Source organism: Burkholderia sp. Bp8986 (assembly GCF_003854225.1).
In the GTDB taxonomy this organism is placed as follows: domain Bacteria; phylum Pseudomonadota; class Gammaproteobacteria; order Burkholderiales; family Burkholderiaceae; genus Burkholderia.
Genome location: NZ_QTQM01000021.1, coordinates 55199 through 110257, shown reverse-complemented (window position 1 = coordinate 110257; position 55059 = coordinate 55199). Strand labels below are relative to the sequence as shown.

The 55059-nt window shown below is 68.6% G+C and carries 56 protein-coding genes and 3 pseudogenes (1 of these 59 running past the window's edge); 29 read left to right on the top strand and 30 right to left on the bottom strand.

Going from position 1 to position 55059, the window contains the following annotated elements; genetic code table 11:
* Positions 1–798 carry the 3' portion of a PEN family class A beta-lactamase, Bcc-type gene (gene blaPEN-bcc, locus DID99_RS19990; RefSeq protein WP_124522455.1) on the top strand. It extends 96 nt beyond the left edge of the window, so only the last 798 of its 894 coding nucleotides appear in the window; the start codon falls outside the window, past its left edge; the stop codon is at positions 796–798.
* Positions 799–1318: 520 nt separating this feature from the next.
* Here the strand turns inward: blaPEN-bcc and DID99_RS19985 are convergent.
* The 3 genes from DID99_RS19985 to DID99_RS19970 form a co-directional block, all read right to left on the bottom strand.
* Complete coding sequence (locus DID99_RS19985; protein ID WP_044847905.1) at positions 1319–1519, bottom strand: membrane protein; 201 nt, start codon at positions 1517–1519, stop codon at positions 1319–1321.
* An 859-nt stretch (positions 1520–2378) separates the two neighbouring features.
* Positions 2379–3755: an ATP-binding protein gene (locus DID99_RS19975; RefSeq protein WP_124667373.1), complete on the bottom strand. Its 1377-nt coding sequence runs from the start codon at positions 3753–3755 to the stop codon at positions 2379–2381.
* Positions 3752–4414, bottom strand: a complete 663-nt coding sequence (locus DID99_RS19970) for a response regulator (RefSeq protein WP_044847907.1) — start codon at positions 4412–4414, stop codon at positions 3752–3754. The genes DID99_RS19975 and DID99_RS19970 overlap by 4 nt, the downstream gene beginning before the upstream one ends.
* 225 nt (positions 4415–4639) lie before the next feature.
* Between DID99_RS19970 and DID99_RS19965 the strand changes: the two genes are divergently transcribed.
* From DID99_RS19965 to DID99_RS19935, 7 genes and pseudogenes are all read left to right on the top strand, one after another.
* On the top strand, positions 4640–4993 hold the full coding sequence (locus DID99_RS19965; RefSeq protein ID WP_044847908.1) for a YgiW/YdeI family stress tolerance OB fold protein: 354 nt from the start codon (positions 4640–4642) through the stop codon (positions 4991–4993).
* 63 nt (positions 4994–5056) lie between these two features.
* On the top strand, positions 5057–5917 hold the full coding sequence (locus tag DID99_RS19960) for a MurR/RpiR family transcriptional regulator (protein WP_044847909.1): 861 nt from the start codon (positions 5057–5059) through the stop codon (positions 5915–5917).
* A 59-nt stretch (positions 5918–5976) separates the two neighbouring features.
* Positions 5977–6090, top strand: a pseudogene (locus DID99_RS19955) (GNAT family N-acetyltransferase); the annotation flags it as partial.
* Positions 6091–6202: 112 nt separating this feature from the next.
* The gene (locus DID99_RS19950; protein ID WP_124667372.1) at positions 6203–7063 is read left to right on the top strand and encodes an oxaloacetate decarboxylase; all 861 of its coding nucleotides are present in this window, start codon (positions 6203–6205) and stop codon (positions 7061–7063) included.
* A gap of 71 nt (positions 7064–7134) precedes the next feature.
* Entirely contained in the window at positions 7135–7374 is a 240-nt protein-coding gene (locus DID99_RS19945; RefSeq protein ID WP_124667371.1) for a hypothetical protein, read from the top strand.
* A 23-nt stretch (positions 7375–7397) separates the two neighbouring features.
* The gene (locus DID99_RS19940) at positions 7398–7664 is read left to right on the top strand and encodes a YodC family protein (protein WP_044847912.1); all 267 of its coding nucleotides are present in this window, start codon (positions 7398–7400) and stop codon (positions 7662–7664) included.
* 145 nt (positions 7665–7809) lie between these two features.
* The gene (locus tag DID99_RS19935; RefSeq protein ID WP_124667370.1) at positions 7810–8976 is read left to right on the top strand and encodes a cytochrome P450; all 1167 of its coding nucleotides are present in this window, start codon (positions 7810–7812) and stop codon (positions 8974–8976) included.
* A gap of 18 nt (positions 8977–8994) precedes the next feature.
* On the opposite strand, the gene DID99_RS19930 is transcribed toward DID99_RS19935, so the two are convergent.
* Together DID99_RS19930 and DID99_RS19925 are read right to left on the bottom strand one after the other, a co-directional pair.
* Positions 8995–9321: a superinfection immunity protein gene (locus tag DID99_RS19930; protein ID WP_124667369.1), complete on the bottom strand. Its 327-nt coding sequence runs from the start codon at positions 9319–9321 to the stop codon at positions 8995–8997.
* Between the two features lie 90 nt (positions 9322–9411).
* A complete protein-coding gene (locus DID99_RS19925; RefSeq protein ID WP_124667368.1) occupies positions 9412–9831 on the bottom strand; it encodes a rhodanese-like domain-containing protein in 420 nt (139 codons plus the stop codon).
* A 111-nt stretch (positions 9832–9942) separates the two neighbouring features.
* Between DID99_RS19925 and ftrA the strand changes: the two genes are divergently transcribed.
* On the top strand, positions 9943–10917 hold the full coding sequence (gene ftrA, locus DID99_RS19920) for a transcriptional regulator FtrA (RefSeq protein ID WP_124667367.1): 975 nt from the start codon (positions 9943–9945) through the stop codon (positions 10915–10917).
* Between the two features lie 149 nt (positions 10918–11066).
* On the top strand, positions 11067–11810 hold the full coding sequence (locus DID99_RS19915) for a hypothetical protein (protein WP_124667366.1): 744 nt from the start codon (positions 11067–11069) through the stop codon (positions 11808–11810).
* A gap of 67 nt (positions 11811–11877) precedes the next feature.
* Here the strand turns inward: DID99_RS19915 and DID99_RS19910 are convergent, their stop codons facing one another.
* A complete protein-coding gene (locus tag DID99_RS19910) occupies positions 11878–14226 on the bottom strand; it encodes an Orn/Lys/Arg decarboxylase N-terminal domain-containing protein (RefSeq protein ID WP_124667365.1) in 2349 nt (782 codons plus the stop codon).
* A gap of 3 nt (positions 14227–14229) precedes the next feature.
* Positions 14230–15762 (bottom strand): arginine/agmatine antiporter, encoded by a 1533-nt coding sequence (adiC, locus tag DID99_RS19905; protein WP_044847919.1) that lies wholly within the window; start codon positions 15760–15762, stop codon positions 14230–14232.
* A gap of 429 nt (positions 15763–16191) precedes the next feature.
* Here adiC and DID99_RS19900 point away from each other — a divergent pair, with 429 nt between their 5' ends.
* The 5 genes from DID99_RS19900 (at position 16192) to DID99_RS19880 (ending at position 21415) form a co-directional block, all read left to right on the top strand.
* A complete protein-coding gene (locus DID99_RS19900; protein WP_124667364.1) occupies positions 16192–17262 on the top strand; it encodes a nitronate monooxygenase family protein in 1071 nt (356 codons plus the stop codon).
* A 126-nt stretch (positions 17263–17388) separates the two neighbouring features.
* Complete coding sequence (locus DID99_RS19895) at positions 17389–18843, top strand: M20 family metallopeptidase (protein WP_059506616.1); 1455 nt, start codon at positions 17389–17391, stop codon at positions 18841–18843.
* A 60-nt stretch (positions 18844–18903) separates the two neighbouring features.
* Positions 18904–20013 (top strand): malate/lactate/ureidoglycolate dehydrogenase, encoded by a 1110-nt coding sequence (locus tag DID99_RS19890; RefSeq protein WP_124522431.1) that lies wholly within the window; start codon positions 18904–18906, stop codon positions 20011–20013.
* A complete protein-coding gene (locus DID99_RS38365; protein ID WP_124667363.1) occupies positions 20010–20543 on the top strand; it encodes a TfoX/Sxy family protein in 534 nt (177 codons plus the stop codon). Before DID99_RS19890 ends, DID99_RS38365 begins: the two co-directional genes overlap by 4 nt.
* A gap of 293 nt (positions 20544–20836) precedes the next feature.
* Positions 20837–21415 carry an NnrU family protein gene (locus tag DID99_RS19880; protein WP_044847924.1) on the top strand — a complete coding sequence of 193 codons (579 nt, stop codon included), beginning with the start codon at positions 20837–20839 and terminating at the stop codon, positions 21413–21415.
* A gap of 185 nt (positions 21416–21600) precedes the next feature.
* On the opposite strand, the gene DID99_RS19875 is transcribed toward DID99_RS19880, so the two are convergent.
* From DID99_RS19875 to DID99_RS19865, 3 genes and pseudogenes are all read right to left on the bottom strand, one after another.
* Positions 21601–22338 carry a sulfite exporter TauE/SafE family protein gene (locus tag DID99_RS19875; RefSeq protein ID WP_124485404.1) on the bottom strand — a complete coding sequence of 246 codons (738 nt, stop codon included), beginning with the start codon at positions 22336–22338 and terminating at the stop codon, positions 21601–21603.
* A 234-nt stretch (positions 22339–22572) separates the two neighbouring features.
* Positions 22573–23129 (bottom strand): annotated as a pseudogene (locus DID99_RS19870) (DUF488 family protein); the annotation flags it as partial.
* Positions 23129–23353 (bottom strand): annotated as a pseudogene (locus tag DID99_RS19865) (DUF2945 domain-containing protein); the annotation flags it as partial. The pseudogenes DID99_RS19870 and DID99_RS19865, both read right to left, overlap by 1 nt.
* Positions 23354–23599: 246 nt before the next feature.
* Here DID99_RS19865 and DID99_RS19860 point away from each other — a divergent pair.
* The 3 genes from DID99_RS19860 (at position 23600) to DID99_RS19850 (ending at position 26957) form a co-directional block, all read left to right on the top strand.
* Positions 23600–24889 (top strand): FAD-binding oxidoreductase, encoded by a 1290-nt coding sequence (locus DID99_RS19860; RefSeq protein WP_124667362.1) that lies wholly within the window; start codon positions 23600–23602, stop codon positions 24887–24889.
* 16 nt (positions 24890–24905) lie between these two features.
* Entirely contained in the window at positions 24906–25463 is a 558-nt protein-coding gene (locus tag DID99_RS19855; protein WP_044847929.1) for a helix-turn-helix domain-containing protein, read from the top strand.
* A 147-nt stretch (positions 25464–25610) separates the two neighbouring features.
* Complete coding sequence (locus DID99_RS19850) at positions 25611–26957, top strand: glutamine synthetase family protein (protein WP_044847930.1); 1347 nt, start codon at positions 25611–25613, stop codon at positions 26955–26957.
* A 23-nt stretch (positions 26958–26980) separates the two neighbouring features.
* Here DID99_RS19850 and DID99_RS19845 read toward each other — a convergent pair whose 3' ends face one another.
* The 5 genes from DID99_RS19845 to DID99_RS19825 all read right to left on the bottom strand — a co-directional run bounded on the left by DID99_RS19845 (position 26981) and on the right by DID99_RS19825 (position 32099).
* A complete protein-coding gene (locus tag DID99_RS19845; protein WP_124667361.1) occupies positions 26981–27508 on the bottom strand; it encodes a GNAT family N-acetyltransferase in 528 nt (175 codons plus the stop codon).
* A gap of 108 nt (positions 27509–27616) precedes the next feature.
* A complete protein-coding gene (locus tag DID99_RS19840; protein WP_124522419.1) occupies positions 27617–28006 on the bottom strand; it encodes a lysozyme inhibitor LprI family protein in 390 nt (129 codons plus the stop codon).
* Between the two features lie 50 nt (positions 28007–28056).
* Positions 28057–28818, bottom strand: coding sequence for an N-acetylmuramoyl-L-alanine amidase (locus DID99_RS19835; RefSeq protein WP_124667360.1), 762 nt, complete (start codon positions 28816–28818; stop codon positions 28057–28059).
* Positions 28819–28965: 147 nt separating this feature from the next.
* Positions 28966–30585 carry an NAD(P)/FAD-dependent oxidoreductase gene (locus DID99_RS19830; RefSeq protein WP_124667359.1) on the bottom strand — a complete coding sequence of 540 codons (1620 nt, stop codon included), beginning with the start codon at positions 30583–30585 and terminating at the stop codon, positions 28966–28968.
* Positions 30585–32099, bottom strand: coding sequence for a polyamine aminopropyltransferase (locus DID99_RS19825; protein WP_124667358.1), 1515 nt, complete (start codon positions 32097–32099; stop codon positions 30585–30587). The genes DID99_RS19830 and DID99_RS19825 overlap by 1 nt, the downstream gene beginning before the upstream one ends.
* 121 nt (positions 32100–32220) lie before the next feature.
* Here DID99_RS19825 and DID99_RS19820 point away from each other — a divergent pair, with 121 nt between their 5' ends.
* From DID99_RS19820 to DID99_RS19800, 6 genes are all read left to right on the top strand, one after another.
* A complete protein-coding gene (locus DID99_RS19820) occupies positions 32221–32607 on the top strand; it encodes a DUF350 domain-containing protein (RefSeq protein ID WP_014898735.1) in 387 nt (128 codons plus the stop codon).
* Positions 32608–32633: 26 nt separating this feature from the next.
* Complete coding sequence (locus tag DID99_RS19815; protein WP_124667357.1) at positions 32634–33686, top strand: SPFH domain-containing protein; 1053 nt, start codon at positions 32634–32636, stop codon at positions 33684–33686.
* 9 nt (positions 33687–33695) lie between these two features.
* Complete coding sequence (locus tag DID99_RS19810; RefSeq protein WP_124667356.1) at positions 33696–35216, top strand: DUF4178 domain-containing protein; 1521 nt, start codon at positions 33696–33698, stop codon at positions 35214–35216.
* A complete protein-coding gene (locus DID99_RS37335) occupies positions 35216–35362 on the top strand; it encodes a hypothetical protein (protein WP_170296473.1) in 147 nt (48 codons plus the stop codon). Before DID99_RS19810 ends, DID99_RS37335 begins: the two co-directional genes overlap by 1 nt.
* Positions 35359–35736 (top strand): adenosylmethionine decarboxylase, encoded by a 378-nt coding sequence (gene speD / locus DID99_RS19805; RefSeq protein ID WP_124667355.1) that lies wholly within the window; start codon positions 35359–35361, stop codon positions 35734–35736. The genes DID99_RS37335 and speD overlap by 4 nt, the downstream gene beginning before the upstream one ends.
* A gap of 103 nt (positions 35737–35839) precedes the next feature.
* A complete protein-coding gene (locus tag DID99_RS19800; RefSeq protein ID WP_124667354.1) occupies positions 35840–36436 on the top strand; it encodes a DJ-1/PfpI family protein in 597 nt (198 codons plus the stop codon).
* A gap of 18 nt (positions 36437–36454) precedes the next feature.
* Here the strand turns inward: DID99_RS19800 and DID99_RS19795 are convergent, their stop codons facing one another.
* A complete protein-coding gene (locus DID99_RS19795) occupies positions 36455–36907 on the bottom strand; it encodes a type II toxin-antitoxin system RatA family toxin (RefSeq protein WP_124667353.1) in 453 nt (150 codons plus the stop codon).
* 184 nt (positions 36908–37091) lie between these two features.
* On the opposite strand from DID99_RS19795, the gene DID99_RS19790 reads away from it, so the two are divergent.
* Both DID99_RS19790 and DID99_RS19785 read left to right on the top strand, forming a co-directional pair.
* A complete protein-coding gene (locus tag DID99_RS19790) occupies positions 37092–38132 on the top strand; it encodes a bifunctional nicotinamide-nucleotide adenylyltransferase/Nudix hydroxylase (RefSeq protein WP_124522403.1) in 1041 nt (346 codons plus the stop codon).
* Positions 38133–38206: 74 nt separating this feature from the next.
* Complete coding sequence (locus DID99_RS19785; RefSeq protein WP_124667352.1) at positions 38207–39640, top strand: nicotinate phosphoribosyltransferase; 1434 nt, start codon at positions 38207–38209, stop codon at positions 39638–39640.
* 52 nt (positions 39641–39692) lie between these two features.
* On the opposite strand, the gene DID99_RS19780 is transcribed toward DID99_RS19785, so the two are convergent.
* On the bottom strand, positions 39693–40559 hold the full coding sequence (locus DID99_RS19780; protein ID WP_124667351.1) for an NmrA family NAD(P)-binding protein: 867 nt from the start codon (positions 40557–40559) through the stop codon (positions 39693–39695).
* 177 nt (positions 40560–40736) lie between these two features.
* On the opposite strand from DID99_RS19780, the gene DID99_RS19775 reads away from it, so the two are divergent.
* Positions 40737–41645, top strand: coding sequence for a LysR family transcriptional regulator (locus tag DID99_RS19775; RefSeq protein ID WP_124522463.1), 909 nt, complete (start codon positions 40737–40739; stop codon positions 41643–41645).
* A gap of 15 nt (positions 41646–41660) precedes the next feature.
* Here the strand turns inward: DID99_RS19775 and DID99_RS19770 are convergent, their stop codons facing one another.
* Complete coding sequence (locus DID99_RS19770) at positions 41661–43139, bottom strand: PLP-dependent aminotransferase family protein (RefSeq protein ID WP_124667350.1); 1479 nt, start codon at positions 43137–43139, stop codon at positions 41661–41663.
* 126 nt (positions 43140–43265) lie between these two features.
* Between DID99_RS19770 and DID99_RS19765 the strand changes: the two genes are divergently transcribed.
* Entirely contained in the window at positions 43266–44153 is an 888-nt protein-coding gene (locus tag DID99_RS19765; protein WP_124667349.1) for a DMT family transporter, read from the top strand.
* Positions 44154–44220: 67 nt separating this feature from the next.
* Here DID99_RS19765 and DID99_RS19760 read toward each other — a convergent pair whose 3' ends face one another.
* The 8 genes from DID99_RS19760 to DID99_RS19725 all read right to left on the bottom strand — a co-directional run bounded on the left by DID99_RS19760 (position 44221) and on the right by DID99_RS19725 (position 50322).
* A complete protein-coding gene (locus tag DID99_RS19760) occupies positions 44221–44838 on the bottom strand; it encodes a hypothetical protein (protein WP_044848965.1) in 618 nt (205 codons plus the stop codon).
* A gap of 70 nt (positions 44839–44908) precedes the next feature.
* Positions 44909–45526 (bottom strand): hypothetical protein, encoded by a 618-nt coding sequence (locus DID99_RS19755; RefSeq protein ID WP_044848966.1) that lies wholly within the window; start codon positions 45524–45526, stop codon positions 44909–44911.
* A gap of 111 nt (positions 45527–45637) precedes the next feature.
* Complete coding sequence (locus DID99_RS19750; protein ID WP_124667348.1) at positions 45638–46258, bottom strand: hypothetical protein; 621 nt, start codon at positions 46256–46258, stop codon at positions 45638–45640.
* Positions 46255–46797 carry a hypothetical protein gene (locus DID99_RS19745; protein ID WP_044848968.1) on the bottom strand — a complete coding sequence of 181 codons (543 nt, stop codon included), beginning with the start codon at positions 46795–46797 and terminating at the stop codon, positions 46255–46257. The genes DID99_RS19750 and DID99_RS19745 overlap by 4 nt, the downstream gene beginning before the upstream one ends.
* Positions 46798–46852: 55 nt before the next feature.
* Positions 46853–47995: a poly(3-hydroxybutyrate) depolymerase gene (locus DID99_RS19740; protein WP_124667347.1), complete on the bottom strand. Its 1143-nt coding sequence runs from the start codon at positions 47993–47995 to the stop codon at positions 46853–46855.
* A gap of 166 nt (positions 47996–48161) precedes the next feature.
* Positions 48162–48608: a lysozyme gene (locus DID99_RS19735; protein WP_124667346.1), complete on the bottom strand. Its 447-nt coding sequence runs from the start codon at positions 48606–48608 to the stop codon at positions 48162–48164.
* A complete protein-coding gene (locus tag DID99_RS19730; protein ID WP_124667378.1) occupies positions 48592–49188 on the bottom strand; it encodes a DUF2589 domain-containing protein in 597 nt (198 codons plus the stop codon). The genes DID99_RS19735 and DID99_RS19730 overlap by 17 nt, the downstream gene beginning before the upstream one ends.
* A 441-nt stretch (positions 49189–49629) precedes the next feature.
* Entirely contained in the window at positions 49630–50322 is a 693-nt protein-coding gene (locus tag DID99_RS19725) for a DUF2589 domain-containing protein (protein WP_124485342.1), read from the bottom strand.
* Positions 50323–50605: 283 nt separating this feature from the next.
* Here DID99_RS19725 and DID99_RS19720 point away from each other — a divergent pair, with 283 nt between their 5' ends.
* Positions 50606–51289 (top strand): response regulator transcription factor, encoded by a 684-nt coding sequence (locus tag DID99_RS19720; RefSeq protein ID WP_124522389.1) that lies wholly within the window; start codon positions 50606–50608, stop codon positions 51287–51289.
* Positions 51290–51390: 101 nt separating this feature from the next.
* Here the strand turns inward: DID99_RS19720 and DID99_RS19715 are convergent, their stop codons facing one another.
* The 4 genes from DID99_RS19715 to DID99_RS19700 are packed head-to-tail and all read right to left on the bottom strand — an operon-like array spanning position 51391 to position 54905.
* Entirely contained in the window at positions 51391–52455 is a 1065-nt protein-coding gene (locus tag DID99_RS19715) for a hypothetical protein (protein WP_124667345.1), read from the bottom strand.
* A gap of 1 nt (position 52456) precedes the next feature.
* Positions 52457–53575, bottom strand: a complete 1119-nt coding sequence (locus DID99_RS19710) for a hypothetical protein (RefSeq protein ID WP_124667344.1) — start codon at positions 53573–53575, stop codon at positions 52457–52459.
* Between the two features lie 59 nt (positions 53576–53634).
* Complete coding sequence (locus DID99_RS19705; protein WP_124667343.1) at positions 53635–54276, bottom strand: hypothetical protein; 642 nt, start codon at positions 54274–54276, stop codon at positions 53635–53637.
* Positions 54277–54296: 20 nt separating this feature from the next.
* Entirely contained in the window at positions 54297–54905 is a 609-nt protein-coding gene (locus DID99_RS19700) for a ribosome-inactivating family protein (protein WP_124667342.1), read from the bottom strand.
* Positions 54906–55059 lie beyond the last annotated feature (154 nt).

Genomic DNA, 55059 nt, shown 5'->3' with positions numbered 1-55059 from the left:
GGGCAGGACGTTTCGTCCGCGACGTCGTTTGCCGCGCTCGAGCGCGCGGCGGGCGGCCGCCTCGGCGTGTGCGCGATCGACACCGCGGGCGGCCGGCGCGTGCAGCATCGCGCGGACGAGCGCTTCCCGTTCTGCAGCACGTTCAAGGCGATGCTGAGTGCGGCGGTGCTCGCGCAGAGCGTCGAGCGCCCGGGGCTGCTGCAGCAGCGCGTGGCCGTTGCGCAGTCCGATCTCGTGAACTACTCGCCGGTGTCGGGCAAGCATGTCGGCACCGGGATGACCGTCGCCGAGTTGTGCGAGGCGGCGATCCAGTACAGCGACAACTCGGCCGCGAACCTGGCGATGAAGCTGATCGGCGGGCCGGCGGCGGTGACCGCGTTTGCACGTTCGATCGGCGACGACACGTTCCGGCTCGATCGCTGGGAGACCGAACTGAACACCGCGTTGCCGGGCGACCCGCGCGACACCACGACGCCGGCCGCGATGGCTGCGAGCCTGCGCGTGCTCACGCTCGGCGACGCGCTGCCGCCCGCGCAGCGTGCGCAGCTCGTCGCCTGGCTGCGCGGCAACAAGGTCGGCGACAAGCGGATTCGCGCGGGCGTGCCGGCCGGGTGGCAGGTGGCCGACAAGACCGGCACCGGCGACTACGGGACGACGAACGACGCGGGCGTGATCTGGCCGCCGTCGCGCGCACCGATCGTGCTCGCCGTGTATTACACGCAGACGCGTGCCGATGCGAAGGCGAAGGACGACGTGATCGCGGCCGCCGCGCGTATCGCGGTCGCGACGTTCGCGTGAGCGGGCGGCGCGGCGTGCGTTCATCGATGAATGCACGGAACGATGAAGCGATGTGTCGATGAATGCACGCCGTGCCGCAGTCGTGACCGGCATGTCGAAACGTTGTGCGATCAACGACTTAGATGACGCATGCTCAGGATATCCACATCCTTGCCAACAAAAATTGTGGACAAGCGCACGCGCGGCTGCGTTCATCGCGCAGCGGGCGCGGCGCCGGCGTGCGTGAGGCTTGCCTGCCCGGTTCGAAGCGGCACGGACAAAACCTTTCGGATCAAGCGCTTGTGCGTGGTATGCGCAGGCTATCCACACGCTTGCCAACAAAATCTGTGGACAAGCGGCGTGGCGCGCGCGACATGCGGTCCGTCGCGTCGCGTGACGATGCGTGAACGGCACATCGCGTGGCCGCGTGCCCGATTCGAAGCGGCGCGGACAAAGTCTTACGGATCAAGCGCTTGATCGCGGTATGCGCAGGCTATCCACATGCTTGCCAACACAATCTGTGGACAAGCCCGCCCGATGTTCAGCCGTGCCGATCGTCGACCGAGGGCCAGCGCGCGAACGCGAACACCCACAACATGATGAAGTTCAGGACCGGGACGAACATCGTCAGGATCCACCAGCCTGAATGCCCGGTACGCCGAACGATGCGGACATACGGATAGACGACGATCGCGACGAGCACGAGCGAGACGATCAACTGCCCTGCGGTGAAGTGTTCCATGGTCTTCCTCGGAATGATGTGTCGTTGTCCGATGCGGGCGCAACGGCCGGCACCGTGGTGCCGCTGCGTGAAGTCTCGCGATGCGTGGCGCGTGCGGCTCGTGTGATCGTGACGCGTGGCAGGTGCGGGCGTCAAACGGCGGGCAGGGTGCCGCTGTTGCGCCGGATCGTCCGTCTGCGCGCGCGGGCGAACCGCGTGCTGCCGCAACGGTGACGTGGCGCATGAATCATTGGCCGATCAACGGGTTAGCCGATGCGTGCGCAGGATATCCACAAGCTTGCCAACAAAATCTGTGGGTAAGTGCTTCGACGATCGCATCGCACATCATTGGGGCATCGACGTGGCATCGTGATGCGAAGTGCGGCGAACCGGCGCGTGTGACGGCCCGGCGCGCGCCGCGTCTGCATCACGCGTGCCAAAGTCCGTCGGATCAACGGCTTAGCGTTGCGGTGCGCAGGATATCCACAAGCTTGCCAACATTTTCTGTGGAGAAGTCCGCGTGGCGATTGCGCGGCGCGGCACATCGTGCAAACCGCCTCGTCTGTCGGATCCGCCGTGAAGATGTTGAGGAGCACGACGGGTTGCGCGTCGACGCCGAACTGTTGCCGGATCGGGAAGTTCGGGTCCATCGATTTGAAATGTGGCATTGGGCGCCCCTGCAAGTAGTGCGGCGACGACTCGGAGGGAAGGGATCGGTACGCGATGTCGCGTCGAGGCGAGCGCCTGCTCGACGCGGGTTGGCGCATTCGCTGCGCACGAGCGCCAAACCCTTTCGGATCAATGGTTTGCTGCCGTTAGCGGCCGGTTGTCCACAAGCTTGCCAACACAATCTGTGGAAAAGCCGCCCGTCGGGCGTGTGTCAGGCCGGCGCCGGAAAGCGCACCGTCACGGTCAGCCCGCGCCCGCCTTGCGTCGTGCCGAGCGCGACGGTTGCGCGATGCTGTTCGGCGATCCGCTTGACGATCGACAGCCCGAGCCCGCTGCCCGACGACGTGACCGCCTGCGCGCCTTCGCCGCGATAGAAGCGTTCCCACACGTCCGTGCGCTCGGCTTCCGGAATGCCGGGGCCGTCGTCGGCGACTTCGAGCACGGGCGTCGCGCCGTCGAGACGCGCGGACACGTCGACGCGCGCGCCGACGCCCGCGTAGCGGATCGCGTTGTCGACGAGGTTGTTCAGCAGCACGCGCAACGTGTCGATGTTGCCGGCGGCCATCACCGGCGACGACACGATCGCGCCGAGGTCGATGCGGTGCGCATCCGCGACGCGCGTGCGATCGGCGACCACCGAGCGGCACAGCGCGGCGAGATCGACGGGCGCGGAGGTCGCGGCGGACGCCTGCGCGTCGGGTTCGAGGCGCGCGAGCGTCAGCAATTGTTCGGCGAGGTGGCCGAGGCGTGTCGTGCCCGCATGGATCTGCGCGAGGATCTGCTCGCGTTCGTCGGCCGTCGACGCGCGCCGCAGCAATTGCGACTGGATCGACAGCCCCATGATCGGCGTGCGCAATTCGTGCGCGGCATCGGCGATGAAGTGCCGCTGCAGCGTGAACGAACGGTCGAGCCGCGCGAGCAGGTCGTTGATCGCTTCGGCGAGCGGGCGGACTTCGTTCGGCATCGACGCGACGTCGACCGGCTCGAGATTGTTCGCATTCCTGCGCTTCAGGCCGGCCGCGATCGTGCGCAGCGGCCGCAGCCCCGCGCCGATGCCGAACCACAGCCCGATCGCGAGCACCGGCAGCATCGAGAACACCGGCCACAGCAGGTGCACCGCGATGCCCGCGATCGCTTCCCAGCGCGCGTGGCGCGCCTGCGCGAGCCGGATCGTCGTGCCGCCGCGTTCGGTCACGTAGGTGCGCCACGGCTGGCCGCCGACGTCGACGCTGCCGATGCCTGTCTGCGCGGGCGGCGGCAGCGCGGACTTGCGATCGGTCGAATACACCAGCGTGCCGTTGCGCCAGACCTGCAGCAGCACGGCGTCGGGGTCGCCTGCCTCGAATTCGTGCTTGCCGTCGCGATGGTTGCGGAACGACAGTTCGCCGTTCGGGCCGACGACGATCTGCTTCGACATGCTGCGCATCTGGTCGTCGAGGAGATCGTCGAGTTCGCGCAGCGCGCCCCAGTAGGTGCCCGCGCTTGCGACCAGCCCGATCACGCACGCGGCCGGCAGCAGCCACGTCAACAGGCGCCGCCGCAGCGATGCGCTGCGCCAGCGCGCGATCGCGTGTTGCAGACGCATCATGCGGCGTCACCGATCCGGTAGCCGACGCCGCGCACCGTGCGGATCATGTCGTGGCCGAGTTTCTTGCGCAGGTTGTGGATGTGTACCTGCACCGCGTTGCTCTCGATTTCCTCGCCCCAGCTGTACAGCCGTTCCTCGAACTGTTCGCGCGAGATCACGGCGCCGGGGTCGCGCATCAGTTCGTGCAGCAGCACGAACTCCTTCGGCGACAGCGTGACTTCTTCGTCGTTGAGCCAGACCAGGTGCTTGACCGGATCGAGCCGCAGCGGGCCGATCGCGAGCGTCGTCTGCGCGCGCCCTGCGTGGCGGCGGTTGACCGCACGAATGCGGGCGAGCAGTTCCTCGAGCACGAACGGCTTGACGAGGTAGTCGTCGGCACCGCTGTCGAGGCCGGCGATGCGGTCCGGCACGCCGTCGCGCGCGGTGATGATGATCGCCGGCAGGGTTTCGTCGCGGCGGCGCAGCGACGCGAGCACCGACAGGCCGTCGCGGTTCGGCAGCCCGAGGTCGAGCAGCAGCAGGCCGTAGCCGGTCGAGCGCAGCGCGAGCGTCGCGGCGTCGCCGTCCTTGACCCAGTCGACCGCGAAGCCTTCCTGTTTGAGGCCCTGTTCGAGCCCGCTGCCGATCAGCGGATCGTCCTCGACGAGCAGTACGCGCATGGATTCGTGTCTGTTGGCGGGCGGGGCGCCCGGGGTTCCCATGATAAGCGCAGGTGTCTTAGGCCGAGCTTAAACACGGGCGCCTGCGTGCGTTCGCGCACCGGAACGTTGCGACGGCATGCCGCGGCGCACGGTCTTCAGCTTTGCTTAATCTTACGGTCCGTAATCTGAGTGCGTCGCGTTCAACGGAGCGCGACGCACTCGAAAAAATGGAGGAACGAGATCATGAAACACCTGACGAGAATCCTGGCGGTCGCGCTTGCGGTGCTGCCCGCCGCCGTCTACGCGCAATACACGGGGCCGTCCGCGCTGACCACGACGACCGTGAAGGAACTGCTCGCGAACGGCAAGGACGACCAGCACGTGCAGTTGCAGGGGCGCATCGTCAAGCATGCCGGCGGCGAGGACTACGAGTTCGCCGATGCGACGGGCACGATCCGCGTCGAGATCGACCACAAGCTGTGGGCGGCCGGCCAGCCTGTCAGCGACAAGAACGAAGTGAAGCTGACCGGCGAGTTCGAGCGCAAGTGGTCGGGCAAGGTGAAGGTCGACGCCGATCACGTGGAAGTGCTGCGCTGAGCGGTGCACCGGTGTGCACGGGGCCGGTGATACCATGGACGACCGGTTCCCGTTCTCACCAAGATGGCTGCCAATTTCGATGAACTCGCGTCCCGGATCCGGGCGCAATTTTCCGAACTGAGCCCGCAATTCCAGGCGGGCGCTGCATTTCTGCTCGATCATCCCGACGAGGTCGCCACCTCGTCGATGCGCAAGGTCGCGCAGCGCGCGCAGGTTCAACCCGCATCGCTCGTGCGGCTCGCGCAGCAATTCGGTTTCCCCGGCTGGAACGAGCTGCGCGACCTGTGCGTCGCGCGCGTGCGCACGCGTCCCGAGCCGCTCACGCAGCGTGCGCGTTCGCTCGTGCGGCCCGACGCGAAGGCGTCGCTCGCGCACGACCTGCTCGCCGCACAGCAGCACAATCTTGCCGCCACCGCCGCACAGAACGGGCACGCGCTCGCGGACGCCGCGAAGCTGATCCGCAAGGCGTCGCACGTGCATGTCGCGGGGTTCCGGTCGTGCTATCCGGTGGCGTTCGGTTTCGTGTACGGCTACCGGCTGTTCCGGCCGACCGTGTCGTTGCTCAACGGTGTCGCCGGCTCGCTCGAGATGGAGTTGCGCACGATCGCGAAGCAGAGCGTGACCGTGATCATCAGTTTCGCGCCGTATTCGGCGGAAGCGACGCGCGTCGCGCAGGCGGCGAAGGCGCAGGGCAGCAGGATCGTCGCGATCACCGACAGCGCGGTGTCGCCGATCGCGCTGCATGCGGACGCGCAGCTGATCTTCACGCACGACAGCCCGTCGTTCTTTCCGTCGCTGGTCGCCGCGCATGCGATGGCCGAGGCGCTGGTCGCGCAGTTGCTGGCGCTCGAAGGCAGCGATGCGATCACGGCGCTCGAGCGCACGGAAGCGGAACTGCATGCGAAGGGCGCGTATGTCGTGTAGCCGCACGCGCGGCTTCCACTGTCTTCCGCTCACGTTTTCTCCTTGATCCGACGTAACCGATGACGTTCACCTACGACGTGACCGACGTCGGCGACGTGAACGTCCGCAAGCAGATCGCGGCGCCGCTCGTCCGGTTCAACGAAAGCCGGGCCGGCCCGGCCGACTTCCGGCCGCACACCGCGCCGCGCGCCGGGCCCTGACATCCGCATCGATATTTCATCGCGACCTGAACCGTCGCGGTACCGCGCGCGCGTATGCTGACGTCTCCATTCCGAGGAGACGTCAATGTCCGATTCCAACGTGCAGTTCCGCCAGGCCGAAACCTTCCGCGCGCTGCACACGCGCCCCGGCGCCTTCATCATCCCGAACCCGTGGGATGCCGGGTCCGCCCGGCTGCTCGCGATGGCCGGCTTCGAATCGCTCGCCACCACGAGCGCCGGTTTCGCGTTTTCGAGAGGGCGGCCCGACAACGCGATCGGCCGTGACGAAATGCTCGCCCACATCTCGGAGATCGTCGCGGCGGGCGGCCTGCCGGTCAGCGCCGATCTCGAGAACGGCTTCGGCGACGCGCCCGACACGGTCGCCGAGACGATCCGCCTGGCGGCCGGCGCCGGCGCGGTGGGCGGCTCGATCGAGGATGCGACCGGCCGCGCCGATGCACCGATCTATCCGTACGACGCGGCGGTCGAGCGCATCGCGGCGGCGGTCGACGCGGCGCGCGCGCTGCCGTTTCCGTTCACGCTGACCGCGCGTTGCGAAAACTACCTGCACGGCCGCCACGACCTCGCCGACACGATCGCGCGGCTGGTCGCGTACCGCGACGCGGGCGCCGACGTGCTGTACGCACCGGGCGTGACCGATCCCGACGAGATCGCGGCGCTCACGCGCGCGGTCGGCGCGCCGGTCAACGTCGTGATGGGGCTGCAGGGCGGGTTGCTGAGCCTCGAGGCGCTCGCGGCGCTCGGCGTGAAGCGCGTCAGCGTCGGCGGCGCGCTGGCGCGGGCCGCATTCGGCGCGTTCCTGCGCGCTGCGACGGAAATGGCGCGCGACGGCACGTTCACGTTCACGCAGGCGGCGGTGCCGGGCCGCGACCTCAATCGCTGGTTTTCGGCGCCGGACAATTCGCCCGTTCAGTTCGAACAATAAGGGCCGGTGAAACGTGGGAACGTTTCCAACCGAAAGCTGATTGACGGTAATCAATCGAAACTGCTGCCGATTTGAAGTTCGATGACGGCGCGAAAACCATCGATTATTCTCCGTATTCCGGCGGTGCGACCGGAACCGGCACGCAAGCCGCGCCGGTTCTGGCGTCAGCCGCCCGCCACGCGAACCGGTGCCGCATATTGTTGCGATTTTCCGGTCGCCGTTTTTTTCGTATTCGGGAGTTGCCGGTTATTTATCGGATTGGTAATCTCCCGCATATCCGAATGACCTGCCAGCGGGCCGCCGGAAAATGAATATATAAAAAATCGAGAGAGCGATGACAATCCGAGAAAATCACCGCAGTGGCGTTCGCGTCGGCGATGTCGTGACGCTGAAAACCGGCGGGCCGCGCATGACCGTCACCTACGCGGGGCCGGTCGTGTTCGACGATGCCGACTGGCTGATCTGCCAGTGGTTCGACGACAGCGGCCACTTCCGGCAGGAAATGTTTCATCACGAAACGGTAGTGCCCGAACCGCGCGCGATTTCCGCCGGGCGCGTCCGCGTGCGCATGCAGGGGCACCGCTACCGGTCGGCAGCCTGACGACGCGCCCGTCGCGGCACCGCGCCGCTTGCCGGCCGCAGGTTGCCGCATCGCCGTGGCCCGCCGTGCCGGCATGCCGACGACATCCACGACATTTCACGTCAACCCGAAACATGCGGCGGCCCGGCGCGCCGATACTGCACGCATGAACCCGACCCATCCGATTGCCGCGGTCACGCACCGCGATCCCTACCCGTATTACGCGACGCTCGTCGACGGGCCGCCGCTTGCGTTCGACGCCTCGCTCGGCCTGTGGGTCGCGAGCCGGGCGGCGAGCGTGACGGCCGTGCTCGGCCACCCGGCGTGCCGCGTCAGGCCGCTCGATGCGCCGGTACCGCCCGCGTTGCGCGGGTCGATGGCGGGTGCGCTGTTCGGCGAACTGGTGCGCATGAACGACGGCGCATTGCGGCACGACGTGCCGAAGCAGGCGCTGCGCGCGGCGTTCGCGCCGATCGATGCGAACGCGTTGCGCGAACGGGCCGCCCAACTCGCCGGCAGCCGGCTGCGCGCGCCGTATGACGCCGATGCATTGAACGCGTGGTGCCTGACGGTGCCCGTTTGCGCGGTCGCCGATCTGCTCGGCTTCGACAGCGCGCAACTCGACGATGTCGCCGCGCTGGTCGTCGACTTCGTCGCCGCGCTGTCGCCGCTGTCGGACGACGCCGCGCTGGCCCGCGCGAGCGAAGCCGCGCGGCAACTGCTCGACCGCATGACGGAACGCGTCGCGCGCACGCATGCGCAGGATGGTTCACTCGTCGCCGCGGTTCAGCAGGCGGCCGGCGCCGCGGGCTGGCACGCGAGCGGCGCGCTGGTCGCGAACCTCGTCGGGTTGCTGTCGCAGACGTGCGAGGCGACGGCCGCGTGGCTCGGCAACGTGCTGGTCGCATGGGATGGCACGGACGGCGAACGCGCGATGCCGGATACGGCCGCCCTCGACGCATTCGTCGCCGAGGTCGGCCGATTCGATGCGCCGGTGCAGAACACGCGCCGCTTCGTCGCGTCGCGCACGACGATCGACGGCGTGACCGTCGATGCCGGTGCGGCCATCCTGGTCGTGCTTGCGGCGGCGAACCGCGATCCGGCCGTGCATCGCGAGCCGCACCGACTGCTGCCGGGCCGCGCGCCGGGGCCGAACTTCGGGTTCGGCACGGGGCCGCACGGCTGTCCGGGCGAGCGGATCGCGCGGGCGGTCACGGCGGGGGCGTTCGGGGCGTGGTTGCGCGCGGGCGGTGACGCGCCGCGCGACAGGCTGGTGTGGGACTACCGGGCCTCGACCAATGTCAGGATGCCGAAGTTCGGCACGGCGAGGTAAGCGGAAAGGCGGGACTGCCTAGCGGCAACCTTGCTTCTCGGCCCATTGTTGCTGGGCGGCGACGCGGCGTTGCACGCGTTCGACGAGACCGGTCGAGAAGGTCCGCATGCTGATGCCGCGGCGCTTCGCGAGGATGGTTTGTGCGACGTCGGTCTGCGGGTTCGGCTGGCATGCCCAGTACAGCGTCATCAGCCAGCCGATGCCCGTCCACGCGAACAGCGCGTTGAACATCGCGATCATCAGCTTGTCGTGCCGGCTGCGCCGATCGGCGACGATGGCCGGAAGAAAATAGAGCGCGATCGCTGCGACCGAACCGGCCACCTGAATCAGGACTGTGTGTTCCATGTTGCTGCTCCGTCCGAACTGCAATGAGGCTGATTGTCGCGCTTTTTCCGTTCGTGTGCCGGCAATTGATTGTTGCGTTTTCAATAACGATCAGCGCATGGCGACGCCCTCAGGCTGCACTTCGTTGCTCAACGCGAAACCTTCGTCGAGCCAGCCCGTGACGCCGCCGATCATCAGCTTCACCGGGCGGCCGAGGCGCGCGAGCCGGATCGCCGCGCGCGCGGCGCCGTTGCAGTGCGGGCCCGCGCAGTAGACGACGAACAGCGTGTCGGCCGGATGGTCGGCGAGCTTGCCGGCGACGATCTTGCGGTGCGGCAGGTTGCGCGCGCCGGGCACGTGGCCGGCGGCGAACTGCTCCGGACCCCGGACGTCGAGCAGCACGAAATCCGGCGCGCCGGACGCAAGCGCATCGTGGACGTCCCAGCAATCGGTCTCGAAACGCAGCGATGCTTCGAAGTGCGCGAGGGCGGTGGCGCTGTCGGCGGCGGGGACGTCGGTGACGTATGACATGAAAGGCGCTCCTGAAGGACGGCGCGGAATGCGCCGGAATGAAGGGCAGTATCGCGGTTCGGCGGCCGTCGCGGCAGTGGCGCGATCGACAAGTTCCGGTAACATCGCGCCATGCACAATCATCTCGTCGTCGCGCTCGCCTACGATCGCCTCTGCACCTTCGAGTTCGGCTGCGTGGTCGAACTGTTCGCGCTCGAACGCCCGGAACTCGGCGTCGACTGGTATCGCTTCGCGGTCTGCGCGAGCGAGCCCGGGCCCGTGCGCGCGGCGGGCGGCATCACGGTCGCCGCGCCGTGCCGGCTCGCGATGCTCGATCGCGCGGACACCATCGTGATTCCCGGCTGGCGCGATCCGGACGAGCTGCCGCCGGAGCCGCTGCTGAAGAAGCTGCGTGCCGCGCATCGCCGCGGCGCGCGGCTCTGTTCGATCTGCTCGGGCGTGTTCGTGCTCGCGGCGGCCGGCGTGCTCGACGGGCTCACCGTGACCACGCACTGGCGCTACGCCGAGCGCCTGCAGGCGCGCTATCCGGCGCTGCGCGTGAATCCCGACGCGCTGTACGTCGACGAAGGGCAGATCGTCACGTCGGCCGGCTCGGCGGCGGGGCTCGACATGCTGCTGCATCTCGTGCGCCGCGATCACGGCGGTGCGATCGCGAACCGCGTCGCGCAGCGCCTCGTGCTGCCGCCACATCGCGACGGCGGCCAGGCGCAGTTCGTGCCGCGCCCGGTCGCGCCGGGCGGCAGCGACCGGCTCGCTAAGCTGATCGACTGGATGCGCGCGCACGCGGCCGAGCCGCACACGCTCGCGTCGCTGGCCGCGCAGGCCGCGATGAGCACGCGCACGCTGCAGCGGCAGTTCGCGGATGCAACCGGGATGTCGCCGCTCGCGTGGCTGATCCGCGAGCGCGTGAACGTCGCGAAGGACATGCTCGAAGCGCATCCCGGGCTGTCGCTCGCGCAGATTGCCGCGCGCGCGGGGTTCGGTTCCGAGGAGTCGTTGCGCCGGCATTTCCGGCGCGTCGCGGCGACGAGCCCGGCTGCGTACCGGCGCGGGATGGATCGCGGTGTGAGGTCCACGGACGCGTGAGTGGTGCGTCTTTCCGCGCCGCGGCGGAACGAGTCCGTCGTTTGCTTCTTGTCGACTTCGAGCACGCGTAAGATGGCGATCGCCGTGCGGCGACCGTAGATGCGGCGCCGCCATTCCCGCTCGCAACGACAACGACAAGGACAATCATCATGGGCCTGCTGGGCAAGCTGTTCGGAAAGAAAACGCGTGACGAAGCGGCAGCGCCCGCGCGTTCCGCGCACGACGCAGGCGGAGCGTCGGAAGCAACGGAAGGATCCGACGATACGAACGAACAAGGCGGCCCCGACATCGCGCCGGAACTCGCGCCCGCGCTGAGGGCATTCCAGGCCGGCCGGCACGAGGCCGCGATCGCGGCCGCCGCGCCGCACGCGGAGCGGCTGGCCGATGCGGCGCGCCTCTGCGCGCTTTCATACTCGGCGATGAAGCGTTACCGGGAAGCGTTTCCGTACTGGCTCGCGCTGTTCGACCATGAGCCGAGCGCGCACAACGCGGTGCAGCTCGCGACGACGTCGGTGATGTGCGACGAAGTGGAGCGCGGCGAAGCGTGGATGCAGAAGGCCGCCGAGGTCAATCACGACACGCACGAGCAGTCCGACGTCGCGGCGCGCGTGAACTTCATTTCGGCGCTGATGCAAGGCGGCCACCTGCGCGAGGCGCTGCCGCATCTCGCCTGGGTGCGCGACGTGTACGGCCACGTGCGGATCACCGATTCGACCTTCCTCTACATGCGCGGCATTCCGTTCTTTTCGTCGTTCCTCGAGAACAGTCTCGAGATCCTGAAGGCCACGCAGCCGGCCGACGCGATCGCGCCGTGGTACGGGGAACTGAAGGGCAAGCTCGACGAAGAAGGCGAAGCGCAGCTTGCCGCGTGGGTTAATCAGTTGCCGGCATGACCGGCCGGTTCATCGCGCGTCGCGACGCCTGCCGCATCCTGCCGGCGCGGCGTCGCGGCGCGCATGCTCAGCGCGTGTTGGTATTGCGGGTATCGCGCGCGGTTTGCTTGATGCACGCGATCCGGTACACGCCGTCCTCGACTTCGACGCCATGCGTGTCGTGCGTGAAGCCGGGGAAGCGCAGGTCGTACTGCTCGAGCGCCTTCAGGTAACCGAGCAGCGGGCCGTCGGCCGGCCCCGCGTTCTCGCCGGGCATCAGCAGCGGAATGCCGGGCGGATAGGGCACCACGCCCGTCGCGACGGTGCGGCCCGCCATCTCGGCGAGTTCCAGCATCTCGATGTCGTTGTGCACGAGATGCTCGTACGCCTCGGCCGGGCTGAAGTCGGGCTGCGGCAGCGTCGAGAAGCCGCGCGACATCATCTCGGTCGTCTTCAGGTCGCTCATCGCGCTGAACATCAGGTCGCACAGATCGCGCAGGCCGAGCGTGCCGTAGCGGTCCGGATAGCGCGCGACGAGTTCCGGGAGCGCCTGCTCGAGCGGCGCGTTCGCATCGTAGTCGCGCTTGAAGTCGAGCAGCGTGTTGACGAGTGTGCCCCACTTGCCCTTCGTCACGCCGAGCGAGAACAGGAACAGGATCGTGAAGTCGGTCGTCTTCTCGACGACGATCCCGTGCCGGTCCAGGTACGCGGTGACGACCGACGCCGGAATGCCGACCGGCATCAGCCCACCATGCGGCGCGACGCCCGGCGTGACGATCGACACCTTGATCGGATCGAGCATGCAGTAATCGTCCTCGATCTCGCCGAAGCCGTGCCATTTTTCGCCCGGATGCAGCACCCAGCATGACGGATCGGTGGCGAGCAGCGTTTCGTCCGCTTCATGGAAGCGCACGCGCCGGCCCGTCTTGCGATCGACCACGGTGTCCGGCTGCCAGCCGTTGAAGAACCAGTCGTCGTTCTCCTCGCATTCCGCATGCAGCCGCGCGAGCATCCGGCGGAACGACACGGCCTCGCGGATCGCGTCGGTGGTCAGCGCTTCGCCGCCGGGGCCGTCCATCATCGCGGCGCTCACGTCGTTCGACGCGATGATCGCGTAGTTCGGCGACGTCGATGCATGCATCATGTACGCCTCGTTGAAGCGCGCGTGCTCGATCGGGTTGCGGCCGTTGCGGACATGGATGAACGACGCCTGCGACAGCGCGGCGAGCAGCTTGTGCGTCGACTGTGTCGCGAACACGGTCGGCTTGCTCGCGTCGTGTTGCGACGGATCGCCGTGCATCGCGTGGCGATCGCGGTAGATCGGGTTGAAGCGCGCGTAGCCGTACCATGCCTCGTCGAAATGCAACCGGTCGACGCTCTGGCCGAGCAGTTCCTCGATGCGCGTGACGTTGTAGCAGAGGCCGTCGTACGTCGAGTTCGTGATCAGCGCATGCACGGGCGTCGGGTCGATGCCGTCGCGGCCGCGCACGAGCGGGTTCGCGTCGATCGCGAGACGCACGGCGGCGGCCGTGAGCCGTTCCGGCATGATCGGCCCAATGATCCCGTAATGGTTGCGCGACGGAATCAGGTAGGTCGGAATCGCGCCCGACATCGTCATCGCATGCTCGGCCGACTTGTGGCAGTTGCGATCGCACAGCGCGACCTGGTTGCGCGTGACGCTCGCCATCAGGATCACGCGGTTCGACATCGACGAGCCGTTCGTCACGTGATACGTGCGGTGCGCACCGAACACGCGCGCCGCGTAGCGTTCGCTTTCGCCGATCGGGCCCGAGTGGTCGAGCAGCGAGCCGAGTTCGCCGACCGAGATCGACAGGTCCGAGCGGAACAGCGCTTCGCCGAAGAATTCGAAGTACGCGCGGCCGACCGGCGATTTCAGGAACGCGGTGCCGCCCGTGTGGCCCGGCGTGTGCCACGAGTATTCGTACACGCGCGAGAACTGCGCGAGCGCGCGGAACATCGGCGGCAGCACGGTTTCGCGGTAGCGTTCGATCGCGGCGACGATCCGCCCGCCGATGAACGCGGTCGTGTCCTCCAGCATCCAGATGAAGTCGTCGGCCTTGCGCATCGCGTCGACGGGAATCGCCGCCGCGCTCGCGCGGCTCGCGAGCAGGAACACCGGCACCGTCGCATTGCGCGCACGCATCGCGTCGAGCACGGCCTGCGCGGGCGCATGCACGGGATCGTTGCCGAGCTCCCAGTTGAGCAGCAGGCACTGGATCGCGGGATCGGCGTCGACCACCGCGCGTGCGTCTTCGGCTGAGGTCGCGATCACGACGTCGACGAGCCGCGTGCGCAATTCTTCGACGAGCGCGGTGGCCGCGCGTCCGGTGGCCGTGCGTTCGTCGATGTCGTGCTGCACGAGCAGCGCCTTCATGCCGAGGCGGCGGAACGCCGGTTGGGTCAAGGAAGCGGTCATGGGTCATTCCCCCGTTTGTTGAGTTGCCGGGATGCCTGCTGCGGCGGCCGGCGAGCGTGCGTGAAGGCGGGCGGCCTCGTGTTGGCCGACGGAGATCCAGAAGGCCGCGACGAGCGCGACGATGGTCACGCCGAGCGCGAGGTAGCGCACCCAGCGCGGCGAGCGGCCGCCCGGATGGACATGGGTTTCCTCGATTTCGCGCTGGCGGTTGATCGACAGCTCGTAGAACACGATCGTCGCGATTACGAAGATCAGCGACCAGCGCGTCTGCTGGCCGTCGGAGCCGACCATCGCCCACAGCGCGTAGACGGCGCCGATCAGGCCGACGATCGTGTAGAAGGTGAACTGGTGCGACGGCATCTTGCCGTAGCCGAGCACCTTGATCGCGATGCACGAGTAGATGTACGGCAACAGCGTCATGATCACGGCGATCGACGCGATCTTGCCGAACTGCTCGCTCGCGCTCGGCGACATCGTCGCGAGCACCTGCACCGACATGATGACCGCGACGATCGCGAGGCCGGCCGACGGCACGTTCTTCGAGTTGACGCGGGCGAACACGCCGGCGAACAGGCCGTCGTCGGCCGCGGCCTTCGCGGTCTGGCCGACCAGCAGCGTCCAGCCCGCGAGCGAGCCGAGGCAGCCGAGCGCCGCGCAGATCGCGACCGCGTTCGCGGCGGTGTCGCCGAGCGCGAGGCGCGCGGCATCCGCGAACGGCGCGCTCGACGCGAGCAGCGCCTTGTTCGGGATCATTCCCATGATCACGGTCGAGCTGAGCACGTAGCAGACGGCCGCGAGCACGACGCCGCCGACGGTCGCGATCGGCACGTTGCGCGACGGGTTCTCGACGACGCCGGCCGACACCGACGCGCTCTCGACGCCGATGAACGCCCACAGCGTGAAGTTCAGCGTCGCGCCGATCGCGCTGAAGCTGCTCGCGCCCGACACGTTCCAGCCGGCGAAGTACACGTCCTTGCTGAACCAGAACCAGCCGAACACGGCCATCCCGAGGATCGGCACGAGCGCGAAGATCGTCGTGACCGACTGCACGCGGCCGACCACGTTCGGCCCGAGGATGTTCGCGTAGGTGAACAGCCAGATCACGAAGATTTGCGCGAGCGCGAACACGAGCGGGTCGTGCAGGACCGGGAAGAAGTGCGTGAGATAGCCGAGGCCGGCGACCGCGAGGCCGACGTTGCCGAGCACGTTCGCGAGCCAGTAGATCAGGTTGGTCTGGTAGCCGATGTACGGGCCGAAGGCCTTGCGCGCATACGCATACGGGCCGCCGGCGGCCGGGTCGATCGCCGCGAGCTTCGCGAACACCAGCGCGAGCGACACGGCGCCGACCACGGTGATCAGCCAGCCGAAGATCGCGATGCCGCCGGTGGCGGCGAGGTTCGCGGGCAGCATGAAGACGCCGGAGCCCATCATGTTGCCCGCGACCATCAGCGTGGCGGGGATGACGCCGATTTTCGGCGCGGCGGTCGCGGCTGGCGCGGCGGCGGAACGGGAGGAGGACGAGCTGGCATCGGACATGCGAGGCTCCTTGAATGGTCGTGATGCGGTTGAGGTGGCGCGGCCCGGCGCCGGTCGACGATTCCGGAATGGATCGTCGTTTTATTGAACGACAGCATCTTATATCTTAATTAGGTTTGAATAAGGGTAAGCGATACAATTTAATATCTTGAATATTGATGTCGATCATTGAAAAGGGTGAAACGCTTTGGTGCGGATGACGGTGGCTGCACCGGGGCGAATGGCCTGTATGGGCCGTCCGGACGGTGGTTCCGGGGTGAAGGTGAGATGCGGGTCAGGTTGAACGGATAATCGATTTTTGCCGAACCGGTTAATTCAATTTGCGGGCTGAGTGAGTCGTCAAACCCTGATTGAATTAGTCGGTTATTATCGAGCGCTCGAAATGCGCTCGCCCGCGCCATTGATTACGTCTACCGAACGGTGATTCCGATGACGATGCTGCCTTCCCGCCTGCCGCTGATCCAGGCTCCGATGGTCGGTTCCCTGAGCCCGCTGACGATTGCGGTCTGCGAGGCGGGCGGGCTCGGCTCGCTCGCATGCGCGGCGCTCGGCCCGCAGCAGTTGCGCGACGAGATCGCGGCGATCCACGCACGCACGCCGGCGCCGTTCAACGTCAACTTCTTCTGTCATGCGCCGCCCGCGCCCGATGCCGAGGTCGACGCGCGCTGGCGCGCGGCGCTGGCCGGCTACTACGCGGAAGCCGGGCTCGATGCGGCCGCCGTGAAGGGCGGCCCCGGTCGGGCGCCGTTCGACGACGCGATGTGCGCGGTCGTCGAGGAACTGCGCCCGGCCGTCGTGAGCTTCCATTTCGGTTTGCCGGACGAAGCACTGCTCGAACGGGTGCGGCGCACGGGCGCGTTGATCGTCTCGTCCGCGACGACCGTCGAGGAAGCGCGCTGGCTCGATGCGCGCGGCGTCGATGCGATCGTCGCGCAGGGCGCCGAGGCGGGCGGGCATCGCGGGATGTTCCTGACCGACGACATCCACGCGCAGCCGGGCCTGTTCGCGCTGCTGCCGCAGATCGTCGATGCGGTGCGCGCGCCGGTGATCGCCGCCGGCGCGATCGCCGATGGCCGCGGCATCGCGGCCGCGTTCGCGCTCGGCGCACGCGCGGTGCAGATCGGCACCGGCTACCTGCTGACGCCGCAAGCCGGCCGCTCGACGCAGCACCGCGCGGCGCTGCGGGCCGCACGCGACGACGGCACGCGCGTGACCAACCTCTACACGGGCCGCCCCGGACGCGGCCTGCTGACGCGCTTCATGCGCGAGCAGGGGCCGATGAGCGCGCTTGCGCCCGCGTTCCCGCTCGCGACGGCGGCAGTCGATCCGCTGCGCGTCGCGTTCGAGCGGCAGGGGCGCGACGATTTCTCGCTGCTGTGGTCGGGCGAGGCCGCGGCACTCGCGCGGGAAGAGGATGCCGGGGTGCTGACCCGGCGGCTGTGGGACGACGCGATCGCGTGCGCGGCGGGGTTGTGCGACGCATTCCCGCAGGCCGTTTGAGCGGGTGCGCGACGCGCTGCGGGAAACGGGCCCGAACGGGCCCCGAATACGGCACGGAAAGCGCCCCGGGGCGGGGGCATCGGCGTATCATCCGGTTTTTCGTCAGCCCTATCCAGGCACCCCACCATGACCTCCGTCGACACTACCCCCGTCCTCGACCATGACAAGCTCGTTACCTTCGTCGAGCGCAAGTGGAACGATGAAATCCTCCACGCACTGACCGACTACATCGCGATTCCCGCGAAGAGCCCCGCCTTCGACCCCGACTGGGCGAAGCGCGGCTATCTCGAACGGGTCGTCACCGATGCCGCGCAGTGGGCCGAACGCCAGCCGGTGAAAGGCCTGAAGCTCGAGATCGTGCGCTTGCCCGGCCGCACGCCGGTGATCTTCTTCGAAACCCCCGCAACCCGCTCGGGCAGCACCGACACGATCCTGCTGTACGGCCACCTCGACAAGCAGCCCGAATTCGACGGCTGGCGCGCGGACCTCGGCCCGTGGACGCCGAAGTTCGAGAACGGCAAGCTGTACGGCCGCGGCGGCGCGGACGACGGCTACGCGATCTACGCGAGCCTCGCCGCGCTCGGCGCGCTCGACGAGCAGGGCGTCGAACGCCCGCGCTGCGTCGGCCTGATCGAGACCTGCGAGGAGTCGGGCAGCTACGACCTGCTGCCGTACGTCGATGCGCTGCGCGACCGGCTCGGCCAGGTGTCGCTCGTCGTGTGCCTCGATTCGGGCGCCGGCAACTACGACCAGATGTGGCTCACGACGTCGCTGCGCGGGCTGGTGTCCGGCGACCTGCAGGTCGAGGTGCTCGAGGAGGGTGTTCACTCGGGCGTGTTCGGCGGCATCGCGCCGTCGAGCTTCCGCGTGATGCGCCAGCTGTTCGAGCGCCTGGAAGACGCGAAGAACGGCAACCTGCTGCCGGGCGTGTTCCATTGCGAGATTCCCGACAGCCGCGTGCGCGAGGCCGACGCGGCCGCCGCGATCCTCGGCGACGCCGTGTGGAAGGGGCTGCCGTGGGCATGCGGCGCGGACGGCAAGCCGGTGCTGCCGACCACCACCGATCCGCGCGAGGCGCTGTTGAACTCGACGTGGCGTCCGTCGCTGTCGGTGACGGGCGCGGCCGGCCTGCCGGCGCTCGCCGACGCGGGCAACGTGCTGCGTCCGCGCACCGCGTTCAAGCTGTCGCTGCGCCTGCCGCCGCTGGTCGATGCCGCTCAGGCCGTGCAGCAGCTGAAGGAACTGCTCGAACTCGATCCGCCGTACAACGCGAAGGTCACGTTCAAGCCGGATGCGGGCGCCGCGACCGGCTGGAGCGCGCCGGATCTCGCGCCGTGGCTCGCGTCGTCGCTCGACGCCGCGTCGCGCCGCCACTTCGGCGCGGACTGCGCGTACATGGGCCTCGGCGGCACGATCCCGCTGATGAACGTGCTGCAGGCCGGCTTCCCGTCCGCGCAGTTCATGGTGTGCGGCGTGCTCGGGCCGAAGTCGAATGCGCACGGCCCGAACGAGTTCCTGCACGTGCCGTACGCGAAGAAGCTGACCGCGGCGGTGGCGGACGTGATCGCGTCCGCGCGCTGAGCGTTCGCGCCGTCTGTCCCGACCCGACCGGATCCAACCCGACCTGACGGAGCCTTGCCGATGACCGCGCTGCCGACCCCCGATACCGACCCGCTGCGCATGCGCGCCGAACCGCTGCACGCGTTCGTCGCGGCACTCTGGGAGCGGGTCGGCAGCAGCGAGCGCGAGGCGCGGCTCGTCGCCGATCACCTGGTCGGCGCGAATCTGGCCGGGCACGATTCGCACGGGATCGGGATGATCCCGAACTACGTCGCGTCGTGGCGGGAAGGGCAGTTGCAGTTGAACGGGCACGCGTCGATCGTCCGCGACGGCGGCGCGGTGCTCACCATCGACGGCGGACGCGGCTTCGGCCAGGTGATCGCATTCGAGGCGATGGTCGAAGGCATCGAGCGCGCGCGACGCATGGGCATCTGCGCGATCGGGCTGCGCGACGTCCATCACCTCGGCCGCATCGGGCACTGGGCCGAGCAGTGCGCGCGCTCGGGGCTCGTGTCGTTCCATTTCGTCAACGTGCCGGGCGACTTGCTCGTCGCGCCGCTGCACGGCACCGATGCGCGCTTCGGCACGAATCCGTTCTGCGCCGCGTATCCGCGCGCGGGGCGGCCGCCGCTGCTGCTCGATTTCGCGACGAGCGCGATCGCTTACGGCAAGACGCGGGTCGCGTACAACCAGGGCAAGCGCGTGCCGGCCGGGTCGCTGATCGATCATCGCGGCCAGCCGACCGACGATCCGGCCGTCATGCACGAGCAGCCGTTCGGCGCGCTGCTGCCGTTCGGGCTGCACAAGGGGTATGCGCTGGCCGCGATGTGCGAGATCTTCGGCGGCGCGCTGGTCGGCGGGCATACGACCTACGGCGACACGCTGCAGAAGACGAGCGCGATCGTCAACGGGATGCTGTCGGTGCTGATCGATCCTGACGCGTTCGATGCGGCCGATGCGCAGCGCGAAGCCGATGCGTTCGTCGAATGGGCGAAGGCGTCGCCGCAGGCGGGCGATGCGCCGGTGCGGATGCCCGGCGAGCCGGAGGAGGCGAGCCGCGCCGCACGCGGCGTGGACGGCATTCCGGTCGATCGCGCGACGTGGCGGCAGATCCGCGAGAGCGCGGCGGCCGTCGGCTTCGACGACGCGGAACTCGACGTGTGGACACGGCGCTGCACGGAGCCCGCATGAGCTGGCAATCGGAGAAGGCGCACGGCGAGGAGATCGCGTACCGGCTCGCGCCGCTCGGCAAGGTAGAGGTCGCGCGGTTCTTCAGCGGCGCCGCGATGCGGCTCGACGGCGTGATGTTCGGCTTCATGTCGCGCGGGTCGCTGTTCCTGCGCGTCGACGACGTGAACCGTCCCGCGTTCGTGGCGGCAGGGATGGGGCCGTTCTCGTATGAGCGCCCTACGCGCACCGTTGCGCTCGAGGGTTATTACGAAACGCCGGCCGACGTGCTGGAGGATGCGGGCGCGCTGTTCGACTGGTGCCGCGGCGCGTATCGGGCGGCGTTGCTGGCGGGGGCGCCGAAGCGCAAGGCGAAGGGGAAGGCGGCGCCGAAGCCGCCTGCGGAGCCGAAGACGGCAGCGGCGTCAACGCCGGCTGAGAAACGGAGTGTGAAGCCGGCTGCGAAAGCGTCCGCGAAACCTTCCGCGAAAGCGGCGCCGAAACCTGTTTCGAAACGGGCCACGAAATCCGTGGCGAAGCGCAAGCAACCGTAGCGCCGGCCGCCCATCGTCGCTGCGCGACGATTTACGTTGTCCTGAGTTTGCGACTCGCGAAGCGTGGGGAGATGCGCCAGATTCCTGCCAACCGCACGGGATGTACGAAAGCATCAACCTTGCCGAACCGTGCGTGCGTCATGCTTCACAACGGCGGCTACGGCGTTTATGATCGGCGCGGATCGCGTCCGCGTCTGGCGCGACCCGCGCCGGCCGTGTCGCCGGCCTCGCGAACGGCGCATCGAAAGCCGCGCGAATGATTCCCCACTCATCGTTCCAGACGGAGACAACCGATGCTCGTCCTGATTCTCGGTTTAGCGATCTTCCTCGGTGTGCATTCGATTCGGATCGTCGCGGACGGCTGGCGATCCGCGACCATCGAGCGGATCGGCGAGAAACGCTGGAAGGGCCCCTATGCGATCGCGTCGATCGTCGGCTTCGTGCTGATCATCTGGGGTTACGGGATCGCGCGCCAGGGCGGGACGCTGTTGTGGGTGTCACCCGTCGGCGTTCGCCATCTCACCGGCATGCTGACCGCGATCGCGTTCGTGCTGATCGCCGCGTCCTACGTGCCGCGCAACCGCATCAAGACGCTCGTCGGCCATCCGATGGTGGCCGGCGTGATGGTATGGGCGATCGCGCACCTGCTCGCGAACGGCACGCTGCACGCGGTCGTGCTGTTCGGCGCATTCTTCGTGTGGTCGCTGGTCGATTTCGTCGTGTGGCGCGCGCGCGATCGCCGCAACGGCGTCCGCTATCCGGCCGGCAGCCTGTCGGGCGATGCCGTGACGATCGTCGCCGGGCTCGTCGTATGGGCCGTCTTCGCTTGGTTCCTGCACGGCCCGCTGATCGGCGTGCGGCCGTTCGGTTGAACGCGCGCGCCTGCAAGCATTGACGAGCGGGGCGCGCAGGCCGCCCGCCGCGCCCGCGAATCCGCCGCGACATCGAGGCGGGCGCATTGCCCGCCATCGCTCGGCGCACGGGGCGCCTGCCGATCGATGGCGAGTTCGTCGCGACCGACGGCATGCGTGCCGTCGGCGCGATCGGGGCGCGCGCGTCAGATCGGCTTGACGAACAGCCCCACGGTCAGCGCGGCGCCGATGCAGACGATCGCGATCCGCAGCACGCGTTCGTTCACGCGGTGCAGCGCCCACGCGCCGAGCAGGCCGCCGACGATCGCGCCGCCGCCGAGCGCGATCGCCGCCTGCCAGTGGAGGTGCGGCGAGGTCAGGAACAGCACGACCGCCGACGCGTTCATCACGCCCGCGAGTGCGTTCTTGGTCGACATCGCGTGACGCGGCGACAGGCCGGCCATCGTCAGCGCGGCCATCATCAGGAAGCCGATGCCGCCGCCGAAGTAGCCGCCGTAGATCGCGATCAGGAACTGCGAGATCGCGGCCGTGACGGGGCCGACATGCTGCGTGCCGGCGCCGGTCTTGCGGAAGAAGCTGCCCCATGCGAACACGACCGTCGCGAACAGCACGAGCCACGGCACGAGGTGCGAGAAGATCGACGACGGGGTTTTCAGCAGCAGCAGGCCGCCGAGCGCGCCGCCGACCACGCTGATCGCGAACAGCGCGCGAAACGACAGCTTGCCCGCGCCGCGCACCATGTTCCGGCTGGCCCAGCCCGTCGTGACCTGGCCGGGAAACAGCGCGACCGTCGACGTGATGTTCGCCGCGAGCGGCGACATTCCCGACACGATCAGCGCGGGCAGCGTGACGAACGAGCCGCCGCCCGCGAGGGCGTTTTGCAGGCCGGCCCACAGGCCGGCGACGATGATGAGGGCTAGCATTGGTGCGGAAGCGAAGAGGTGGCAGGGGGCGCGGGGGTACGCGCGATGGTCGCCCGATGGTAATGCAGGATCGCGGCGGCGCAAAGCAGGCCGGCGCGCGGCGTTGCGGGGGCGCGGGAGCGCGGGCGATCGACGTGGGGCGTTGCGTCGGGCATGACGCTTTCGCGCCATTTCGCGTTTCGCCCGCGCCGTCACGCACCCGATCGGTGTCGCGTCACGCGTTCGGCTGCGTGTCGGCGTTTCCGCTGGCGCATCGCCTTCGACGTCCGGATAGACGCTCGTACCGTCGTCCCGGATCACCGCGCCGGCAGTAGGACGCGTGGGCTCCACGCGGTTCTTGCCCATGATGTGCAGCACCGTTTCGCCGCGCGCGATCAGGTAGTCGGACACGATGCGCCGATGACAGCGCCACGACATGGCTTCCGAACGCATGATCGTGCAAAGCTGCCGGTGCCCTTGCGCGATCAGCTGTCGAGGCCCGCTCGAAACTCGGGCGACAGCGCGTAATCGGCGTAGCGATGGAAACTGCGGTTCGTCCAGAAGTCGTTGACGTCGTCGGGCACGCCGAGCGACTTGCCTCGCAGGCCGCCGAGTGCGGCGATGTGCTCGTAGGCGATGGCGGCCGCGGCCAGCTCGCCGGGAAGCGTTGCTTCGTTGAACTGCGGATTCGTGCGCGAACGCGTCATCTTCCGGATATCGGCGAGCAGCGCGATGTCGGACGCGTCGAGCATCTCGATGAACGCGTCGAGCGTGCGGTTCGAATGGCCGATCGTGTAGAACGGGAGCGCCACGAATCGTCCTTGCCGGCAACGCGTTCGAGCACGTGCCCGCGGTGCGCGGCGATGTGGTCGGTGCGGTCGCTCCTGATCTCGTATTGCGGATCGTCGGGCGATGCGTGTTCGCGATGACCCTTGTAGTCGAAATCCTGCGTGTGGATCGCGATGGTCGTGCCGGTCACGTAACCGGCTTCGGAATTCCAGCGGACGTGGTCGCCCGGCTTGAATGGCGTCGTCATGCGGGGAGCCTCGTTGCATCGGTGCGGTGTCGTCGGTCGTTGCCGTACGCGTTATCGGCGCTCGCCGGGCATGGAAAAAGATACGGGCGGCGGGGGCGTGCCGGGCTGCGGACGCAAGCGTCGTGCCGGCGCCCTGCGAGCCTTCATTTTCCCAACGACGACGATCCCATCCTCCCGCTTGCCTCCGTGAAATTGACGTGCTAATTTTTCATGAAATTGGACGACTGAAATTTCACGGGAGCCCTCATGTTCGTGCAGTCCGACCGTCACGTCGCAAGCTACTACGCCGGCAGCTACCCGGCGCCGATCCCGCGGCGTCCCGAACTGGACGAACGCATCGACGCCGACGTGCTGGTCGTCGGCGCGGGCTTCAGCGGGCTGCACACGGCGTTGCGCCTGGCGCTCGCGGGCAAGCGCGTGGTGGTGCTCGAAGCGAGCCGCGTCGCGTGGGCCGCATCGGGCCGCAATGGCGGACAGGCGCTGCTCGGCTGGTCGTGCGACATGCAGCCGCTCGAGGATTCGCTCGGCCGCGACGGCGCGCGCATGCTGTGGGACAGCATGCGCTGGGCCGCGGCCGAAGTGCGCGAACTGCCCGCGCGGCACGGCTTCGACATCGACTATCGGCCCGGCAGCCTGTGGGCCGCGGTGCGGCCGCGTCGCGTTGCGTTGCTCGCACAGGCCCGCGACGAAGCCGCGCAGCGCTGGGGCTACGACCGGCTGCGCGTGATCGGGCAGGACGAGATGCCCGAATGGATCGGCAGCGCGCGCTATCTCGCCGCGCTCTACGATCCCGAGGCCGGCCATCTGAATCCGCTGAAGCTCGCGCTCGGTCTTGCGCAGACGATCGAACGGGCCGGCGGCCGCATCTTCGAGCAAAGCCGCGTGCTCGACTGTCGCGAGACGGCCGGCGGTCACGTCGCACGCACCGCGCACGGCGAAGTGCGCGCGGACGTGCTGGTGCTCGCGTGCAACGCGTACGTCGACCGGCTCGATCCCGAGCTGTCGCGCCGGTTGCTGCCGGTCGGCACCTACCAGGTCGCGACCGCGCCGCTTTCGGCGGACGTCGCCCGCTCGCTGCTGCCGCAGAACAGCTGTGTGATCGACAACCAGTTCGTGCCCGACTACTTCCGCCTGAGCCCCGACAACCGTCTGCTGTTCGGCGGCGGCTGCACGTATCTCGGCGGGATTCCGGCCGACATCGCGGCCGCGACGCGCCCGCATCTAGAACGCGTGTTCCCGCAACTGGCCGGCGTGCCGCTCGACTACGTATGGGGCGGTCACATCGACATCAGCATGCGCCGCACGCCCGACATCGGCCGCCGCGGCCAGCGTTTATGGCTGCAGGGCTTCTCGGGGCACGGCGTGCTGCCGACGCTCGCGGGTGCGCGCGCGGTCGCCGATGCCGTGCTCGGCGACGATCACCTGCTCGCGCAGTACCAGCGCATCCGCAACCCGCGCTTTCCCGGCGGCGACCGCCTCGCCGCGCCGCTGGAAGCGATCGGCAAGGCCTGGTACCGTTTGCGCGATACCGTCTGACGTACCGGAACTCATCATGAACGAACAGGAAGAGATAGAAAGTCTGGCGATCCTGATCCGCGACCTGCGCAAGCATCGCAAGGTCACGCTCAACGATCTCGCGGAACGGATCGGCCGCTCGGTCGGCTTTCTGTCGCAGGTCGAGCGCGGGCTGTCGCGCCCGACGGTCGCGGATCTCACCGCGATCGGCGAGGCGCTCGGCGTGCCGACCACGTATTTCTACAGCCTGAGCAAGCCGCGCAGCGTGCCGTGGGTCACGCGGCCCGACGAGCGGCGCACCGTGTATTACGCGGCCGGCATCACGGACATCCTCGTGTCGCCGAACATGCGCTCGCGCTTCTCGATCCTCGAGAGCCATCTCGCGCCCGGCGCGAGCAGCGGGGAGCGCTCCGTCGACGACAGCGACGAGCAGGGCGGCTTCGTGCTCGAAGGCGAGCTGACGATCTGGATCGACGGCGACGACACGCCCGTCACGCTCGGCCCGAACGACGCATTCCAGCTTCCCGCGCACAAGCGGTTTCGTTACGCGAACCTGGGCGACGCGCCGGCGCGCGTGATCTGGGTGTTCACCTGAGTTCGCCGGCGGGCGGTCCCACGGATCGTCGCGCCGTGCCGCTGGTTTGCAGTACTGATCGACATCGGGCATGGGGCGTGCCGCATGCCGATGAGTCCGGTTCGCCGCGCCGCGGCACCGTCATACAAGACATGGAAAGGATGAGACATGGCAGACGTCGTTCCCGTGCTGGTCGATGAAGTCCGCGCATTCCGGCAGGCGCATCCCGAGATCCGTTATGTCGACCTGATCTGTCTCGACCTGCCGGGCCATTTCTACGGCAAGCGTTATCCGATCGATGCGCTCGAGAAGGTCGCGTCGGGCTCGCTGCTGAAGCTGCCGCAGAACTGCGTGCTGCTCGGCACGCAGGGCGGCCTCTACAAGATCGGCGATTACTGCTTCAACGACGGCGACCCCGACGCGCCGCGCCGCCTGATTCCCGGCACGCTGAAGCCGGTGCGCTGGGAGCGGCAGCCGCTCGCGCAGATGCTGATCAGCTCCGACGGCACGGACGCGCCGATCGAGTTCGAGCCGCGCGAGGTGCTGGCGCGCGTGCTGCGGCGGTTCGCGGCGCGCGGCATCCGGCCGGTCGTCGCGTTCGAGCTCGAATTCTACCTGTTCGCCGCGCAACTCGCGGACGGGCTGCCGCAGTATCCGCGCGACCGCTTGAGCGACGACCGCGACGACCAGCCGAACATGCACATCGAACGCCTGTCGCGGTTTTCCGATGTGCTGCACGAGATGGTCGAGGCCGCGCGCGAGCAGGGCGTCGACGCGACGGTGATCACGGCCGAGCTCGGGCCCGGCCAGTTCGAGATCAACTTCGGCCATACCGACGACGCACTGCGCGCGGCCGACTGGTCGGCGCTGTTCTGCCGCAGCACGCGCGGCGTCGCGCTGCAGCACGGCTATCGTGCGAGCTTCATGGGCAAGCCGTACCTGCATGCGCCGGGCAGCGGGATGCACGTGCACGTGAGCCTGTATGACGACGCGGGCCGCAACCTGCTCGCCGCGGACGCGCAGCGGCCGCTGCGGCATGCGGTGGCCGGCTGCCTCGCGCTGCTGCCGCACTGCATGCCGGTATTCGCGCCGAACCACAATGCGTTCCGCCGCTACGGCTCGATGGTGAATGCGGCGAGCCGTGCAAGCTGGGGCTTCGAGGATCGCGACGCGTGCATCCGGATTCCGGAATCGGATGCGCGCAATCTGCGCATCGAGCATCGGCTCGCGAGTGCGGACGCGAATCCGTACCTGGTGCTCGCGGCGATCCTGTCCGGGATGGAGCATGGGCTCGACGCACGGATCGAGCCGATCGCGCCGCTCAACGACGATCGCGGCAGCGGGATCGATTTCCCGAAGGAGATGCTGTCGGCCGTCGCGGCGATGCAGGATCACGCGGCCGTGCGCGACGGGCTCGGCAGTGAATTCGTGATGGTGTATTGCGAGAACAAGCGGCAGGAGGAACTGGATTTTCGCAACGAGATCGGGGCGCGCGAGTATCGGTGGTTTCTTTGACGTGCTGCGCCGACCGGCGCGGACTATGGAAGTGCGCGCCAGTAGCGCACTTCGTCGATCGACGTCCCGTCGATGTCGAACGTCTTGATGTCGCTTTCGGCGACGAAGCCTTCACGTTCGTAGAACGCTCGCGCGCGGCGGTTCTCGACGATTGCCCAGAGCGACACCCATGCATGCCCCCCGTCGTGCAGCGACCGGCAAGCATGCCGGACCAGCGCCGTGCCGATTCCTTTGCCGCAATGCAGCGGATGCAGATAGATCGCGTGGATTTCACCCCACGCGCGATCCTTGTCGGCGTCGCGCGTCGTGCCGTACGCGACCCAGCCCGTCACGCCGTCTGCGTCGAATGCGACCGTGACGCGCGCTTCGCCTGCCGCGAGCGCGTGGTGCCAGAAGTCGGTACGTTGTTCGACCGACAAACCTGCAAGGAACGACGCCGGCATGATGCCGTCGTAGGTTGCCCGCCACGATGCGACGTGGATCGCGGCGATGGCTGCGGCATCGGCCGGCGTGGCTGCGCGGATGGCGATCGTGGTCGTGTTCGATGGCATGCGTGCGTGGTTTGACCGGTTGCGGGATACAACGATGAAGCAGCCCCGTTCAACACCGTGAATCGGGCGTGCATGCAGGTGCGGTGTCGCGCCGCACCTGCACCGTCCTTACTCGCCGAGCTTCGCCGTCACGCACCCCGTGCTCGAGCATTCGCGCTCGCGTTCGCGCAGGAACGACAGGCGCGATTGCGTGAAGTCGATCGCGCATTGCAGGTTCACGAGATAGCCGTCGTCGCGCGTTTCGCTGCAGCGGTCGTCGCGCCGCTTCATCCACGCGAGCTGGCCGGTCTTCAGCTTCGCCTGCTGGTCGCCGCTCAGTTGCTTGCGCACGCGGCCGTACTCGTCGTTCAGTTCGCGGTCGACCTGCGAGAACTCGTTGCTGCTGCAGTACACCTGGTCGAACGCACTGCGCGGTTTGCCGCAGCCGGCCGCCTGCGCGGAGAACGGCACGGCAAGCGCGAGCAGCGTGCAGGATACGAGCAGATTCTTCTTCATCATTGTGGTGCTCCTCACTGGGTGAAAACCGTTGAAACCGACCGGCGGCGCCTTTACCTGGCCGCCGTACATGCGTCGATCCCGCCCGCGATCGCGGTGGCAAGGCGCTGGATCGTCTCGCGCTGCGCGAGTCGCTTTTCCTCGTCGGGATTGACGATCACGCCCGCCTCGACCAGTACGGCCGGGATAGGCGCGGTACGCAGCACGACGAGATCGTCGAAGCGGTGGATGCCGAGTTGCGGATCGATCAGCGGGCGGTTCTCGCCCTTGATCGGCTGCGCGTGATACAGCGACGGCCGTTCGCCGGCCGCGACCAGGCGCTCGGCGATCGCTTTCGCGCAACGCAGGCTTTCCGCGTAGTGCGGATTGCGCTCGGACACGAACACGGCGAAACCGCGGAATTCGCGCTGCCGGCCCGCGTCGATGAACTGCTGCTGCATCGAATCGTGATGGATCGACACGAACAGATTTGCGTCCGACGCCTGCGTCGAGCGCTGGTCGAGCGCGATCTCGCGGCCGTCGGCCGACGTGCGCAGCACGCGATCGCCGTGCGCGGCGAGTGTCTCCGCGACGGCGGTGGACAGGTCGAGGTTGTACCGGTATTCGACGCGGCCGCTTGCGCCGGTGGCACCCGGGTGGGCCGGCGTATGGCCGGTGTCGACGACGACGTAGCGGCCGGAGGCCGGCTGTGCGTCCGGACCTGCCGCATCGGCCGCATGCAGCGCCAGCGGCACGCCGAGCAGCGGGACGCATGCGAGCAGGCGCGCGGCGGCGCGCACGAACGGACGAAGGCGTCGAAGGGTTCGGTTTGTCATTGTTGTTGTCGAGGAGGGCATGCGGCGCGTCGCCTGGCGCGCACCGTCGGCCTGCTCAATGCAGTCGGAATGTCGCGCGATTATAGCGGTTGCCGGCGGCGCCGCAATGACGGAATGCGCGGCGTCTCGCGCGCCGGAAACCGGCGCTCAGGCGAGCACGCGTCGGGCCGCGAGCATGCCCCAGTACGATGCTTCCTCGAACAGCGACAGCCCGGACAGGTCCGCATGCGCGAACACGACGGGGCCGTCGGCCTCGCGCAGCGCGAGCAGCCCCGGCCGGCTCAGGAAGCCGACGTCGGGCGTCGCCATCGCGTGGCCGCGCACGGTGATCTCGAGCGCCGTCGCGTGCTTCCACAGTTCGCGTCCGTAGACGGCCTGCAGGTCGATCGCCGCCTGTTCGCGCAAGGCATCGGGCTTCGCCTGGGCAAGCCAGCGGCGCGTGTCGTCCGGCGTTTGCGTACTCAACGCCTGATAGGCGGAGAACACGGAGCGGGTCGGCGGCGACATCCGGATCAGCTGGTGCGTCGACACGACATAGCCGAGCCCCGCGCCGTCGTAGACGACGTTGTCCCACGCGAGCGGCACGCCGGCTGCCTCGGCCGGCATCCCGTCGAGCAGGAAATTGGACACGAGCCACGGCGCGCGCGGCGGCAGGTCGCGCGTGGGATCGAAACCGTACGCGCGCAACTGCGGAAACACGCGAGCCGCGACGAACAGCGGCATGGCGCTGACGACGCGCCGCGCCTTCAGCATGAACGTCGACAGCATGCCGTCGTCGTCGATGCGCGCACACAGCACGTCGACGCCGCCCGCGCGCTCGGTCGCGCGAACGGCGAAGCCGCGCCGCGACCACGTGTTCGAGCCGGTGCGCGCGGTGATCGAGTCGCTCAGCTTCGTCACCATCGTATGCAGCCCGTCGGGCCAGGTCAGCACGGCGCCGTCGCCCGCATCGCTCGCGTGGCCGCCGCGCGACGAGAAATAGTGCAGGCCGGCCCACGCGGACACGTGCTCGCAACCCGCACCGTAGTCGTCGCGGCAGCAGTAGTTCAGGTACCAGTGCAGCGCGGTCGCGGTGTAGCCCTCGTCGAGCAGCCACTGCCTGAACGAGCGCCGGTCGAGCGCGCGCCAGAGCGGGTCGCGCGACGATTCCGCGAGCGGGATGCAGAACACCTTGCGGCCGTCCGCGCCGCGCGCGGAGCGCAGGCTGTCGGTGTAGGCGAAGAAGCGCGTTTGCTGCGCGAGCGCATCGGCGTCGAGGCCGGCCGTCGGCACGATGCCGTCCTGCCACTGGCCGCCGATGAACAGCCGTTCGTCGGGTGCGTGCACGAGCGCGCGTTCGTCGTACGCGGGTTGCGCGGAGAACGGCGCCGCTTCGATCACGCCGAGATCGGCGAGCATGTCGCGCAGATGTGCGGATTCGAGCGACGGCAGCGGCAGGTAGTGCGCGCCCTTCGGATAGCCGAGTTCGCCGAAGCGGCCGCCGGCCGCATTGCCGCCGAATTCGGGACCGGCGAGCACGACGAAGCGTGTGTGCCCCGCGCGCGCGAGCTGCCACGCGCACGACAACCCGGCCGCGCCCGAGCCGAGGACCGCGACGTCGGTCTCGATCGTGCCGGACGGCGGCGGCAGCGCCGCGTGGTCGCGCAGCGCATGGCCTTCGCGCATGCCGGGGTAGCCGACGCGCGGCGTCGTCTCGATCCAGCCGGTGCGGCCGCACGCGGCGAGCGACGCCGCCGCGGACGCGACGAGGAACGTGCGGCGATCCATCAGCGCAGCACGTGCTTCCAGTCGTCGTCGAAGCGGCGCACGAGCGGCTGGTCGTTGAGTTCGTTCGGCGACATCGGCAGCGCCGGCATGTCGGCCGGGAAGTGGAACATCTCGGCGGCCGTCTGCGCGTCGAGCCAGCGCGTCGGCACCGAATAGCGTGTCGGCACGGTGAAGTCGCGACGCTTGCCGGCGATCACGAACCCCCAGTCGCCAAACGACGGCACGTAGCAGTGGTACGGCCAGGTGTTGAGCCCGGCTTCGTGCAGCGTCGCGATGATCGTCCAGTACGCGTGCGGCGCGAAGTACGGCGACGTCGACTGGATCACCGCATAGCCGTTCTCGGACAGGTGGCGCGCGAGCAGCCGGAACACCGGCACCGAATACAGCCGGCCGAGCCCGAAGTTGGTCGGATCGGGGAAGTCGACGACGATCGCGTCGTACACGTCGGCGTTCGATTCGAGCCAGCGCACCGCATCGTCGTTGATCACCTGCACGCGCGGGTCCTTCAGCGAACCCTGGTTCAGCTTCACGAGCGGCGCCGAAGTCGAGAACAGCTTCGTCATCGCGGGATCGAGATCGACGAGCGTGATCCGTTCGAGATTGCGGTGCTTGAGCAGTTCGCGCACCGCGAGGCCGTCGCCGCCGCCGAGCACGAGCACGCGCTTCGCCCACGGCAGCGCCTCGATCGTCGGATGGATCAGCGCCTCGTGATAGCGATGCTCGTCGCGCGACGAGAACTGCAGGTTGCCGTTCAGGTACAGCCGCATGTCGTCGTGCCACTGCGTGAGCACGATGCGCTGGTACGGCGTCGTTTCCGAATAGATGGTCTCGTCGCCGTACACGCCGTGCTCGGCCCAGTGCGTGATGCGGTCCGACAGCGCGAAGCCGGCGACGAGCAGCCCGATCACGAGCGACGCGCGCATCAGCTTGCCGCGCACGTTGCGGATCTCGGCGCGGAACAGGTGCGTGGTCCACAGCGCGACGAACGCGTTCAGCAGCCCGAACAGGAAGCTCGTGCGCAACAGGCCGAGACGCGGCGCGAGCACGAGCGGGAAGATCAGCGACACGGCGAGCGAGCCGAGATAGTCGAAGGTCAGCACTTCGCTGACGGTATGGCGGAACGCCTGGCGGCGCTGCTGGAACGCGCGCATCACGAGCGGGATCTCCATCCCGATCAGCAGGCCGAGCGCGAGCACGAGCGCATAGAGCGCCGCGCGGAACGGCGCGGCGAGCCACGCGAACACCGCGAACAGCAGCGCTGCCGACACGCCGCCGAGCAGGCCGACGAGCAGCTCGATGTCGACGAAGCGGTCGAGCACGTCGTCGTCCTCGACGAACTTCGCGAGCCACGAGCCGATCCCCATCGCGAACAGGTAGCAGCCGATCACCGACGAGAACTGCAGGATCGAATCGCCGAGCAGGTAGCTCGACAGCGCGCTGCTGATCAGTTCGTAGCCGAGCCCGCACGACGCGAGCACGAGGATCGACAGGACGAGCGCGCGCTTATGCAGCATGGCGCGTCCGTTGTGCAGTGCTCGTCAATGTGGATATACTGGCGCGGATTTTCGTGGGGTGGCCCGCCATGGGCCAGCCTGCGACGGGGCGGCGAACCGAGCACAAAATCCGAGGAAAAGAATGAATAGTGCCTATCTTTATGCGGTTCATTTGCTGTCGGCGTTCGTGCTGCTTTTCGTGTTCGCGGCAGTGTACCTGAAGGTCACCCCGTTCGACGAACTGGCCTTGATCCGCGACGGCAACGCGGCCGCGACGCTGTCGTTCGGCGGCGCGCTGGTCGGCTTCTGCCTGACGCTCGCGTCCAGCATCGCGCACAACTCGACGCTCGGCGAAGTCGTGCTGTGGGCCGTCGGCGCGATGGCCGTGCAGCTCGTCACCTACGCGGTGCTGACCCGCCTGATTCCCGGCATGAACCATGCGATCGAGGATCGCAACGTCGCGATGGGTGGCCTGATGGGCACCGCGTCGCTCGTCGTCGGCATCATCAATGCCGCCTGCCTGACCTGACACGCCACGCGTCCTGGGAGACCGACATGAGTCTGGGTTCGTTTATCCGCAAGCAGTTCATCGACGTCCTGCAATGGACGGAAGACACCGACGGCGTGCTGGCCTGGCGCTATCCGATGGAAGACCAGGAGATCCAGTACGGCGGCCAGCTGACCGTGCGCGAAACGCAGGTCGCGATCTTCGTCAACGAAGGCAAGGTCGCCGACGTGTTCCAGCCCGGGCTGTACAAGCTGGAAACGCGCACGCTGCCGGTGCTCACGTACCTGAAGAACTGGGACAAGTTCTTTCAGTCTCCTTTCAAATCCGATGTCTACTTCTTCAGCACGCGGCTGCAGCTCGGCCGGCGCTGGGGCACCGCGCAGCCGGTGACGATCCGCGATCGCGAATTCGGCTTCGTGCAGCTGCGCGCGTTCGGCATCTACTCGTACCGGATCGTCGATGCGGCCGCGTTCCACCGCGAGGTGAGCGGCACGCGCGCGCAGTACACGGTCGACGATCTCGAGCAGCAGCTGCGCAACCTGGTCGTCACCGCGATGAGCACGACGTTCGGTTCCGCCGACGTGCCGTTCGTCGACATGGCCGCGAACCAGACGCTGCTGTCGCAACGCGTCGCCGAGGCGCTGGTGCCGGTGTTCACGCGCTACGGCCTCGCGCTCGATGCATTCGCGGTCGAAAGCGTGTCGCTGCCGGCCGAGCTGCAGAAGGCGCTCGACCTGCGGATCGGCGCGGGGATGGCCGGCGATCTCGCCCGCGCGACGCAATACCAGACGGCGCAGGCGATTCCGCTGGCCGCGCAGAACCCGGGCGGCATCGCGGGTGTCGGCGCGGGGCTCGCGGCCGGCGCGGCGATCGGGCAGGCGATGGCCGGCCAGATCGCGGGCGCCGCGCAACCGGCGCCGGCCGCACCGCCCGCGCCCGTCGCGGCACCGGTTGCCGCCACGCAGCCGGCCGCACCGGCTGAAGGGACCGATTACGTGCAACGCCTCGAACAGCTGAAGGCGCTGCTCGACAAGGGCCTCGTCACCGAAGAGGACTATGCGCGCGCGAAGGCGGACATCCTCGCGAAGCTCACCCGGTAAGCGTCGCGCATGTTCAGTACTTCGTGCCCCCAGTGCGGCGCGCCGGTCGAGTTTCGCTCGGCGGCGGCGGTGATGGCCGTCTGCGCGTTCTGTCGCAGCACGCTGCTCAAGCGCGGCGCCGACGTCGAGCGCATCGGCGAGCTGGCCACGGTGCTCGACGACGCGTCGCCGATCCAGATCGGCACGGCCGGGCGCTACGGCAAGCGCACGTTCACGGTGCTCGGCCGCATCCAGATGACCTACGACGCCGGCACGTGGAGCGAGTGGTACGTCGTGTTCGACGACGGCGCGTTCGGCTGGCTGTCGGATGCGTCGGGCCAGTATGCGGTCACGGTGCGCGAGCCCGACGATGCGTCGGGCGGCGCGTGGCCCGCGTTCGGCACGCTCGAACCGGGCATGCGGATCGACCACGGCGGCCGCGCGTATCTCGTGTCCGACGTGCGTACCGCGCGCTGCACGGGCGGCGACGGCGAGTTGCCGTTCCGCATCGATGCGGGCTGGGAAGCGCGCGTCGTCGACCTGCGCACCGGCAATGCATTCGCGACTTACGACTATTCCGACGCCGACGCGAACGGCGGGAGCCCGGCCGTCTACAGCGGCGAAGCGATGGAATTCGACGCGCTCGCATTCACGGGGCTGCGCGATACCGACAACGACACGCGGGAGAAACGGGGCGCGCAGATGGTGCCGTTCGCGTGCCCGAGCTGCGGCGCGCCGCTGTCGTATGCACCGAACCTCGCCGACTACGTCGTGTGCGGCAGCTGCCACGCGGGCGTGCAGTGCACGGCCGAGCAGCAGACCGTGTTCGCCGCGCAGCGCAAGCTCGATGCGGTGAAGGGCGCGCTTGAGCTCGGTGCGACCGGCACGTTCGACGGCGTGAAGTACACGGTGATCGGCATGATGCGTTGCCGCGTGCCGGGCGACGACGAGACGTGGGACGAATACCTGCTGCTGAACCCGAAGCGCGGCTTCCTGTGGCTCGTGCAGAGCGAAGGGCGCTGGGAACGCGTGCAGGTACTCGACCACTGGCCGACGATCGGCGGCGAGTCCGACGTCACCGACGAGGGCAAGACCTATCGACTGCGCGAGACGTACGACTCGGAAGTCGTGTACGTGGTCGGCGCGTTCAACTGGCGCGTGCAGATCGGCGACCGCACGTCGATCGCCGACTACGGCTGGCAGAAGGACAAGCTCACGCGCGAGCGCAGCGCCGCGGAAATCGTCTGGTCGCGTGCGCGGCCGTTGTCGGCCGGCGCACTGGCCGAACGCTTCGCGACGCCGGCGCTCGCGACGGCAGCGGTTGCGTCCGCAACGGGTTCCGCCGGGACGTCGACGGGCCTGTTCGGCGCGAAGCAGCCGCATAGCTTCGCACCGCTGCCGATCGTGTTCAGCGCGATGCTCGTGATCTTCAACCTGGGTTCGCTGTTCTCGTTCAGCGGCCGCTCCGTCTACGTGCTGATCGGCCTGCTCGTGCTGTGGCTGCCGGAATGGCTGTGGAAGGGCTTCGCGTCCGACGGGGGCAACTCGTAATGCGTTACATCCTCTACGGACTTTACGGGCTGATCGTCGTCACGCTGTTCAGCTGCGCGTCGCTCGGCGGCAGCGGTTCGGGCGGCAGCGGGTGGGGTAGTTCGTCGGCGCGCAGCGGCTATTCGTCGTACGGGTCGCACAAATGACGGCGCGAGACGGTATCGCCGCACCGCGAGCGACGCTCGGCTCGCACGTGCTGGCCGATCTCGCCGGCATCGACGCGGCACTGCTGCGCGACGCCGCGCGGCTCGAGACGATACTCACCGACGCCGCGCAGCAGGCCGGCGCACGCGTGATCGGCGCGCATTTCCATCACTTCGGCGGTGAGCATGGGGTGACGGGTGTCGTGCTGCTCGCGGAGTCGCACATCACGATTCATACGTGGCCGGAGCACGGCTTCGCGGCCGTCGATGCGTTCATGTGCGGCGCCGCGCGCGCCGCCGAGGCGGTCGATGCGATCGCCGCCGCGCTCGGCACGCACGCGCAGGTCCGGCAGCAGGCGGCGCGCGGCGTCGCATGAGCGACCGGGGCGACAGCGGTGGTCGCGCATGCGACGACGCGCTGCACCGATTTCGCGAACCGCTTATGATCGTGCGGTACGACGTCCCCACGCAGAGGTCCCCATGCACATCGCCATCCTGACCTTCGACGGTTTCAACGAACTCGATTCGCTGATCGCGCTCGGGATTCTCAACCGGGTCAGGCAGCCGGGCTGGCGGGTGTCGATCGCGAGCCCGACCGGCCGCGTGCGCTCGATGAACGGCGTGACGATCGACGCGCAAGCGTCGCTGCAGGACGCCCGCGACGCGGACGCCGTGCTGGTGGGCAGCGGCGTGCGGACCCGCGACGTCGTCGCCGATGCCGCGTTGATGGCGCAATTGCAGTTCGACCCCGCGCGGCAGTTGCTCGGCGCGCAGTGCTCGGGCACGCTCGTGCTGGCGAAGCTGGGCTGGCTCGGCGATGTCCCCGCGTGTACCGACCTGACCACGAAGCCGTGGGTGCAGGAAGCCGGCGTGGCCGTGCTCGACCAGCCGTTCGTGGCCAGCGGGAACGTCGCGACCGCCGGCGGGTGCCTGTCGTCGCAGTATCTGGCCGCGTGGTTCATCGCGCGTCTGGCCGGCATCGAGGCCGCGCGCAGTGCGATTCACTATGTCGCGCCGGTGGGCGAGAAGGACGATTACGTCGCGCGCGCGATCGCGAACATTTCGCCGTTCCTCTGATGCGTGCGGCGTCGCGCGTCAGCGCGGCAGCGCTTCGGCTTCGGCCCAACGCTTGAACGAGTCGAGACGCCGGCGCGTGTGCACGAGATAGAACGCGCCGATCAGCGGTTCGAGCAGCCAGCGCAGCCAGTACGGCTGCGCACGGAAGTGATACGTGAACTTCACTTCGGTCGTGCCCGGTGTGTGCTCGGTGAAATTCCAGCTGCCGCTGAAGCGTTCGAGCACCTTCGGCCCGTCGACCATTTCGACGGCCGCGACCTGCGGCGGACGGTACGAGATGTAGCGCGACACCATCGTCGCGCCCGACTGGCTGCGGCAGAACGCATCGACGCCGACGTCGGCCGTCATCCCGTCGGGCAGATACGCGTCGGTAAGGAAGCTGTCCCACACGAGCCGCCGCGCGTAGTCCTGCGACCACGTGAAGAGGCGTCTGCGATCGACGCCGACGATCCGGCTGACTGAGATCCTCATGATGGGTAGCAAGCGCAACGCTGTAATCGGGATGAAATCGAGTGTAACCCGCCAAAGCCGCGCAATTCTTCAGACTTCGTCAAGTCGAGCGCGCGCTCGATTGACCTTCTCCGGGAATTCCCCTACGATCGATTCCATGCCTTCGGGAAAGACCCGAAGCGTTTCAATCTCTTGAGGGAGCCTCATGAGTACGCAACAGAACCGGCGCTTTGACGCGCTCGTTTTCATTGGTCGTTTCCAGCCTCCGCATCGTGGTCACCTGAACGTGCTGAAGTCCGCACTGAGCCGGGCCGAGCGCGTATGCGTGCTGATCGGATCGACCGACAAGCCCCGCACCATCAAGGATCCGTTCTCGTTCGACGAGCGCCGCCAGATGCTGGCTTCGCTGCTCGAGCCGTCCGAGCGCGAGCGCGTGACGGTCGCGCCCGTGCAGGATTCGACGTACAACGACGGCGACTGGGTGCGCTGGGTGCAGGATGCCGTGGCCGCCTCGCTTGGCGACGTCGCGCAGCGCAGGGTCGGGCTGATCGGCCACGAGAAGGACGCCACGTCGTATTACCTGCGGATGTTCCCGCAATGGGAGCTCGTCGACGTCGATGCGACCGAAGACATCTCCGCCACCGAAATCCGCGATCAGTATTTCGCCGAACGCACCAACAGCTTCGTGCAATGGGCCGTGCCGGAACCGGTGTTCGGCTGGCTCGAACGCTTTCGCACGCAGCCGGCATTCGCGCAGCTGAAAGCCGAGGCCGAATTCATCGCCGGCTATCGCAAGGCGTGGTCGGCCGCACCGTATCCGGTCACGTTCGTGACGGTCGACGCGGTGGTCGTGCACTCGGGCCATCTCCTGCTCGTGCGCCGGCGCAGCGAACCGGGCCGCGGCCTGTGGGCGCTGCCGGGCGGGTTCGTGAACCAGGACGAACGGCTCGACGCGGCCTGCATCCGCGAACTGCGCGAGGAGACCGGCCTGAAGCTGCCGGAGCCCGTGCTGCGCGGCTCGATCAAGGATCGCCAGGTATTCGATCATCCGACCCGCTCGCTGCGCGGCCGCACGATCACGCACGCGTGCCTGTTCAACTTCCCGACCGGCGAGTTGCCGCGCGTGAAGGGCAGCGACGACGCCGACAAGGCGCGCTGGGTGCCGCTCAACGAATTCGCGCAGATGCGCAACGTGATGTTCGAGGATCACTTCGAGATCGCGTATCACTTCCTGGGGAAGCTGTGACACGCTGATTCCCCGGATTCCGGTCCGCCGCGACAGACGCGGCGGCACTTCAACGGCCTAGAGGAGCTCTAGCCATGCAAAACGATCCCGGCGGCTTTGCCGCGGTTCTCGCCAATCCGATCCTCAACACGGATTCGTACAAGGCTTCCCACTTCCTGCAATACCCGCCCGACGCGCAGGCGATGTTCTCGTACGTCGAGTCGCGCGGCGGCCGCTATGACCGCACGCTGTTCTTCGGCCTGCAGATGTTGCTGAAGGACTATCTGTGCCGGCCGGTCACGCACGCAATGATCGACGACGCGCGCGATTTCTTCGCGGTGCACGGCGAGCCGTTCAACGAGGACGCCTGGCGTCATGTCGTCGAGCACTACGACGGCTACCTGCCCGTGAGGATCCGCGCGGTGCCCGAAGGTTCGATCGTGCCCGTGCACAACGTGCTGATGACCGTCGAATGCGACGACCCGAAGGTGTTCTGGCTCGCGTCGTATCTGGAGACGATGCTGCTGCGCGTGTGGTACCCGGTGACGGTCGCGACGCGCAGCTGGCACCTGCGGCAGACGATCCGCCGCTTTCTCGAGAAGACCGACGACGATCTCGCGCAGCTGCCGTTCAAGCTGCACGACTTCGGCGCGCGCGGCGTATCGAGCGCGGAGTCGGCCGCGATCGGCGGCGCGGCGCACCTCGTGAGCTTCATGGGTTCGGACACGGTGCTCGGCGTGCTGGCCGCGAACCGCTTCTATCGCGAGCCGATGGCCGCGTACTCGGTGCCCGCGGCCGAGCACAGCACGATCACGTCGTGGGGGCGTGAGCACGAAGCCGATGCGTACCGGAACATGATCGCTCGCTTCGGTTTGCCCGGCGCGATCGTGTCGGTCGTGTCGGACTCCTATGATCTGTTCGCCGCGCTTGAACTGTGGGGCGGCCCGCTGCGCCAGGCGGTGATCGATTCGGGCGCGACGCTCGTCGTGCGTCCCGATTCGGGCGACCCGGTGAAGATCGTGCTGCAGACCGTGCGCGCGCTCGACGCTTCGTTCGGCTCGACCGTAAACGGCAAGGGGCGGCGCGTGCTGAACCGCGTGCGCGTGATCCAGGGCGACGGCGTCGACGAGCTGTCGATCGACGCGATCCTGTCCGCACTCGACGACGCGGGTTATGCGGCCGGCAACGTCGTGTTCGGGATGGGCGGCGCGCTGCTGCAGCAGGTGAATCGCGACACGCAGCGCTTCGCGATGAAGTGCTCGGCGATCCGGCGCGGCGACGTGTGGCACGGCGTGAGCAAGGATCCGGTTACCGATCCGGGCAAGCGCTCGAAGCAGGGCCGGCTCACGTTGCTGCGCAATCGGCGCACGGGAGAATACCGGACGGTGACGCTGCCGGTCGCGTGGGACGATCGCGCGCTGGAAGGCGAGTGGGATGACGCGCTCGAAACGGTGTTCGATACCGGGAAAATGCTGGTCGATACGACGTTCGCCGAGGTGCGGGCGAGGGCGCACGCAGGGGAGGCGTGATCAAGCCACCGGGGCGGCGGCGTGGCAACGTCAGCCGCCGCCCCGGTCGCGCTCAGGCGACGCGGGCGACGAGGGCGTGCAGCACGGCGTCCGCGTCGATTTCTCCTCGAACGACATCCGCGCGCGCCGACTCGAAGTCGATCCAGCCCTCGTTGAAGCCGTCGAGCATGCGCATGCGCGGCTCGGGGTGGCGCATCCGCTGCGCATCGAACAGCGCCGCCCACGTGCTGCGCGGCACGGCTTCGGCGCGCACCGGGTGCCCGAACACGCGGGTGAACGCGTTCGCGAGGTCGTTCGGGCTGACCCGCCGGGGCCCTTCGAGTTCGACGATGCGTGCGCCGGTCCATTCGTCCTGTAGCAGCGCGGCCGCCGTCCGGCCGACATCTTCGGTTGCGACCATCGGCACCGGCTTGTCGAGCGGCTGGAGAAAGCTGTAGATGACGCCGGCTTCGCGTGCGGTTGCTACGTCCCACGCGGCATTTTCGAGGAACCACGCGGGGCGCAGGAACGTGACGGGTATCGGCAAGTCGTCGAACGCCTGTTCGATCATCGTCAGTTGCGTCAGCAGATTCACCTGCGTCGCCTGCGCGCCGATCGTCGACAGACAGACGACCTTGCGTGGCCGAGCGGCGCGCAATGCCGCACCGACGGCATCGATGACGGCGCGCGTTTCGGGGAATCCCGGCGCCGGATCGAAGCATGGCGGCAGCAGGACGAAGACGCCATCCGTGTTCGAGAAGGCCGTCGTCAGCGCGGCGGTGTCGGTCATCTCGGCAAGTGCAACATCGCAGCCGCGCGCGACCCACGGCGCAGCGCGATCCGCGGTGCGCGCGACGGCGCGCACGGGCCGGCCGGCCGCGAGCAGCGTTCGGGCGAGCGCGCCGCCGACCTGTCCGGTGATACCGGTAATGGCATACATGGCTTGAAATCCTCATCGAGAAGGGAGCGGGCGCGCCGAAAGATGCGGGCGCCGGAACTGCATGCCGCGTTCGGGCTTGCCGTCGCGATGCATCGGGTTGCATGATAGGAGGCGACGATTCCTGATGGAATCGAATCCATGTCACTTGATTGGTGATTGTTTGTCATGAATGAAATCCTGGGGATCGACGGGCGGATTCTGGCGAACGTGGGCGTGCTGGCCGCGATCGTCGAAAGCGGCAGCTTCGCGCGCGCGGCTGACGCACTCGGCTTGTCGCCGTCCGGCGTCAGCCGGGCCGTGGGCCGGCTCGAGGCGCGCGTCGGCGTGCGGCTGCTCGATCGCACGACGCGCTCGGTCACGCTGACGGACGAAGGGCGCCGCCTGTACGAAGAGATCGGTCCGCTGCTCGCCGGCATCGGCGATGCGGTGACGCTGGCCGCCGGCTCGGCCGCCGCCGTGCGCGGCAGATTGCGCGTGAACGTCGACGCGTATTTCTCGCGGCGGGTGCTGGCGCCGCACCTTCCGGCGTTGCTTGCACGCCATCCCGATCTGTCGCTGGAACTGGCCGCGCGCGAGCAGCTCGGCGATCTGGTAGCCGACGGATTCGACGTTGCGGTGCGGTTCGGCGAGCCGCCGTCGTCGTCGCTGGTGGCGCGCAAACTGCTGGAGACGCGCGCGGTGACGGTCGCCGCGCCCGCCTACGTGAAACGGCACGGGCGTCCTGCGGCGCCGGCCGATCTCGCGGGCCATGCGTGCATCCAGATGCGCAACACGCTGACCGGCCAGCCGCTCGAATGGATCTATCAGCTTGGCCGCAAGCGCGTGCCGGTCAGGACGACGGGCAGGCTGCTCGTCAACGACGCCGGCACGATGCTCGGTGCATGTCTGGCCGGTGTGGGCATCGCACGCTTCAAGGCGAGCGGGGTAGCGGGCTTGATCGAGCAGGGGCGGCTCGTCGAGCTGCTCGCGGATTGGCGCGGCGAGGCATTTCCGCTGTTTGCCTACTATCCGTCGCGTCACCTGCCGCCCGCGAAGGTGCGGGCATTCGTCGATTTCGTCGCGGAAATCGTGGCGACCGGCAAATAGCGCACTCGCCCGCCGTCAACGTTCGCCGGCGAGCGCGCGCCCGTTCGTATCCGGTTGCGCGACCGCGTGCTCCGACATCCGCGCCGCCTCCATCGCCCGCCCGAGCGCATCGAACACCGCCGGCCCCTTGCAGCGCGACACGTTGAAGCGCATGAACGACGCCGCGCCGTGCGACGCGCTGAACACGTTGCCCGGCGCGAGCACCACGTCGTGGTCGAGCGCATGGCGCGCGACGCGCGCGGCATCGAGCCCGTCGGGCAGTTCGGCCCACACGAACAACCCGCCGCGCGGTTCCGTCCAGATCCCGAGCCCGGCGCGCGCGAGCCGCCGGATCGTTTCGCCCATCGCATCGGCCAACTGCATACGCAGGCCGTCGAGATGGCGCCGGTAGGTGCCGTCGACCAGCAGCCGGTGCACGACGTTCGCGCCGATCTGCGCATTGCCGAACGACGTCGCGAGCTTCAGGTCGACGAGCGCGTCGATCCATTCGGGGCGCGCGGCGATGTAGCCGCAGCGGATCGCGGCCGACAGCGTCTTCGAGAAGCTGCCGATCGACACGACGCGCGAGAGCCCGTCGAATGCCGCGAGGCGCGGCGCGGGCGTGCTTTCGAAATCCGCGAAGATGTCGTCCTCGACGATCAGCAGGCCGTGCTCGGCCGCGAGCGTGAGCAACCGGTGCGCGACCGGCGGCGCGAGCGTCGCGCCGGTCGGGTTGTGCAGCGCCGCGTTCGTGATGTACAGGCGCGGGCGGTGTTCGGCGAGCACCTGCTCGAAGCGCGCGAGATCGGGGCCGTTCGGCGTGTACGGCACGCTGACGATCCGTGCGCGATGCGCGCGCAGCAGCGCCTGGAAGTTGAAGTAGCAAGGATCGTCGAGCACGACGGTGTCGCCCGGCTCCAGCAGCAGCCGGCACACGAGATCGAGCGCGTGCGTGCCGCCGTCGGTCAGCATGATCTGCGCGGGCTCCGCATGGACGCCGTGCTGCGCGAGCCGCCACGCGAGTTGCTGGCGCAACGCGGGCAGCCCGAGCGGTGTCGCGTAGTCGGTCAGCGCGTCGGGTTCGTCGCGCGACACCGCACGCAGCGCACGTCGCAGGCTCTCGTCCGGCAGCCACGACGACGGCAGCCAGCCGCAACCGGGCTTCACCGAGCCGGGCGCCGCCTCGAGCGCCTGGCGCGACAGCCACAGCGGATCGAGTTCGCGATCGAGGCGCGGGCCGAGTTCGGCGAGCGCGAGCGGCGGCGCGTGGCCCGACACGTAGAAGCCGGAGCCGCGCCGTGCGACGAGCACGCCTTCGCTCGCGAGCCGCTCGTACGCATCGACGACGGTCGATTTCGACACGTGGAGCGCGTCGGCCATCATCCGGATCGACGGCACGCGCGCGCCGGGCATCAGCGCGCGGCTCGCGATCCGCGCGCGCAGCGTGTCCATCACGGTTTCCACGCGCGTGCGCGACGGCGCGGGCGGAGCAGGGGCTTGCACGGAAAGGCTCATGGCGGGAGGGAACTGTACGGCCGGTTGTCCAGTACAGTTTGTCCGAATTGTATTGGGCTGTAGCTTACGCGCTTTTCGCGGGCGGCGGATCATCGGTCATCCACCTTGTTCCGACCAGGATTTCCCGTGCAAAAGACGACCGACGGATGGCTCAGCGGCCTGCTGGGCGTGATCATCTTCAGTGGCTCGCTGCCCGCGACGCGCATCGCGGTGCAGGGGCTCGACCCGCTGTTCCTCACGTTCGCGCGCGCGACGATCGCCGGCGTGCTCGGCCTGATCCTGCTCGTCGCGCTGAAGCAGAAGCGGCCGACGCGTGTCGAGACCGCGTCGCTCATCGTCGTTGCGCTCGGGGTCGTGGTCGGTTTTCCGCTGCTGACCGCGCTCGCGCTCAAGCACGTGACGTCCGCGCATGCGATCGTGTTCGTCGGGCTGCTGCCGCTCGCGACCGCGCTGTTCGGCGTCTGGCGCGGCGGCGAACGGCCGCGGCTGCCGTTCTGGGTCTTCTCGCTGGTCGGCAGCGGCGCGGTGGCCGCGTTCGCGCTGCGCAACGGCGGCCAGGCGTCGGTGGCGGGCGATGCGTTGATGCTGGCCGCGATCGTCGCGTGCGGGCTCGGCTATGCGGAAGGCGCGCGACTGTCGCGCCAGCTCGGCGGCTGGCAGGTGATCTCGTGGGCGCTCGTGCTGTCGCTGCCGGTGATGCTGCCGCTCACGTGGTTCACGTGGCCCGCGACGTTCGACGGCGTCGACGCCGCCGCGCTGTGGGGGCTCGCATACGTGTCGCTGTTCAGCATGCTGATCGGCTTCGTGTTCTGGTATCGCGGCCTCGCGCTCGGCGGGATCGCGGGCGTCGGCCAGTTGCAGCTGCTGCAGCCGTTCTTCGGTCTCCTGCTCGCGGCCGGGCTGCTGCACGAGACGGTGCCGCCGTCGATGCTCGTCGTGACGGTCGTGGTCGTCGGCTGCGTGGCCGGTGCGAAGTATTTCTCGAAGATGGCGCCGGTGCGGCGCGCGGGCTGATTCACGCAAGGAGCGGTCGCGCGACGACGTGACGGGTGCCGCCCGTGCGCCGTCGCGCGTGCGCCGTTTACCCCATCACCACGTTCGCGAGCCGGAACTGGTACGCGGTCGCGGTCGTGCCGCCGCCGCCGCCCGTCATCACGATGTCGGCGCTCTTGATGCCGAGCAGCGACAGTTCGGTGTTGATGTCGGACAGCACGGCCGAATTCATCACCGCGCCCTGTTCGATCTGCGACGCGGTGCCGATCCACAGCGTCGGCTTGAACTCGAACACGGCCTTCTGGCCCGGCACGATCCCCGTCTTGTGCGCGAGCAGCCGGTTGTCCTTGAAGACCGACGCGGTGATCGCTCCCTGGCTCAGGTCGTTGCGCAGCTGGATCTCGCGCGACGTCGGGGCGGGGCCGGCGAGCGCGAGCACGTTGCCCGACGTCGAGCGCGACACGTTGAAGACCTGTCCGTTGTCCGCGCGCTTTTGCGGCATGTAGTTGCCGTCGGCATCGCTCGCGGAGACGGTCGTCAACAACGGGAACACGAACGGATGGTTGTCGCCGCGCCCGCAGTTGGTGATGACCTTCCACGCGATCGCGAGCTCGTCGAAGTCCGTCGACACGTTCTTCTGGAAGATCACGATCTGGCTGTTGTTGACGTCGTTCGACAGGTTGACGAAGTTGAGATTGATGTCCATGAGTCACCTTGATTCGATTCGGATAACTGATTGAACGGGCGCCGGCCGTGCATCGCCGGCGCACGGACCGTTACGCCATCACCACGTTTTCCAGCCGGAACGTGAACGGCGTCGAGCGCGGGCCGGGGCCGCCGCCGGTCATCACGATGTCGGCGCTCGCGATGCCGAGCAGCGACAGTTCCGTGTTGATGTCGGAGATCACCGCGGAATTCATCAGCGCGCCCTGTTCGATCTGCGACGCGACACCGATCCAGATCGTCGGCTTGAACTGGAACACCGCCTTCTGGCCCGGCGCGACGGAGGTCTTGCGCGCGAGCGCGTTGCCGTCCTTGTAGATCGTCGCGTTGATCGCGCCGGCCGGCAGGTCGTTGCGCACCTGCACCTCGGAGCTCGCGCCCGGGTCGCCGCCGAGCTGCAGCACGTCGCCCGAGCTGGAGCGCACGACCTGGAACACCTGGCCGTTCGCCGCGACCTGCTGCGGCATGTAGTTGCCCCAGCTGTCGCTCGCGCTCACGCTCATCGTCATCGGGAACTTGAACGGATGGTTGTCGCCCTGGCCGCAATTGCGGATCACCTTCCACGCGATCGCGAGTTCGTCGAAGTCGGTCGCCACGTTCTTCTGGAAAATCACGACGCTCGAGTTGTTGGCGTCGTTCGAGCGGTTGATCAGGTTCAGTTGGATATCCACGTCGTTGCTCCTTGAGTTTGAAAAAACGGCAGTCGGTCTGCCGCACACCTTTCCCGCCGGCCCGGCCGCGAAGCCGTGCCGTCAAGCCGGTTCAAGCCGTGTCGGGCGGCACTACGCGCGCACGATGTGTTCGAGCGCGAACGCGAACGGCTGCGCGTCGGTGCCGGTGCCGCCGCCCGTCATCACGATGTCGGCCGCGGCTACGCCCGCCAGCGGCAGCATCGTGTTCGCGCTCGACATCACTGCCGCGTGCAGTGCGCGGCTTTCCTGTATCTGCGACGCCACGCCGATCCACAGCGTCGGCGTGAAGCGGAACACCGCCTTCTGCCCGGGCGCGACCGCTTCCTTCACCGCGATCAGGCGGCCCGCGCTGAACGCGTTGACGTTCACGGCGCCGCGCCGCAGCCGATTGACGACTTCGATGTCGCCGCCCGGCGCGTCGGCCGGGTCGGGCACGAGCCGGCCGCGTCCGGTCGGCTGCGCGTCGATCACGAAGCGCACGCCGGCGGGCGCCGTGACGCGCGGCGAGAAGTTGCCGTGCTCATCGCCGAGCGCGACGTCGATGTCGGTCGAGTAGTCGAACGGATGGAAGCAGTCGCGTCCGCAATAACGGATCACCTTCCACGCGATCGCGAACGTATCCAGATCGGGGATCACGTCGCGCTGGAACAGCACGACCTCGCTGTTGCCGCAGTCGTTCGAGCGGTTCACGAAGCGGAGCTTGATGTTCATGATGCTTGCTCCTCATCCGGCGTGCCGCGTTCGTCGCGCAGCGTGCGGTCGGCCCATTGCGCGAGCGCGGGCGCGACGCCGTTTGCGAGCGACGCGACGTGCAGCGCATGCGCACGCGCCTGCGCCTGCAGGTCGCCGGCGAAGCGCCCGAGCGCCATCGCGGCATCGGCCGGGCCGCGCGTGCGGCCGAGATCGTCGAGGTATTGCGCGGCCGCGTCGGCCATCGCGCCCGCGTGCTGGAGGTGGCTCTGCGTGAAGCGCGTCGCGAGATCCGCGTTCAGGGCCGCCAGCTCCTTGACCGCGGCGGCCGAACTGCCGAGCCCGAACCGTTCGAGCTGGCCGCGCCACAATGCGTCGGTCGCGGCCTGGCATGCATCCGTGTAGCGATGGCCGGCGAGCAGCGCGGTGTGCGCGAACGCGCGCCACGCGGGGCTGGCGGACGTGCCGCCGGTGCCGGTCGTCTGCGCGGCGAGCTTGCCGAACAGCTGGAGCGCGTCGGCGTGCGCGCGTTCCCATTGGGCGATGAACGTGGAGAACATGGCGATTCCTCGTGAAGAAGGAGCGATGACGGCGCGACGGCAGCCGCTACGCGGATTACCGACGCGCGGCGCCGAGGCGCTGCACCATCTGCATCACGGCGGCCATCTGCGGCGCGTCGCGGCGGTAGAAGCCGGGTTGGAGCGGATCGGTGCTCGTATAGCCCCAGAAATCCCAGCAGCCGAGCGGATTGACGGCCGATTTCTCGACCTGCGGATACAGCACGATCAGCCGGTTCGTGTCGGCGATCTCGTTGTAGCCGACGCCGCGAATCATCCGCTCGCCGACGGTCGCGACGTTCTGCACGCAGCCGTGGAACACCACGTGCACCGCGCAGGTCGCGCGTTCGCAATCGGCCGGCACGTACGCGTAGCCCGTATCGCCGAGCGACGCGCGGCGCTGCGGATCGAACGCGCGCTGGTCGAACGCCAGCAGCTTGCCGCCAGCCTGCGCGGCGGGCGCGTTGAGCGGCTTGTCGGGCGTGCCGTAGATCCAGCGCACGATGTCGTGCGCCTGTTGAAAGCCGCAGTTGTCGATATACGGGCTCGCGTTCGCACTGCATGCGTTGTCCTCGGGGCGGTTCGTGATGAACGCATGCCCGGCGTCCGGCGATTGGCGATACTGAAGGTTCGCGGCCGGAACCTGCGCGAGTGTGTAGAAGCGCGCGGTCTGGTCGACGACGCGCGTGAACACCACCGTATCCTTCGCCCCGCTGAACACGTAGATGCGTTGGCCGCGCAGGTTGGCCGGATCGTCGATCTCGTCGCGCTGCGCGAACGTGCGCGCGGCGCGCCATGCGTCGGCCGCGGAGGGCGCGGGGCCGATCGGCTGCATGCACAGCGTGGTCGCGGCCACCGCCGGCGGGATCAGCGCGTTCGCGCCCGCGCAATAGAACGGCCCGCCCGCGACGATGCCCGCGCCGATCAGCCGGCTCGAGAACGCGACGTCGAACTGCGCGGCCATGAAGCCGCCGGACGACAGCCCCGACACCGACGTGCGCTGCAGGTCGGCGCCGTATGCGGGCAACGGATCGGCGGGGGCGGCGAGCGCGGCGTGCGGCGCGAGCGCAGCCAGGGCGGCAACGGCAACGGTAACGGTGGCGGTGACGGCGGCGCAAGCGGCGCCCAGCGCGCGGCGCACTACGTGCGATGCGGTGGTGCGGGGCAGCGTCGTGCGGCCGGGCGAGCGGGTGACGTTCATGCGGGGCTCCTGTCGTGACGAGTGGTGAATGACAAGGGTTGTAACGGTACGGATGCAGCAAGACTTCAGCGACGGTTTCAGCTTACGGGCAGCCGACGCGCTGCGAAATGGCGCGAACGACACGCACGACGACCCGTGACGTTCGGCCGGTGCGGCGTCACGGCGCTCACGACAGAAACAGCGCGCGCTCGGCCCGGCGGCGCTTCGTGAGGCCAGCGAGCGGCTTACCACCGGCCTTGTTCCAGACGAGGAACTGGTCGGCCGCCCGCGCGCTCGCGCCGGCGTTCAGGTAGCGCAGCAAGGTCGACGAGCGCAGCCGTCCGGCGCCGAGGTTGAAGACGAACGACATCAGCGCATCGAACTGCTGCTGCGTGACCGGCACGCGCAACAGCTTGCGCAGGTTCAGCTCGGCGCCGCGCAGGTCATGCCGCAGCAGCGCCTCCGCTTCGGGCGGCGTCAGCGGGCGCGTGAAGCGCTCGTTCGGCAGGATCAGGTGCCCGTAGCCGATCGTCGGCTTGCCGACCGCGTCGAGATAGCGTGCGAGCCGCAGCCCCTCGAACTGCTTGATCAGCGCGATGCCTTGCTCGCCGGTGCGTTCAGGCTGGTTCGCCATCGTCGTTCTCCTTGCTGCCCGGCCGTGCGCGCGGCACCAGGCGATGCGTGTATTCGTCGATCACGCGCATGATCGCTTCGGGCGGCGGCAGCGCCGCGAACTGCATTTCGATGTCGATGTGCTCGGTGTCGCGCTGCCGCGCACTGCCCGGCGCGGCGTCCTTCTTCTCCGAGCGCGGCGCGAACGTCACGTAGAAGCGGCCGCACTGGTCGTCGTTGCCCGAGATGCCGCCGGCCGGCAGCGCCTCGATGAAGTCGCCGCGCACGGTCAGGTGCACGATCATCCGGTCGAGCGCGAGCCCGCGCGGCGTGGCGAGCGCGACGAGCGGCACCGGCATCGTGTGCTCCGCGTCGAGTGCGACCGTGACCTCGCGCGGCGCGAGCAGGCCGTCGTCGCGCAGATCGAAGAACTGGTCGAGCACGGCGGTGTACTGGTGCGCGAGCAACTGGTTCGCGGCGGCGGCCGCGTGCTGCATCCCGCGTGCGATCTCGTCGAGCGCGATGCCGCGCGGCGGCGGGCGTTCGTCGTCGGCCGGGGCGCCGGGCGGTGGGGCGGGTGGGGTAGGCGGCGTAGGCGGCACGGGTGGCACGGGTGGCACGGGTGGCACGGGTGGCACGGGTGGCACAGGTGGCACAGGTGGCACAGGTGGCACAGGTGGCACAGGTGGCACAGGCGCAGCGGGCGGCAAGCCGCCGGTCGATGCGCCGGCCGCGGCGGCCGGGGCGTCATTTACGCCCGACGCGGCGCCGGCCGGCCAGCCGGCGGCATCGGGCGTCGCGTGGCGCGCCGGATCGACACCTGCCGCCGCCGGCGCTGCGCCGCCCGTGCCGGCGACCGCGTCCGGGCCCGCGCCGGCGACCGCGCCGCTACGGCCCGCCACCGCCCCGGCCGGCGGCGGGACCGGCCCGTCCGGTTCCTGCCGGGCAGTGCCGCCACCCGGACGCGCATCCGCGTCGTCGTGCCCGCCGCCGCCCGCGCGGCGCGACCGTCTGAAGAGCCTGAACATGGCCGGTCCGCGCGCTTACGCGTGCGCCGGCTGCTGGGCGCCCGCATCGGCTCCGGCCGGCGCGGCCGCCTTGCCGCCGGCACCCGACGCGTCGCCGACCAGCTTGCCGTCGGTCGGCGTCGCCGGCAGCGGCTTCACGTCCTTCGCGTTGCCTTCGGTGACGACCGGCTTGGTCGCGGCCTCGGTCAGGAAGTCGATCACGCGCATCAGCGCTTCGGGCGGCGACTGGCGCTTCACCTGCGTATGGATCGAGTATTTCGCGCGCGTGTCGGTGCTGCGCGTCTGCTCCGCCTTGTGCGACACGCGCCCGGACACGCTGACGCTGATCGGCCCCCAGCCGAACTTCGCCTGGAATTCGCCGCCGGCTTCGGTCGACGACGACGACTTCTCCGACTGCGTGATCTCCATCTCGAAGTCGATCGTGCCTTCCTCGATCGCGATGATCGGATGGACGATCGCCGCGAGCAGCGGGATGCGCATCGTCTTCTGCACGACGCCTTTCGACACGCCGCTTTCGTCCACCAGCGTCTCGTCGTAGTCGAACTGGACGGCCACGGCCTTGCCTCCCTGGATGCAGACCTGCATCAGGAAATCCGCGTAGCTCTTTGCGGCCTGCGTCTGCGCGCTGATCATCGCCTTTAACGGGCCGGCGATCATTTGGTCCATGGGTAAAGCGTTAATCACCGAGCCAATGAAATTCGCGTCCATGAATAAACTCCTCTTCGTGTTGAAGACAACGGAAATTCGCTGTCGTTATTCACATTAGGAAATTGAAGACGTTTACCAAATATGACGTCCGTCACGTCCGGCGGCCCGGGCCGGCGCGCGGCGGGCATCGGTACGCGCGGCGGGGCGCGGCGTGGACGAATTAGGCCATTCGTCACGGAGCGACGGGCCTAGTGCGCGGTGCGTAAAACAGCGGTAAAAAAAACGCCGGGTAGGGAAGCAAAAAATCCTAAACCGAGCATCCCGATTTCGAGGAAACCGCGCAATGAACGTTCTGATGATCGATAGCCCGCCGTTATTCGTCGCGGGCGTGGCGGACGTACTGTGTAAACGCGATGTCGACTGGCATGTGTGGTCGGCCCGCCGTCCCGAGGACGTCTTGCGCTTGCGCGACGCGTTGCTGCCCGGGACGGTCGAGGCGATCACGATCGAATGCGGCGAGCACGCCGCGCGGCCGAGCTGGCCGAGCGTACTGAACGAGACGTTCGCCGGCGCGCCGTGGCTGTGCGTGGTGGCCGCCGTGTGCCGCCGCACGATTGCCGATGCGCTGCTGGCGGGGGCGGCCGGCATCATCGACCGGCACGCGAGCGCGGACGAATTCGCGGATGCGCTCGGCCGCGTCGCGGCCGGCGCGATCTACGTGCCGCCGAACGACGGCGGCGCGACGCAGGCGCCCCCGGGCGGCGTGCCGGCCGGCGACGATCGCGCATTCGAGCGCCTCACGCCGCGCCAGCGCGAGGTGCTGCGGCTGCTGGCCGAAGGCAAGTCGAACAAGCAGATCTGCCGTGTACTGAATGTCGCGGAGGGCACGATCAAGAACCATCTGTACGCGTTGTTCCGCCAGATCGGCGTGAGCAACCGGACGGAGGCGGCGTTGTGGCTCGCGCGCCACGTGCCGTCCGAGCCGGCCGGTTTCACGTTCGCGCCGGCGTGCCATTCGCCCGGCTGATGCGCGCGACGAGCGCACCGATCGGGCCGGCACGCGAGCGTGCCGCGGGCGAAGGCGGGTTTCGCGCGGCGGCGGCAACGGTGCGCCCACGCCGTGTCGCGCTACTGCCGGGGCGCGTCGGGCGGAAGCGGATCGTCCGCGGCCGACGGCGCGGGGTGGGCCGCGAGCATCGCGCGCGTGAATTCGGCGAGGCGCGCGCGGACGGCCTCGGCGGATGCCGCGCCGTCGAGCGATTGCTGCAGATCGAGCAGGTTGGCCGCCAGTTCGCCCTGCCACTGCGCGCGTTCGCTGGCGGCGCGCGCGCGATTCGCGGCGAGCGCCGCGCCGACGTCGGTCGAGCGGTCGCCCTGCACCAGCGTCTCGAGCGTCTCGACGAGCCTTTGCAGCACGCGATGCACGGCCGTCGCCGAGAAGCCGCCGAGCATCGCGAGCGCCGGCCGCCCGAAGTTGTGCATGCTGCCCTGCGCGAACAACTGGGCCGGCAGCATCTGGACGATGATCAGGCCGGCGATCACGCCGAGAATCAGCCGCGCGCCATACGATGCGTCGTATTTCGGATCGTAGGTCGAGGCGGCGACGTAGTGGTGCGCCTGGAACAGCGTCGCGAACGACGCGCCGAGCCCCGCGCAGCACAGCAGGAAGGTGGTGTTCCACAGCAGCTGCACGCCGTTGGATTGCAGGAAGCCGCGCTCGATGTTCTCGCCCGACACATGCGGCGACAGGCTCGTCAGCACGACCGCGAGCAGGAAACCGAGCGCCGACCCGGTCAGCAGCCGGATCAGCGGCACCGGGCCGAGCCACGCGAACGGGTGCGCCTGGCGCCGGTGCATGTCGAGCAGCGTGACGGCCTGCGGCGTCGCGGGCGCGACGAGCGTCGCGAGCTTGCGGTGGATCGCCGCGAGCGCGTGCTGCTGCGCGGGCGCCAGCGGGGTGGTGGTCGACGCGCCCGGCGCCGGGTTGGCCGCCGGGTTGGACGAAGCGGCGGCCGCGATCAGCGCCGCGAGCCGCGCGACGAGTTCGGGCTCGATCGGCAGCCCGTGATGGAGCGCGTAGCGCGCCATCGCCTCGCATTCGTCGCACAGCTGCGCGGCGAGATCGTCCGGCGCGCGTGGCGGCTCCTGCAGCGCCGGCCGCGCGCGCCATCGCCCGAATCGCGGGGCGCCCATGTCACGGTGCGCCGTCCGCGTCCGGCACGTCCACGTCGAACGCGTGGATTGCGACGCGTTCGCGTTCCGCGCTCGACAGGTGGCGCACGCACGGCGCTTCGGCGACCCGCTGCCAGTGCGTCTGCGTGCGGTCGACCGCGAACACGACGACTTCCTTGTGGCGGCGGCCGTCGTTGTGCGCGATGTATTGCAGCGAGTCGGGCACGTCGAACGCGTCATCGGTCGGATTCACGCCGTACGACAGCACGAAGTCGAGCACGAGCGCGCCGTCGTCGAGATGCGGCGGCTTGACGTCGTTGCCGGGATACTCGCGCCATTCGAGGAAGTCGAGGCAGATGTCGATGCCGAACGGCGGCGCTTCGCCGAGCCGATTGTCGAAGCTGTCCGACAGGCGCGGGCCCTGATACGGCGACGACGGCGGCGCGTCGGCCGTCGCGCTTTGCGGCGACACGTCGCTCGTCTTCAGCACCTCGACCAGCGTGCCGTCGCCGAGCTGGAACGTGTGGGCGAGCGGCGTCTCGAGCGCATCGACCGAGTCGCCGTAGTCGATCCACGACGTATGCCGCTTCGGCCAGATCGCCGCGCGGCGCGTTCCGTCGTCGTCGCCGTCACCATCGCCCCCTTCGCCGCGCGCGAGCGGCGGCAGGAAATTGGTCGTCGCGAACGTGAAATTCAGCGACACGTACGGCCCGACGAACGCGCCGTCATCGGGCACGTCGGCCGCCGTCTCGTGCTTGACGAGCATCGCGACGGTACCGGGCAGGAACACGATCGGCCCGTACTGATCCACCGGAAAGCGATCGGCGACCGCGCCGATCGCGCGCCGCACGGGATCGAGCTGCAAGTCGACGATCGCATGGAGTTCGTCGACGTCGTTCAGCGCGTCCCACGGCACGTTCCAGTAGAACTCGGGCGCGGTCACGAACGTGACGCGGCGTGCATCGTCGTCTTTCGCGTCGCGCCGCACGGCTTCGAACGCGCTCGACAGCGCACCGTTCAGGTGATTGAACAAGACCCCCTGCACGCGGGCTGCATACGCATCGAGCGCTTCGTCGGGCGCACGCAGGGGTTTGCAGTCGCATGAATAGCGCACGGAAACGATTCGGACTGGCTGTTTCATGATGGCTTCCTCTTCCTTGATGATGGCGGCGCGGCGCTTCAGGCCGCACCGCCGCGGCTTCAAACGGACGTGATGTCGGTGATCCAGAACCACGGGTTCGCGTACGGCCCGTCGATGACCTTGGCGACGGTCTGTCCGGGCCCCGGATCGAGCGTGCCGGGCACCCAGGCTTCGTAATGGATCGGCGAGAAGTACAGGCGGCCGAACACGTAGTCGAACGCGATGCGCGCGCGATTGCCGCCGCGGAACAGCGCATTCGTGCCGGCCGTGTATTCGACGTAGCCGGTCGTTTGCGCGCCGCCGCCGCGACCGTTCGAATTCGCCTTGAACGTGGCCGCATAGCGTTCGTACAGCTTCGCGCGCTCGGTGAGCCCGTCGAACGGGTCCGTCGCCGTGCCGTAGATGAGGGTCGGCAGGTAGCGCGGCACGTTCTGGTGGATCTGCCGCATCGCGCCGAGCACGTCGCCGCCGATGTGGCGTCCGGGCGTGCCGCGATCGACGACGCGCGCGGACGTGGCGATTTCGGACATCAGCGCCCGCAGCTCGGGCGGCGCGTCGAGCCGCGCGAACGGAATCACGTACATCGGCAGTGCGCAGCCGGTCTGCTGCTTGCCCGCGCGTGGCGTATCGCCGGCATTCGCGATCAGGCCCAGTACGAACGTTTCCCAGCGCAGCGACGCGTTGAAGTCGAGTCCAGACATGAGTGGCTCCTTCGCCGGCATCAGGCCGGCTCGCCGAGCGGGAAACCCTTCGCCGCCCAGTTGTTGAAGCAGGCCGTGCGATCGTCGTTCGGCGCGTAGGTCGCGAGCGTGCCGTCGAGCAGGCCGGCGATCGCATGCTCGGTGCGCGCGAAGCGCAGCGCCTCGGACAACGCGATCACGAGCCGTGTGAGATCGGGCTTGAACGGTGCGGGCTTCGATGCGTCCGCCGGCTTGAGTTTCGACAGCGTCCACACGGCCTGATGGAGGTTGCTCGGATTGATCGTCGGCAATGGATCGGTCGCGTAGCCGAGCCAGCCGTACGAACCGTCGCCGCCGAGCGCTGCCGCGCCGGCCGGCGTGCCGCCCGGAAACGGCCGGATGTCGAATACGAAGGTGCCGCCCTGGCTGATGAAGCCGAGCGTGTATAGCGACGCGTCGACGGCGGGGCCGTTCTTCGCGGCTTGCCACGCGAGGTTCAACAACAGCGACACGCGCGGCGCGCCGGTGTCGTCGCCGATCACGACGTCGACGGCTTGCCGCGTCGCGCGCGTGCCGTTCTGGCGGATCGCGTCGCGCAGCGCCGTGAGGTCGTCCTGGTAGTCACGGCCGGTGGTGAGTCGAAGTTGCACGATGTTCGCTCCTGCAGATAACCCGGCGTTGCTCGGCCGTCGAGACGGCGCGCGGGTCGAAGCGAATGCGCTGCCGTGCGGCCACTGTGCGCGGCGCGCGGCGGGCGAACAATGCGGCAGAAGTCATTGGCCGGGGTGTGACCGAACACCCGGG

Bases quoted from the DNA above. Each gene is read 5' to 3' on its own strand.
- DID99_RS19985 (WP_044847905.1), bottom strand. From the start codon at position 1,519: ATGGAACACTTCACCGCAGGGCAGTTGATCGTCTCGCTCGTGCTCGTC.
- DID99_RS19975 (WP_124667373.1), bottom strand. From the start codon at position 3,755: ATGATGCGTCTGCAACACGCGATCGCGCGCTGGCGCAGCGCATCGCTG.
- DID99_RS19970 (WP_044847907.1), bottom strand. From the start codon at position 4,414: ATGCGCGTACTGCTCGTCGAGGACGATCCGCTGATCGGCAGCGGGCTC.
- DID99_RS19965 (WP_044847908.1), top strand. From the start codon at position 4,640: ATGAAACACCTGACGAGAATCCTGGCGGTCGCGCTTGCGGTGCTGCCC.
- DID99_RS19960 (WP_044847909.1), top strand. From the start codon at position 5,057: ATGGCTGCCAATTTCGATGAACTCGCGTCCCGGATCCGGGCGCAATTT.
- DID99_RS19950 (WP_124667372.1), top strand. From the start codon at position 6,203: ATGTCCGATTCCAACGTGCAGTTCCGCCAGGCCGAAACCTTCCGCGCG.
- DID99_RS19940 (WP_044847912.1), top strand. From the start codon at position 7,398: ATGACAATCCGAGAAAATCACCGCAGTGGCGTTCGCGTCGGCGATGTC.
- DID99_RS19935 (WP_124667370.1), top strand. From the start codon at position 7,810: ATGAACCCGACCCATCCGATTGCCGCGGTCACGCACCGCGATCCCTAC.
- DID99_RS19930 (WP_124667369.1), bottom strand. From the start codon at position 9,321: ATGGAACACACAGTCCTGATTCAGGTGGCCGGTTCGGTCGCAGCGATC.
- DID99_RS19925 (WP_124667368.1), bottom strand. From the start codon at position 9,831: ATGTCATACGTCACCGACGTCCCCGCCGCCGACAGCGCCACCGCCCTC.
- ftrA (WP_124667367.1), top strand. From the start codon at position 9,943: ATGCACAATCATCTCGTCGTCGCGCTCGCCTACGATCGCCTCTGCACC.
- DID99_RS19915 (WP_124667366.1), top strand. From the start codon at position 11,067: ATGGGCCTGCTGGGCAAGCTGTTCGGAAAGAAAACGCGTGACGAAGCG.
- DID99_RS19910 (WP_124667365.1), bottom strand. From the start codon at position 14,226: ATGACCGCTTCCTTGACCCAACCGGCGTTCCGCCGCCTCGGCATGAAG.
- adiC (WP_044847919.1), bottom strand. From the start codon at position 15,762: ATGTCCGATGCCAGCTCGTCCTCCTCCCGTTCCGCCGCCGCGCCAGCC.
- DID99_RS19900 (WP_124667364.1), top strand. From the start codon at position 16,192: ATGACGATGCTGCCTTCCCGCCTGCCGCTGATCCAGGCTCCGATGGTC.
- DID99_RS19895 (WP_059506616.1), top strand. From the start codon at position 17,389: ATGACCTCCGTCGACACTACCCCCGTCCTCGACCATGACAAGCTCGTT.
- DID99_RS19890 (WP_124522431.1), top strand. From the start codon at position 18,904: ATGACCGCGCTGCCGACCCCCGATACCGACCCGCTGCGCATGCGCGCC.
- DID99_RS38365 (WP_124667363.1), top strand. From the start codon at position 20,010: ATGAGCTGGCAATCGGAGAAGGCGCACGGCGAGGAGATCGCGTACCGG.
- DID99_RS19880 (WP_044847924.1), top strand. From the start codon at position 20,837: ATGCTCGTCCTGATTCTCGGTTTAGCGATCTTCCTCGGTGTGCATTCG.
- DID99_RS19875 (WP_124485404.1), bottom strand. From the start codon at position 22,338: ATGCTAGCCCTCATCATCGTCGCCGGCCTGTGGGCCGGCCTGCAAAAC.
- DID99_RS19860 (WP_124667362.1), top strand. From the start codon at position 23,600: ATGTTCGTGCAGTCCGACCGTCACGTCGCAAGCTACTACGCCGGCAGC.
- DID99_RS19855 (WP_044847929.1), top strand. From the start codon at position 24,906: ATGAACGAACAGGAAGAGATAGAAAGTCTGGCGATCCTGATCCGCGAC.
- DID99_RS19850 (WP_044847930.1), top strand. From the start codon at position 25,611: ATGGCAGACGTCGTTCCCGTGCTGGTCGATGAAGTCCGCGCATTCCGG.
- DID99_RS19845 (WP_124667361.1), bottom strand. From the start codon at position 27,508: ATGCCATCGAACACGACCACGATCGCCATCCGCGCAGCCACGCCGGCC.
- DID99_RS19840 (WP_124522419.1), bottom strand. From the start codon at position 28,006: ATGATGAAGAAGAATCTGCTCGTATCCTGCACGCTGCTCGCGCTTGCC.
- DID99_RS19835 (WP_124667360.1), bottom strand. From the start codon at position 28,818: ATGACAAACCGAACCCTTCGACGCCTTCGTCCGTTCGTGCGCGCCGCC.
- DID99_RS19830 (WP_124667359.1), bottom strand. From the start codon at position 30,585: ATGGATCGCCGCACGTTCCTCGTCGCGTCCGCGGCGGCGTCGCTCGCC.
- DID99_RS19825 (WP_124667358.1), bottom strand. From the start codon at position 32,099: ATGCTGCATAAGCGCGCGCTCGTCCTGTCGATCCTCGTGCTCGCGTCG.
- DID99_RS19820 (WP_014898735.1), top strand. From the start codon at position 32,221: ATGAATAGTGCCTATCTTTATGCGGTTCATTTGCTGTCGGCGTTCGTG.
- DID99_RS19815 (WP_124667357.1), top strand. From the start codon at position 32,634: ATGAGTCTGGGTTCGTTTATCCGCAAGCAGTTCATCGACGTCCTGCAA.
- DID99_RS19810 (WP_124667356.1), top strand. From the start codon at position 33,696: ATGTTCAGTACTTCGTGCCCCCAGTGCGGCGCGCCGGTCGAGTTTCGC.
- DID99_RS37335 (WP_170296473.1), top strand. From the start codon at position 35,216: ATGCGTTACATCCTCTACGGACTTTACGGGCTGATCGTCGTCACGCTG.
- speD (WP_124667355.1), top strand. From the start codon at position 35,359: ATGACGGCGCGAGACGGTATCGCCGCACCGCGAGCGACGCTCGGCTCG.
- DID99_RS19800 (WP_124667354.1), top strand. From the start codon at position 35,840: ATGCACATCGCCATCCTGACCTTCGACGGTTTCAACGAACTCGATTCG.
- DID99_RS19795 (WP_124667353.1), bottom strand. From the start codon at position 36,907: ATGAGGATCTCAGTCAGCCGGATCGTCGGCGTCGATCGCAGACGCCTC.
- DID99_RS19790 (WP_124522403.1), top strand. From the start codon at position 37,092: ATGAGTACGCAACAGAACCGGCGCTTTGACGCGCTCGTTTTCATTGGT.
- DID99_RS19785 (WP_124667352.1), top strand. From the start codon at position 38,207: ATGCAAAACGATCCCGGCGGCTTTGCCGCGGTTCTCGCCAATCCGATC.
- DID99_RS19780 (WP_124667351.1), bottom strand. From the start codon at position 40,559: ATGTATGCCATTACCGGTATCACCGGACAGGTCGGCGGCGCGCTCGCC.
- DID99_RS19770 (WP_124667350.1), bottom strand. From the start codon at position 43,139: ATGAGCCTTTCCGTGCAAGCCCCTGCTCCGCCCGCGCCGTCGCGCACG.
- DID99_RS19760 (WP_044848965.1), bottom strand. From the start codon at position 44,838: ATGGACATCAATCTCAACTTCGTCAACCTGTCGAACGACGTCAACAAC.
- DID99_RS19750 (WP_124667348.1), bottom strand. From the start codon at position 46,258: ATGAACATCAAGCTCCGCTTCGTGAACCGCTCGAACGACTGCGGCAAC.
- DID99_RS19745 (WP_044848968.1), bottom strand. From the start codon at position 46,797: ATGTTCTCCACGTTCATCGCCCAATGGGAACGCGCGCACGCCGACGCG.
- DID99_RS19740 (WP_124667347.1), bottom strand. From the start codon at position 47,995: ATGAACGTCACCCGCTCGCCCGGCCGCACGACGCTGCCCCGCACCACC.
- DID99_RS19735 (WP_124667346.1), bottom strand. From the start codon at position 48,608: ATGGCGAACCAGCCTGAACGCACCGGCGAGCAAGGCATCGCGCTGATC.
- DID99_RS19725 (WP_124485342.1), bottom strand. From the start codon at position 50,322: ATGGACGCGAATTTCATTGGCTCGGTGATTAACGCTTTACCCATGGAC.
- DID99_RS19720 (WP_124522389.1), top strand. From the start codon at position 50,606: ATGAACGTTCTGATGATCGATAGCCCGCCGTTATTCGTCGCGGGCGTG.
- DID99_RS19715 (WP_124667345.1), bottom strand. From the start codon at position 52,455: ATGGGCGCCCCGCGATTCGGGCGATGGCGCGCGCGGCCGGCGCTGCAG.
- DID99_RS19710 (WP_124667344.1), bottom strand. From the start codon at position 53,575: ATGAAACAGCCAGTCCGAATCGTTTCCGTGCGCTATTCATGCGACTGC.
- DID99_RS19705 (WP_124667343.1), bottom strand. From the start codon at position 54,276: ATGTCTGGACTCGACTTCAACGCGTCGCTGCGCTGGGAAACGTTCGTA.